Genomic DNA, 57671 nt, shown 5'->3' on the forward strand with positions numbered 1-57671 from the left:
GCTGCAGGATCAAAACTATCTATTATAGTTGCACCATTAATTAGAGGTAGGATACCTACTATAGTAGAAAGTGTAAATACTGTAACTACTCCGGGTGAGACGATTGATGTAGTAGTAACAGATAGAGGAATTGCGATAAATCCATTAAGGACTGACTTAATAGAGAAGCTATCAAATACAAATTTACCTTTACTTACTATAGAAGAATTAAAAGAAAAAGCTGAAAAAATCGCAGGTAAGCCAAAGGCAATTGAGTATGGAGAAAAGATTGTTGCACTTGTTGAATATAGAGATGGAACAATTATTGATGTTATCAGAGAGGTAAAATAAATCAGAGGTGGTACTCAATGCTTAGTATAGATATACAAAAGTTGCAAAAGGTTCTTTATGGAAGAGAACAAAGGGTCAAACTACAAAGAGAATTATTAAAGAATTATAAAGTTCCCTTAATCTCATTCACTCTAAATATTCCTGGACCGGAAAAAAATAGTATATTATTTAATGAAATACATAGTATTGGTGTACATGTTTTGGAAAAAGAACTAGAAGATAGAAATATACATATTGTTTATAGTCAGTCTAACAGTAGCTTTGCTGGACTTGAAAAATTTCTATGTGTAGATTGGGATGTTGATTCTATAAAAAGGCTAACTGTATCAATCGAACAGAACCATGATTTAGGGAGATTGTTTGACTTTGATATACTTAGTGAAGATGGACATCAAATAAGCAGAGAATCACTGGGGTTACAAGGACGTAAATGTCTTTTGTGTGGCGAGAAACCCATAGTGTGTATCCGAAGTAAAAAACACTCCCTAGATGAATTGTTAAATGCTGTGCATGCCATAATTAGAAAATATGAATTGAATAATAACTTAAAACTAGCTGAATAAGAATCAAAAGAGGATTTTAGAAAAAATCCTCTTTTTGGTTGAAAAGTAATAGTTTGATTATGATGTTTTGTAATGGTCTATTCTACTTCTTCAAAATATTTCATAAGGAGGATAAAATGAGTATTGATAGTAGTTTATTGAAAAATCTGAAGGTACTCTATGTAGAAGACGAGTTAGAAGTAATCCAACAAATGAGTTTCTTTCTAAAGAAAAGAGTAGGAAAACTTATTGTAGCAGAAAATGGTATGAATGGATTTGAGTTATTTAAGAATCATCTTCCAGATCTAGTATTAACTGATCTTAGGATGCCTGTCATGGATGGTATGGCTATGATAAAGGAAATAAGAAAAATTAGTGATGTACCCGTAATTGTTACCACAGCCTTTTCTGATAAAGATATTATTTTAAAGGCAGTGGATTTAGGAATTGATAATTATATTTTAAAACCTCTAGATGCAAGAGAATTAGTAAACATCTTAGAAAAAACTGCTGTTAAAGTATTAAGAAGTAGGGGTACTTTGTTAAAAGTAAGAAGTACAGCCATGTCCATCGAAGAAAAGAATAGTTTAGAAGAAAAGATAAGAAATGGAATTGCAAGATTTATCAAAGAAAAGACAGGTAAAGGTCCTCAGAATGTTAAGGCTTTTATTCATGGAGATAGTTTAGAAGTAGAAGTTATGGATGCTTTTACTAAAATGGAAAAGACATTGTTAGGAAATGAAAAAAATATATCTATAGTAAAGTATAACAGGGAAATTCTATACAAAGACTCTGAAAGTGAACTAACTAATTTTTTAAAGGATATTCTCCAATGGGAATCAAGATTAAAAACAGTTGAAATAGACACATCGAAAGACATAAATAGAATTAAATTTGACTTTATTTAAAAAAAACTTTACAAATTTTATAAAATAATATATATTATGAGTATAGCTAAGTTTGAAAAGGTTTTCAGAGAAAGGCTTTTCAGAATAGCTAATATATAAAAAGTGAATTTAATACGATAATTAATATATGTTGAACTTATTTAAGAAAGTCTATTGATTTAGCTTAAAAAGGTCAACACAGGAATGTATATTTCTGTGTTGACCTTTTTTAATTTAAACAAAAGGAGGTAAATTTATGGTTAATCAAGAAAAGATTCAAAGAAAAAGTGCAATTGAACAAATGAAAGGCTTTAAGGTTTATGGTATACCGATGTCATTATTTGTTCTATTTGCAGCAGCTGTTATTGCAGCATCTTTAACAGATGTTCTTCCAGGGAACATTGTAGGAGCATTAGGTATTAGTTTGGTTTTAGGAATTATATTTGGTGAAGTTGGAGACAGAATACCAATTTGGAATGAGTACGTTGGTGGAGGAGCCATTCTTGCTTTTCTAGGATCTGCTTATTTAGTGTATGCTGGTATCATGCCAGAAAAAACTGCTGATACGATCTCTAATTTTATAGAAACTACGAATTTTCTGAACTTATTTATTTCTGTATTAATAACTGGAAGTATATTATCTGTACAGAGAAAACTTTTACTAAGAGCATTAGCAGGGTATATTCCAACAATAATTTTTGGTGTAATCGGAGCAATGGTTTTTGGAGCAATAGGTGGACTTATGACAGGGATTTCTGTAAGAGACGTAATAACAATGTATGTACTTCCTATTATGGGAGGAGGAACTGGAGCTGGAGCATTACCAATGAGTGAAATTTATGCTGCAACAACAGGGAATGATCCAAGTAATTTCTTATCATTTGCTTTCCCTATTTTAACAATTGCTAATATTGTTGCTATTATAGTAGCTGCACTGTTAAATAAATTAGGAGAAAAGAGAAGTGAATTAACAGGTCATGGAGAATTAGTTAGAAGTAAAAGTGGAGATATTAAAGAAGCTAAAGTAGATATTAAAGTAACAAACAGTGAACTTGGAGCAGGATTAGTATTATCAACAGGATTTTTTATCTTAGCAACGCTAGTGAGTAGAAAGATTTTACCAACTATTTTTGGTGTTCAAATTCATACATTTGCTTACATGGTGTTGTTTGTATCACTATTCAATGCACTAAACATTATTCCTCAAGAATTAAAGCAGGGTGCTAAGAAATTACAAAGTTTCTTTTCAGGACAATTTTTATGGGTAATTATGATTGGTGTAGGGGTAGCTTATACAGATCTTGGAGAAATAATAGCTGCGCTTACTATTAAAAATGTTATAGTTGCGACATTTATTGTTCTAGGCGCTACTTTTGGAAGTGCTGCATTCGGATATTTAGTAGGTTTCTTCCCAATTGAATCAGCTATTACAGCTGGGTTATGTATGGCAAATAGAGGTGGTTCTGGAGACTTAGCAGTTCTAGGAGCAGCAAAGAGAATGGATTTAATTTCTTGGGCTCAAATCTCATCAAGACTTGGTGGGGGTATCATGCTAGTAATTGCAAGTATTGTATTTGGGATGTTCTATTAAGTAATTAACAATCTAAAAAGTTATAGATATTTCAATATGGCAGGTAGAAACAGTTGCTACCTGCTATATTTACATTTTATCAGAAACTATAAAGGGAAGGAGTAAAAGTATGGCCGGAGTGAAAATAACAGAGACAGTATTAAGAGATGCCCATCAATCATTGATTGCTACTCGTATGAATATAGAAGAGATGTTACCGATATTAGAAACTCTTGATAAGGTAGGGTACCATTCATTAGAGGTTTGGGGTGGAGCAACTTTTGATAGTTGTCTTAGGTTTTTGAATGAAGATCCTTGGGAAAGATTAAGAACAATTAGAAAACATGTAAAAAATACTAAGCTTCAAATGCTCTTAAGAGGTCAAAATCTTTTAGGGTATAAACATTATGCTGATGATATAGTAACTGAATTTATACATAAGTCGATAGTTAATGGTATAGATATAATACGTATATTTGATGCTCTAAATGATGTTAGAAATATAGAAACAGCACTTAAGGCAACAAAAAGTGCAGGTGGGCATGCTCAAGTGGCTATTTCATACACTATCAGTCCTGTACATAATATAGATTACTACATTAAATTAGCAAAGCAAATGGAAGAAATGGGTGCAGATTCTATTTGTGTAAAGGACATGGCAGGAATTTTAACTCCATACACCGCATTTGAATTAATTACAAATCTTAAAGGATTCATAAAGGTGCCTGTTCAGCTTCATACACATTATACAAGTGGAGTGGCTTCAATGACATATATAAAAGCTATAGAAGCTGGTGTTGATGTTGTTGATTGTGCAATTTCACCAATGGCATTAGGAACATCTCAGCCTCCTACAGAATCTCTTGTGGCTTCTTTACGAGGAACACAGTATGATACTGAATATAAATTAGAGATATTAAATCAAATAGCTGAACACTTTATACCAATTAGAGAAAAATATATTAAGAGTGGGCAACTAGATCTTAAAGTTTTAGGGGTGGATATTAATACATTAGTATACCAGGTGCCAGGAGGAATGTTATCAAATCTTGTATCTCAATTAAATATGCAAAATGCATCTGATAAATATGGGGAGGTACTAAAAGAAATCCCACGAGTAAGAGAAGAATTAGGCTATCCACCATTAGTTACACCTTTAAGTCAAATGGTTGGTACACAAGCAGTTTTTAATGTTGTTCTGGGAGAACGTTATAAGGTTGTGCCTAAAGAAATAAAGGCATACGTTAAAGGTGAGTATGGTAAACCAGCAGCACCTATATCTAAAGAAATTCAGCAAAAAATTATTGGTAGTGATGAAGTAATTGAAGGAAGACCTGCGGATCGTATTCCACCTCAACTGAATGGATTTAAGGAAGATATAAAGGAATTTATAGAGCAGGAAGAAGATGTATTGTCATATGCTTTATTTCCACAAGTTGCAATAGAATATTTTAAATTTAGAAGATCACAAAAATACAAAATTGATAGTGTATGTGTTGATTTAGAACGAAAAACACATCCAGTATAGAAAAAGAAAGCCTTTTGCAATTCAGAAGGCTTTCTTTGTTCTTGTGGGAAAATATGTGTAAGTGATAAAATAAAAGTGAGATTATTCATATATTTACTATATAGATTCTAATTTTTAGGGAGGATAGGTTCTATGCAAAGAAAATATATAGTTTTTGCAGTTTCTATGATGGTATTAGTTTCAATTGTATTTATTACTAGGCAAGGTCAAGATAGATATTACCCAGAGATGTCATATGATATACTTAATTATGAGGAAGCACCCCAATTTTTGAAAGATATAATAAATGATCAATTAATTCTAGACAGGGGAGATTCTACAATTAAAATGGGAGACGGTACATATATTATACTAATACCGCCTAAAAATCATTCAGTAGAAGTTTTGTCAGTAGAAAAAAATATAAATTCATTTAATGGAATTATTTACAGATATAGATATACAGATAAAGTTAGTGATAACATATTAGATAATATAAAGATAATAAAAGTAAGCAATTTCAGTGGCAGCGTCACTGGTAGTTTTACAAGTAGATAATAAATTCAGGAGTTGAAGTAGGAATGCCTACTTCTTTTTTTGTAACAATATATGAAATAATAAAAAACACTTTTGGCAAAAACTATTTAAAATGGATACCGAAAAGGATATATACTAACGTATTACTATAGTAATTGGAGGTGAAATATAGTGTATGCATACAGGGTTATTCAAAAAAGACTCCTTCAGTAAGAGATTACAGAAAATAAAAAATAATGACAATATAGAAAGAGAAAAGCTGATTGAAGAATATATACCATTTATAATAAAAACTATAACAACTATAACAAATAGATATATAGAGTGTGAAAATAGTGATGAGTATAGCATTGGACTAGAGGCCTTTAATGAGGCTATTGATAAATATGATATTAGCAAAGGAAGCTTTGTTGCATTTGCACAGTTAGTAATACAAAGTAGAATTACAGATTTATTGAGGAAAAATAAAAAGTATAACAAAGTTACTCAGTTAAGCCAGTTAAGTGATGATGATCAGACAAATATTCAATATAAATCGATAAGTAACAGCTTTGAAGATAATATAGATATGAAAGAAGAGATTATAGAATTTAAAGAAAAGCTAAGTGAATACAATATTACCTTTAGTGACTTAATTAAAGAGTCACCAAAGCATGATGATACACGAATAAATGCTATTAAAATTTCTAATAGTATTGTAAATTCCCAAGACATAATTGATGAGATAATTAATAAGAAGAAATTTCCTATTGTCAAGATATCAAGGGAGTTACAAGTTTCTCCGAAAGTGCTAAAAAGAAGTAAGAAGTTTATAATTGCAACCGTTTTAATATTGAGTTGTGATTTTCAGTTAATAAAGAATTATCCAATGAGGATTTTAGGAGGTGATAGAAATGATTTATAAAGGATGCATAGTGAGTGTTGAAAAAAACTACTCAGTTGTGATTACGGAAAAAATGGAGTATATAAAAATCATTAATAAAGAAGAAATGAAAGTAGGAAACAAGATAATATTTTTAGAAGATGATATATATGTAGAAAAAAGATATGTAAATAGATATATAGGTTTGATAGCAGCTATGTTATTTTTAGTGATTATTTCCATACCTTTATTAAGAAATCTAAATACATCTATACATAGTGCTGTAGCTATAGTGAGTATAGATATAAATCCAAGTATAGAATTTGAAATCGATAAAGATTATATAGTAATAAAAGCAATTCCATTGAACAGTGAAGGGCAAGATGTAATTTCTAAACCACTTGAAGGAATCCAAATAGATAAAGCTATACTTTCAGTAGTTAATAATGCTAAAGATAAAAATTATATAACTGACGAAAAAAATGAGGTTATTATAGGAACGGCCATTATTGATGATAAATTTATAGAAGACGAAGAATTTATATATAAGAATATAGAAAAGCGAATAGAGAGTCAAGAAGTTACAAAACAACTAAATATTGTGTATACTGTAGCATCAAAAGAAGATATTAAAGACGCGAAGAGTCAGAGAATATCTATTGGAAAGTATGAGAAACTCAAGCAAGAAAATAAAAGTAATATAAATCAGATTAATAGCAAAGTTGAACAAATTAAGAATGATGAAATAAAGGAAGAGAAAAATAAATCTGATAAAAAAAGTAATGAAATTATAGAGAAAGTAAAAGATATTAAAATAAATAAAGATCATATTCAGCAAATGAAAAATAATGAAAAAGAAAATAAGGTAAGAGGCAAAAAAGATGATACAGTGAAGCCTAATAGAAGTGATGAAAAAATAAATAAAAATAACAATAAAATAGGCCCCTAAACTATTTAATACCTTCGTATATCTATAGTGAAAATTAAGATATACATAATACAGGAGGTATTTATTATGAAACTAAAGAGATATATTAGTAAAATTATAGTAGCTAGTGTTATTATAGCTACACTTTCAGGTCCGTTTTACTCAGTAGGCATTTATGCAAATCAATATGGCGAAACTGAAATCTTCAAAGAAGAAGCAAACTTTGAAGAAGATATAAATCAAGAGGACAGTGTATTTGTTGATAAAGAAGAAAATGAAGAAATAGTAAAAGTAGTAGTAGAAGATGTTGTAACAAAACCTGGAGATATATTTTACTTATTTAAGATATTAACTGAAAAAATTAGGATGGCACTAACATTTGATGATGTACAAAAAGCTAAATTACTAATTGAATTTACAGAAGAACGTATAAAAGAAGCTGAAGAGTTATTTATAAATGGTGATGAGGAATTAGCTTATGAAACGTTAGAGAGGGCATTAAAGCATCAGGATTTGGCACTTGAATATAGCGAAAAAATAGAAGAAAAAGAAGAAGAAATACAACAAGACATCGATAATCAAGACAATACAGTAGAATCTAGAATCTCAACAAATATCTTAGCACTTACAAAAGCTATGGAGAGAGTAAAAAACCCTAAAGCTAAACAGGCATTAGCAAGAAATATCGAAAGAGCGACTAGAAGGATGGAAAGGTTAAACTTAGCTGATGAAGGAGCAAATATTGAGGTAAATGGGATTGAAGAAGAACTACCTAATGAAGAAGTAGAGGTTACAGTTAAAGAAGACAAAATAGAGCCTAACAAGAAAGATGATATAGTTACTCAAAATAGTAATAACAATATACTTAAAAATAAGTCTAGAGCAGTTCAAGAAATAAAGGAAGCTAAAATGGAACATAAAGAGAAAAAAGAAAATATTAAGGAAATGAAAAATAATAATGGGCAAAAGGTCAAGGAAGCTAAAAGAGCTGTTAAACAAGGTAGAAAAAATGAAAAAGGTGAGCAATAAAATAGGGCTGTGGAATGGTAAACCACAGCCTTATACATTTATATTATATATAATATTTACCTTCTTTGCGATACTAAAAAACTAGAATATAATATATTATGAGATATGTTGTACTAAGAATATTAATGTTTTAATATATTTAAGATATAATAAATGAAATGGGGGGGAATTTTATGAGAAAAGTTGTGTCGATATTTGTGATTTTGATTTATATATTTAGTACTAATTTATACTCTCATGAATATGAGCCCTACGACGATAGATTACTAGTTGTTTTTAAAGACGAAGTGGACAGGTCTATAATAGAAAATTTGAATGGCAAGATAGTAAGCGAATTCGAAAATATTCCTATGTTGAGTGTAATTATTCCGTCGTCAAGAACTAAATATCTTATGAATAATTCAGCGATAGAGGCTATAGAGTATGACAATATAGTTGAGATTAAAGGACAGGTAATAGACTGGGGAATAGAAAGGATAAATGCTAATAGAGCTTGGAATTTAGGTTATACAGGAAAGGGAGTAAAAATAGCTATAATAGATACAGGAGTAGACAAAAACCATGAAGATATTAAGATATTAGGAGGAGCATCTTTTGTAGATTATACGAGCTCTTATAATGATGATAATGGTCACGGAACTCATATAGCTGGTATTATTGGAGCTAAAAATAATGATTTTGGAGTTGTAGGAGTTGCACCTGATTCTGAAATATATGCAGTAAAGGCTTTAAATTCAGATGGTATAGGATATATATCTCATATAATTGCAGGGATAGACTGGGCAATAACTAACAAAATGGATATTATAAATCTTAGTCTAGGATCTAATACTCATTCACTAGCTCTCAAAAGTGCTGTAGATAGAGCATATGATAATGGGATTTTAGTTGTTGCGGCAGCTGGAAATGAAAGAGTTATAACTTATCCTGCTATGTATGACTCTGTAATTGCTGTATCGGCTATAGATTCTTTAAATAATATAGCTTCATTCTCTGCAATTGGAAGAGAGATAGAGGTATCAGCACCAGGAGTAAGTATTTTAAGTACACACTTAAACAATAAATATAAAAAATTAAGTGGAACATCAATGGCATCTGGATATGTTACAGGAAATATTGCATTGTTGATTGAGGCTAATAGAAATTCTAGTCACAAAGAGATACGAAGTCTATTAACTAACAATGCTATAGACTTAGGTCTTGCTGGAAGAGATGAAATGTATGGGTATGGACTTGTTCAATTTCCGTATTTAGTAATGAATATAAATAAATTCATGGATATAGGTGGACATTGGGCGAAGGACGATATATTGTGGACAAGTGATAAAGGATTGATGATTGGAACCACCAATAAAACCTTCTCACCAAATGAACCTTTGACAAGAGCACAAGCAGCTACAATATTTGTGCGTGCACTGAATTTAGAAAATTCAAGAGTTGAAACTTCTTACTTTAATGACATAGGTAACCACTGGGCAAAGAATAGCATTGAAATAGCATATAGTAACGGGTTAATGGTAGGAATGGGAGAAGGTATATTCTCTCCAAATACATTAGTTACTAGGGAGCAGATGGCAGTTATCCTAGAAAGGATACTAAATCACGAGAAAATAGAACATAAAAATATAACATTCAAAGATATTGATAAAAATAGATGGTCTTATACTTCTATAATACGAATGGCAAACCTAGGTATATTTGCAGGCTACCAAGATGGAACATTTAGACCTATAGAGGCACTTACTAGAGCACAAATGGCAGCCTTGATGAGAAGAATATATAGATACATTGAAAATTAAATACACAACACAAGAAGGGGGATAAAATGAAAAATTCTTACAAGTTTTTTCAAAACAAAGAGTGTGAATACTTTCCATGTCACAAAGTAAAAAATGAGGAAAGTTTCAACTGTCTATTTTGTTATTGTCCACTATATTTCTTAGAGAATTGTGGTGGGAACTGTGAAATTACAGACGGAATAAAAAATTGTATGAACTGTACAATTCCACACTGTGAAAAAGGGTACGAATATATAATAGACAAAATATGCAAAGCTATTTATGTGCAAAAAAAATAAGGTGAATTCACCTTATTTTTTTATAATGAATAGGAAATTATAAACTTTTTGAATTGTGGATAATTTATAATTTCCGTTATGAATTTCAAAAAAGTCTACCTTTAAAATCTTTCAAAGAAAGACTTTTTTATGTTTTTGAGTATGTTCTGTGCAAAGAGTCTAGCCTTTTCTTCTATATTAGGAACTTTTAATATGCTTTTAGGATCATTTGCTGTTTCCATAATACAAAAGTAAGGCGGAAGTCTAAAGCCTTTATTTATATTCAAAGCCCCTATGAGTTGCTTTGCAACACAGTCACTTCCAGAGTTTCCAGACACTATAATTGAAAACAAATACTTATTGTAAAAATCTGTTTTTTTATAAAGTACTGTTAGTCTATTAATTACAGCCATCAATTTAGCAGATACAGCATCATTATAATTAGGACAAATCCATATTATATAATCAGCATTTTCTATAGAAGGTAGTAGCTTATCAGTTACAACTCCTTCGTAAAAACATGTATTTTGTTTGCTATAATTAGTACAAGTTTTATAAGAACATCCCTTACAATCTACTATTGTTCCATTCTCAACGTGAAATTCATCAATGTAGCAGTAATCTTTAAGATATTCTTTAGTCATATTCCAAAGTAAGAGAGTATTAGATGTTTTGTATGAGCTAGAATGAAGGGCTAAAATTTTTGGACTTTGTATGATAGGTGGTAAGTCATTAATGAATGACTCACCTAAGTTTTCGCAAAGATGAAAACAAATATTCTCAAGAGACATATCTAGAGTTTTTTGCCATGTTTTAAAATTACTTAAATCTCCAGTAGCTTCAATTAAAGGATGCCCTTTGAAAGAACAACCTAGCCCGTTTGCTAAGAATATGATATTTTTAGCTGCACTTTTTGTATATAAGGCACTAGAGCTTCTTATTAGAATTATTGCACTTGATCCTAATAAAGAATCACTTCCTCTTTTGTATAAGCTTGAGAATATCTCTAATAATGGTAAGTTAGACCCACACTCATCAAGTTCAACTGCAAATAGTATCTTTTTATCCTTAAGATCAGGAATTTGGCATGAATTATCAATTAAGGTATATGGAACTTTACCTGTAACCTTCTCAACCATATTTTTAAGAAACTGGGATGTACCTCCTGGCATAATTACATACAGACAATCCATAAAAACCATCTCCTTTAAAATAAAGGACTAGAATCTAGTCCTTATAAAATACTTTTTAGATTTTGATATGTTGTCTCGATTCTCTTGATTAGTTTATCTGGCATATCTAAAGCTTCAATTTCAGTACCAGAAGGATTGAGTCTGTTTTTAGATCCCATAAAAACACCACCCATATAAGTTGAGCTATAATGCCATTTACCTTTAATTGTAGCTATTATAGATAAAGCTCCAGAAGATAGTGCAGGTGCAATATATGGTTTAAAGCCAGTTTTTCGAACTTCCATATTTGCATTCAAAGCTTTTTGTGTAAGATAGCTAGACAATTCCTCATCGTAGCTTTGTATACTATCTGCAATTATAAGTCCTTCACCGTGTGGTCCAAATGCTCTACCTTCATTTGCATAATATATAGTATCAGGATTTTGTTTTGAATAGTATAAAGCACGTGCATTCATAACACCTAGTCCATATCCTCTTATTTGATCTGATGATAGTCCCTTAAAATCCATATTTTCATCTGAGTCTTTGTTACTTTCTAAGAAAGCAACCTTACATAGTAAATCAACAGGATCTGAAACAACTGCAAATATTCCCTTAAAATTACTTTCACGAGCTTTTCTTGCATATACATTTATTATTTTAGAGTTTTCTTCAAATTGAGCCATTCTTACATCTTTAACATCAGATCCTACCTTTGGAACATTCTTAGATGCACAGAAAACAAACATATCACAATCAAAGATATCACTTTCATTAATAATTTTAACATCAGGGTAATTATCTTCATTAAAAGGATCTACAATCTGATTAGCTTCATACTCCCATCTCATTAACCCATTCATATCATTTCCATAAATACCTATACTAGATATGCAATCCCCACCAAGCATACGAAGGCCTGTAAGTAGGGTACCACCAACATCTCCAAGGCCAATGATATTTATTCTCCATTTCTGAGGATGTTTATAGTTTAAAACTTCTTCCCAATTTGGATATTCAGTATTTATAGATACAACTTTTCTTTCTTTTATCTTACCTAATATCCATTTAGGAATATCATTAAATTGGGTATCTTTTTTTTGAAGCAAATTAATATCTTCATTCTCTAAAAACATAAGTGATGGGTGACAGATACAAAATGTTTTTCTTGAATATAACGGATTTTGTTTATTCAAAACATAAATATACCCACGAGTTTTTCTTGCGTCATTTTCGGTTATAGGTTGTAAATTGTCATACTTAAATTTTGAGATTAGTATTTTACCATTTGTCTTGTAATAAAGCATAATAACCCCCTAAAATTATTGTATATTTTAAAGCATATTCAACATATCTTCCATGCGAAGAAGCATTTCTAGATGATTTTTAAGATAATGGGAAGGATTTAGATTAAGATTATAATGCATGTCTTTCCCCATATCTGGATATCTAGGGTGAATAAATACCTCTCCTAAATTATTAAGAGTCAAAGTTCTTTCATTAATAACAAGGTATTCACTTTCTATAGTTTCTAAAATAGATATAGCATTTTCTATACATGTTTTAGATAAAGTATAAAGAGATTTAACAGATGCTTCTTTAATATAATAAGGTGAAGTATATGGAAGTATCAAATTTATAGATGGTATCAGATTTCTAGAAGGATAAGAACCTCTCCATAAAGTATCTCCACCAATAAAAGGATACATAACATTTTCATTGAACCATACTCTAAGATTAGGAATATAATATACACTGTCAACATCTCTATCTTGGCTAATCATCAAGTCCTTGCCTCTTTTAGACAATATACCTACTATGATTTTTTTTATGTTTATATTTTGCTTTTTAAATATTGGATCTAAAGCTTTTATTCTATATCCCTTATTCAAAATATCATCCACTAAAATAACTGGTCTATCGAAAGATGATATTGTTTTTACTTGATTTTCAAGATCTAAATAGTAAGGGAATGACTCTATCCAAAAATTCTTAGTATCAGGAGTAAACAACTTTTCTGTGTGCAAAGACTTAGTTACAGTATTAGGAATTATAGTTCCATTTAAAATAGCTCCAAAAGGCACACATATATTATCTCCTAATACTCTAGGGCTAGTAGTGAATGGCAAAACATTATTTTCTATGCAAATTTTATTTACTAATTTTTTATTGAGGACATTTCTATCAAAAGGTAGAACGAGATGTCCAGGATACAAAGAAGCTATTGATTTTTGAAGTTTTTTTCTAGATGAAACGATGGACTTTTTAATATTTGAGTTGCTTCTAAATGGATTTTTTATAACGGATTCAACATCTAAATTTAATATGCATGGATTACTCATATCAACTCCAAACATAAATCCATTTTCAGTTTCAAACTTATAAAATCCATAAAGATGTAATGTTTCGTATATAGATTTATTCAAATCATCATTAAATTCATTCTTATATATAGCAAATGTAAAACCTTTTTCTATGCAAATAGACAAAACTTCAGTTAGGATGATTTGGTTTAAATCATCTTGAAAATCGTCAATAGTAAATATACCATTAATAAGAACTGTCTTTTTATTGCTTCTTTGTTGTTTTAACTCTTTGAATATGCAAAATCCTAACACTTCATTACTTTCTTTAATCATCATAACTTTAGAGTTAATATCTAAAATAGAGCTTTTTATTGAATGAAACAAACCTAGGTCGTCTAAAAATTTAGAACAGATGATATTTATAAGATTATCATCTATATTATCAAATATATCTATATCTAAAGAAGATATATCCATTAAAGACTTATACCTTGGCTCTCTTTGATATAGACCTTTTTCGTATATATATTTCTGAGCTAAAGAATCTATAAGATTTGAGATATCTCTATTATCATCTATATAATCTCTAATTTGTGTTGAACTTATGTCCTCATATTGAGATTTGAGGTTCAAAAGAAGAACTTCTCCATTTAACTTTTTTAGTGATATTTTTAGTTGTTCATCAAAATCAGGTGGTGAGTCACTGTTTCTTCTCTCAAATATTATATGATTAAAATCTTGTATACAATTTTCGCAGACATCTTTTTTATATGCAGATGCATTTAATACAACATCACTTCCAACAACTATATAAACCTCACAGCCTAAAAAATTATCTTTCAATTTTTTCAGATCTTTAGGATTTGCTATATTTACTGGGAAATCTTCTGGGTACAAGAATATATTTAATTCATCTGAGATAGACATATTGATTATGTTTCTTCTAAACATATTAGGTTGAGTTCTTTTAGACCACGAAAATTCATCTACAGCTAGATATACTTCAAACCCTAATGACTCAATCTTTTTAGCTATTTCCTTATGACTTAGAGAAAAAGGGTCGAAAGTTCCAGGGAAAAAAGCTATTTTTGTAGGGCGAGTAAGGCTTATATTAGATTCTAGATCTGATATAAATCTATATATATTGTTAAGTCCAACAGATATTGAAAGAAAATCAAGCTCATTAGCATTTATATTTCCTAATAAGTTAAGCATCTTCTTTGCCATTAACCTAAATATATTTTTCTTTTCCTCAACATCTAAAACAGAACATCCAAATATATCTGTACCTATAATTTTGAACGAAAATCGTTTTATGCTAGAGTTATAATTTGCAAGTCCATTTAATAAAATTCCAAGCATTTTTTTCAGCCTTTGAGTGTATAAAGTCTTAGCCTCAGCAAATCTATTTTTATAATCAAAGTAATACTTAATAGCAATTGCTATAGTCTTAAGTAGCAAAGAACTTAGATTAGAATCTGATTTTTTTATTTTTAATCTCAAATCCTCTATAAGCTCATCAAGATCTACTGGTTGAAGATATAGTATTATTTGACCAAGATAAAATGGTATATATTTACTAAACTGATGACCCTCTATCTCAAGGGAACGAAGAAGTTCTATAGCTATATCATTTCTTTGTTCTAAGGATAAATGAGGCATAAGTTTAATAAGAGCAGCTCCTGCAGTATTTCGTACACTTTCTATACCGCTTACCTTCAATATGTTACAAAAATGTATTGCAGTGTATGCTATATTAGATTTATTTTTTAACGCATTACTTAAAAGAAGTTCTATATTAATCTTTTTTATTATCCAAGGTGTTGAAGTTTTAAGATTAGTCAGATAAATTCTTGGAAATTCAGACTCATCATTATTGTAAAAATCAATATATTTATTTACAGTATTTTTATCTAAACCTATAGCCCTTGCTATCTTCATATTTATAAAGTTCTCAGAAGGTATAAGGGATGGAAAATTTTTCTTAATCAAGATATGTTTAAGCTTATTAATAAAGTCGCTATTTTTATCTACTTTATAAAGCAAAGTATACGCTGTATTAAGAGCACTTAGCCTTAAATTATCATTTTTATGTTTTATCATAAATAAAGTATACTCAAGAAAAATATGCTTGTATTCGCTGTCATACTGAATAGGTATATGCTTTATACAGTTTAGAAGATATAGCTCTATGCTAGAATAATTGTATAACTCTTTATTATAATATTTTGAGAGTATTGATATATATCCTTGCATTTGATCTTTTCTACAACTTGAAAAAAGAGATGATATCATATTACTTAAACTGTATCCTATCCATTTTTGGTGAAGTTCTATAATTTTATGGTCTGGATTTATAAAAAGATTTATGTATTCATCTAAAAGATCGTAACTAGTTATATTTTGTGAAGCAACAGATACATCTTTAGGGATTTCTTTTCGATAGTCCTCATCAAATATAGATATTATATTTCCTATAAGTTCGCTACATTCTCTTCTTATATCATCTTCAGGATTTATAAGTTGTTCATATAAGAATTTTAGCATTATTAATTTTTGATTCTGAGTTAAATAAGTAGAGTATTCTTTGAATGCTTGTAAATATTCACGTAAATTATCTTTTTCATTAGAGCTTCTTGATATTTCTAATATAGAATTCAATGAAGCTTCAGTTCTTAATTTATACATTAAATTTATGTTGTGATTTACAGAAAGATATTTTATATTTTGAATTATTTCCTGATCATGCATAAGAGAATAGTAATATTTAGCTTTTTTATACTTGTAAGTTTTATTTTCTATGTCTACATTAACTCCTAAGTTTATCATATAGTCTTCGAAATCTTTAAGCTTAGCGTAGACTTTTTTATATCTTTTTTCTTTTTCGTAATCTACGTTATCTAGCTTATTCAAAATAACATCAAAGGCTTCATCTAAGGTAACCATATGCATTTTATATTTGCCGTTGCTATCTTTTTTGTTCTTAACTCTAAAATCGCAATATATCAGTATTAACGATTCAAGAGGGAGATTCTCAAGTTCTAAATCCCATACAGAGTGGTTAAGCGCGATATGTCCTATATACGTTATGTTATGTTTTTTAAACCATTGATCAGTATAGTAATAGTGAAGATAGGCAACTCTATTAGATTCGTCAGCCCTGCATCCAAATTTTCCAATATCATGTCCTGCACAGGCACCTGAAACTCTACCTAAATCTAATGGTATATTTAGCAAATTGAGCTGTCTAGATATAAAAAGTGCTAAACTATGTACTCCACAAATATGATCTAATGTATTATGGTTTAATACTTCTTGATTTAGCTTCATCATTTCATATACATATTCATCTTCAAATGCTTTTTTAAATATCTTATATTCACTAGAATCTTCTAGCCTACTTTCTTCGTCGTAGCTTAAAAAATTCAATGGATATTTACTTTGCCAAGAAGAAGAATTTGATAATTTTTCGAAATCACAAAAAACCCTAAGTATATTTAGATAAACGTGACAAGCAGTATAAAGACTTTGAGGAATAGCTCTTAAATCTATATTTAGAGCGCTAGGAAATGACTTAGATAAAGCTATGTTATATATAGAAATAAGCCAGTTATCGTTAGCAATATCATTATGTATTTCATTTAATATATCTTGGCATAAAGAAAGTACGCTGCTACAAGAATAGTCATTTCTTGAAACCATAGTTTCAATATTTTTTAAAAACTCACTTTTATAGACATGATTACTAATTAAATCTTTGTCTAATGAAAAACTTTGAAGAAAATCAGAATTAAGTAGTGTATTTAAAATATTGTTATGTATTTTAGCGCAAATACTGTTATTCACAGTGCACCTCCTGGGAAGAAATGTATCTAAATAGATTATATATCATAATATGTATATTTGGAAATAGAGTTAAATTAGTCAAAATACGTCATAAAACTCAATTAGTATTATATGCAATTTTTAGATAAATACTTTTTTATAATTTCCATTATGAATTTCAAAAAAGTCTACCTTTAAAATCTTTCAAATAAATACTTTTTTACATATTTAAAAAATTATTAATCTTATTAAATACTAAACATAAAGCACGTTGCATAATTATTAATTAACAGTTTTATAAGATATAAAAATTAGAGGGGGTTTTAGAGTGCTTAAAAGATTATTTTCGCTAATCCTTAGTATAGTTTTAGCATTGGGATTAGTTGCGTGTGGAGGAAACGATCAAACTGGTGATCAAAAAAGTGAAAGCTTCAAAATAGGTATAATGACAGGTACAGTTTCGCAAGGAGAAGAAGAATATAGAGCAGCTGAAAATATGAAAAAGAAATATGGAGATATGATAGTTCTTCAGACATATCCAGATAACTTTATGAAAGAGCAAGAAACTACTATAGCTAATGTAATGAGTATGGCATCAGATCCTGATGTTAAAGCAATAGTTATAGTTCAGGCTATACCAGGAACTTCAGCTGCAATAGATAAAGCAAGAGAAATAAGACCTGATATTTTATTCATAGTAGGAGTTCCAGGAGAAGATCCAGATATGATAGCTTCAAAGGCAGATTTAGTTTTACAAGCTGACGAGCTTGGAATGGGTACTGCAATAATTGAGCAGGCACATAAAATGGGAGCAAAGACATTTGTTCACTATTCATTCCCAAGACATATGTCATATCAATTATTAGCTATGAGAAGAGATTTATTTAGACAGACATGCGAAAAGCTTGGAATAGAATTTGTAGATGCAACAGCTCCAGACCCAACAGGTGATGCAGGAGTTCCAGGAGCACAACAATTTATATTAGAAGATGTTCCAAGAAAAATTGCTGAACTTGGAAAAGATACAGCATTTTTCAGCACAAACTGTGCTATGCAAGAACCTTTAATAAAATCTGTATTACAAGAAGGAGCTATATATCCTCAACAATGTTGTCCATCTCCTTATCATGCTTATCCAGGAGCACTTGGTATAGAAATTCCTGATGACAAAAAGGGAGATATAGATTTTGTTATAGAAGAAATAAAATCTAAGATTGCACAGCAAGGAGGAGAGGGAAGATTCTCAACTTGGCCAGTACCTGTAAGTATGATGTTTATAGAAGGTGGAGTTGAATATGCTAAAGCATTCTTAGAAGGAAATACAAATGGAAAAGTAGACGTAGATAAGATAGAAGAAATATTCTCTCAAATAGCTGGAATGGAAATAAAATTAGATACATTTACAAACGAAAGTACAGGAAATACTTTTGACAATTTCTTTATGATACTTTCAGATTATATAACATTCTAAATATCAAAATGTAAAGGTTGCCATATATATGGCAGCCTTTTATAAAAGGGGAGATAAATATTGAGTAGGGGAAACTATATTCTTGAAATGAAAAACATACAAAAGGATTACTTTGGAAATAAGGTGCTTAAGGGAGTTAATCTATCCGTAAAAAAAGGAGAAATTCATGCACTCTTAGGAGAAAATGGAGCAGGCAAATCAACATTGATGAACATATTGTTTGGTATGCCAGTAATACATTCAACTGGAGGGTTTGAAGGAGAAGTATTAATGGATGGAGAGAAAGTAGATGTAAAATCTCCTAATGAAGCTATGAAGCTTGGAATAGGAATGGTGCATCAAGAATTTATGTTGGTTCCTGGTTTTACTATTACAGAGAATATTAAGTTAAATAGAGAAATAACAAAGCACAACATAATAAGCAAAATATCAATTGACTGTTTAAAAAGCTTAGATATTGAAAAAATGAATAGTGATTCAAGAAAGGCTTTAGATACACTTGGAATGAGTATTGATGAATGGCTAAAAGTTGAAGGATTACCAGTTGGACATATGCAATTCATTGAAATAGCAAGAGAGATAGATAAAGAAAATATAAAGCTTTTAGTATTTGATGAACCAACAGCAGTTTTAACTGAAAGTGAAGCTGAGAACTTACTTTGTGCTATGAAAAAAATAGCAGAATCTGGAATAGCTATACTATTTATAACACATAGGCTAGATGAGGTTATAGCTGTTGCTGATAATATAACCATATTAAGAGATGGAGAGCAAGTAGCTTCATTAAGAAAAGAAGACACAAATGTATTAGAACTTGCACAGCTTATGGTAGGAAGAAAGATAGAAAGTCTTAATAAAAAAGACAATGTAAAGCAAGAAAATAGAGAAATAATAATGTCAATTAACAACCTGAGAGTTTCAATGCCAGGTGAAGAAGTAAAGGGAGTAAATATAGATATAAAAAAAGGTGAGATATTAGGAATAGGGGGACTTGCAGGTCAAGGTAAAATAGGGATAGCAAATGGTATAATGGGTATTTATCCTTCAAAAGGAGATGTATATTTAAATGGTGAAAGCTTTAAGTTGAATAGTCCAAAAGATGCATTAAAGAAAAAGTTAGCATTTGTATCAGAAGATAGAAGAGGAGTAGGTTTGTTATTAGATACTTCAATAGAAGACAATATAGTATTCACATCTATGCAAATAAATGAAGAATTTATAAGAAGATATGGCCCGTTTACTCAATTAGATCATAAAAAAATAAGAGATCACGCAGCTAAAATGATAAAAGATTTAGATATAAGATGTACAGGATCAGATCAAATAACAAGAAGGTTAAGTGGTGGAAATCAACAGAAAGTATGCATAGCAAGAGCGTTGACAATGAACCCAGATATATTATTTATATCAGAGCCAACAAGAGGAATAGATATAGGTGCAAAAAAATTAGTACTAGACCTTTTAGTTAAATTAAACGAAGAGTTAGGTATGACTATAGTTATTACATCTAGTGAACTTCTAGAATTGAGGTCAATTTGTCATAGAATAGCTATAGTTACAGAAGGAAAAATAGAAGGAATATTAAATCCAACCGACAGTGACGCTACTTTTGGGCTTATGATGTCAGGAGATTATAAAAAAATTAATAGTAAGGAGGTTTTATAATATGGCTGATAAGATAAAGCAGATTACTAAAGCTTTGGGAGTACCTAGGCTTATAATAATATCATTTTTTATAACTCTTTGTATCCTAGCAGTTATATTAAAACTTCCTATAAGTATGATTTTATCAGATACTTTGGTTAGAACAGGTATGAATGGAATTTTAGTTCTTGCTATGGTTCCTGGGATACTTTCTGGAATAGGGCTTAATTTTGGATTGCCTCTTGGGATAGTATGCGGCCTTTTAGGAGGACTTATAAGCATTGAGCTTAATCTTAGTGGTTTTACAGGTTTATTTGTAGCGATAATAATATCAATCCCGATATCAGCTGTAGTGGGATACTTTTATGGACTTTTACTTAATAAGGTAAAAGGATCAGAAATGATGGTATCTACATATGTTGGTTTTTCTGCTATATCTTTAATGTGCATAGGGTGGCTTGTAATGCCTTTTACAAGTGCTGAAATAAAGTGGCCTATAGGAGAAGGGTTAAGAACTACAATAGCATTGACATCAAGATATGATAAAGTATTGAACTCTTTCTTGTCATTTAGAATAGGCAAGATAATAATACCAACAGGGCTTTGGTTATTTTTCTTAGGATGTTGCTTTGCAGTATGGTTATTTTTAAGAAGCAAAAGTGGTATTGCAATGAAAGCTTGTGGAGATAATCCAAAATTTGCTATAGCATCTGGAATAGATGTAGATAAAAGTAGGATATTAGGAACGATGATATCAACAATTCTAGGTGCAGTAGGCATAATAATTTATGCTCAAAGTTATGGATTTTACCAGTTATATCAAGCTCCTATGATGATGGGGTTTGCGGCAGTTGCAGCTATATTAATAGGAGGGTCTTCTGCTAGAAGTTCTAAAATATCTCATGTTATTTTGGGAACATTCTTATTTCAAGGACTTTTAACTGTCTCCCTTCCTGTTGCAAACAAGATAGTCACAGAAGGAAATCTATCAGAAGTTGCAAGAATAATAGTTCAAAATGGAATAATACTTTACGCTTTAACTAAAGTAGGGGCGGGTGATTAATATGGATAAACTTAAAAAGATACTATTTGATAATATGGTAACAATTTTGTTTGTGATACTCTGTCTTATTGGAATAAAATTTTCTAATCAGCCAATGGTATATATACTTAATGAACTTGTTGAGAGAATAGTTAGAAATTCATTTATAGTATTATCTCTTATAATACCTGTACTTGCTGGAATGGGGCTTAATTTTGGGATAGTTATAGGAGCTATGGCAGCTCAAATTGCTATAATTGCAGTTACACATTTTAAAATCACAGGAATATATGGATTTTTGATGAGTGTTGTTTTAACTATACCTATATCAATACTATTTGGATATCTAACTGGAAAATTGTTAAATAAGACTAAAGGGCAAGAGATGATAGCAAGTATGATACTAGGATTTTTTGCAAATGGTCTTTACCAACTTTTATTTTTATTCTTAGTAGGCACACTAATACCTATGAATAATCCGGTATTAGTATTAAGTGGCGGTGTAGGAATAAAAAACACAATAGATTTATCTGAAGGTATAAAATATGCTCTAGACGGTATACTAAAAGTTCCATTATTTAATTTTACACTTTACGTATCTATTTTATTTATGACTTACTATATATTTAAATTTATTAAAGAAAGAAAATCAGACAACAAAGATAGTATTAATTATAAACATTTATATAAGATGACACCATATCTGATTTTAGTATTAATTTCATTAGTAGCAATATACGGAAAAGGATTATTATCAAATTCAAGTATAAGATCACTTAAAATAATACCTATGCTGAATATGATAAATGTTCCGGTAGTCACAGTTTTGGTAATATTAATTCTTTGCATATTTAATATGTTCATATTAAATACAAAATTAGGTCAGGATTTTAAGGCAGTAGGGCAAGATATGCATATAGCTAAAGTATCTGGAATAAATGTTGACAAGATAAGAGTTATAGCTATAACAATATCAACATTACTAGCTGGAATTGGTCAGCTTATATTCCTTCAAAATATAGGAACTTTGAATACTTATGGAAGTCATGAGCAAGTAGGTATGTTTGCAATAGCTGCACTACTCATAGGGGGAGCTTCTGTTTCAAAAGCTACTATAGGTCAGGCGATAGTAGGCACTATATTATTTCACACATTATTTATAGTTTCTCCCCAAGCAGGAAAAAATTTATTAGGTAGTGCACAAATAGGAGAGTATTTTAGGGTATTTGTTGCATATGGAGTAATAGGATTATCACTAGGACTTCACGCATTCAAAAAACAGATACAATCCAAAAGCGATTTAAAATAAATTGAAATACCCTAACTTTTAGGCTAGGGTATTTTTTTTTTGATAATTACATATTAATAAAACAAATCTTTTTTATATAGCAAAATAGCACAATCGTGGTATAATTAAAATAATATGTATATTTTATAGGAGTGTGATATGTTTTGGATCTTGGTAGTTTGTGGCAGTTCATAGCACTAATAGTACTTTTATTTTTATCATCATTTTTCTCAGCTTCAGAAACTGCTCTGATGTCTCTTAGTAAAATAAGAATAAGGCATATGGTAGATGAAGATGTACCTGGTGCAAAATTAGTTGAGAAGTTAATCTCAAATCCTAGCAAGCTTCTTGGAGCTATACTTATCGGAAATAATGCGGTAAATATAGGGGCATCAGCTCTTGCTACATCTTTAGCCATTAGATATTATCCAAATGGTGGGGTTGGAATTGCAACTATTCTTATGACAGTATTTGTTTTGATATTTGGAGAAATAACTCCAAAGTCATTAGCTGCTCAAAATTCAGAAGAAACTTCTCTAAGAATTTCAAAGATAATAAATTTTATAGTTATTGTATTAAATCCTATTGTAATTATATTGACTTATATAACTAATTTTATAATAAAGATGTTAGGTGGAAAAGTTGACATAAATCAACCGTTTATTACAGAAGAAGAGCTTAAAACGATAGTAGATGTAAGTCATGAAGAAGGAGTTTTAGAAGTAGAAGAAAAGGAAATGATCTATAACGTGTTCGAATTTGGAGATTTACAAGCTAAAGATGTAATGGTCCAAAGAACTGATATAGTTGCCATAGATAAAACTACAACATACGATGAAATAATAGATATATTTAAAGAAGAACAATTTTCACGTATGCCAGTTTATGATGAACAAATAGATGATATAATAGGTATCTTAAATGTAAAAGACATTATGTTTATAGATAAAGATAAATTCAAATTAGATCAATATATGAGAGAACCAGTATTCACATATGAGTTTAAGAAAATAACAGATTTATTTAGAGAACTCAGAGCTATGAGATCTCATATGGCTATAGTTTTAGATGAATACGGAGGAACATCAGGAATAGTAACTATGGAAGATTTGATAGAGGAAATCGTAGGAGATATAGAAGATGAATACGATGAAGAAGAAGATGAAATAAAGGTAATAAAAGAAGATGAATATATCGTTGATGGAAGTACGAAAATAAATGTAGTTAATGATATGATAGGTGTTAGTATAGAATCTGAGGATTTTGACTCTATCGGAGGATTTATAATAGGTGAATTAGGAAGACTTCCAGAACAAGGAGAGACTTTAGAGTGCAACTCTATAAAATTCACGGTTGAAAGCATAGATAAAAATAGGATAAAGAAGGTTAGAATAATAACTTAAAAGGTATTGGTTTCAATACCTTTTGTTTTTTTGTGAAATTATATGTTATAATTATGAAAACGATATCAGAAAAATAAGAAATGAGGGGTATTAATGGAAAAAGTAGTAGAAAGATTTATAAAGTATGTACAATATGATACAAAAGCAGACGAAAACTCTAGTTCATGCCCAAGTACATCTTCTCAGATGGATTTTGCGAAAATTATTGTAGAAGAACTAAAGTCAATAGGTATGACAGATGTAACTTTAGATGAAAATGGTTATGTAATGGCAACTTTAGAATCTAACACAGACAAAGATGTTGATACTATAGGGTTTATAGCACATATGGATACAAGTCCAGATTTGTCTGGTAAAGACGTTAAGCCACAAATAGTAAAAAATTATGACGGTAAAGATATAATACTTAATAAAGAAAAGAATATAGTATTGTCTGCGAAAGATTCTCCAGAACTTTTAAATTACATAGGAAAAGATCTAATAACAACAGATGGAACAACTCTTTTAGGTGCAGACGATAAAGCTGGTATTGCAGAAATCATAACAGCTATGGAATATTTAATAGATAATCCTCAAATAAAGCATGGAAAAATAAGAGTTGGATTTACACCTGATGAGGAAATAGGCAGAGGTGCTGATAAATTTGATGTAGACAAGTTTGGAGCAAAATACGCCTACACAATAGATGGTGGAGAAATTGGAGAATTAGAATATGAAAACTTTAATGCAGCAGTTGCTAAAATAAAAGTTAATGGCACAAATGTCCATCCAGGAAGAGCTAAAAATAAAATGAAAAATGCATTACTTATAGCAATGGAACTTAATAGACTTCTTCCAGAAGATGAAGTACCAAGTAAGACAGAAGGATATGAAGGATTCTACCATCTAAATGATATAAATGGAAGTGTTGAAGAATGTGAAATGATTTATATAATAAGAGAATTTGATATGAATAAGTTCAATGAAAGAAAAAATATTATGCAAAAGTGTGTAGATACAATAAATGAAAAATATGGACAAGAAACAGTAATTATTAATATGAAAGATCAATACTATAATATGAAAGAAAAAGTAGAGCCTGTTAAATTTATTGTAGATATAGCAAAAGAAGCCATGGAAGAAGTAGAAATAACTCCTAAAATTACAGCTATAAGAGGTGGAACTGATGGAGCAAGACTTTCTTTTATGGGACTTCCAACTCCTAATATATTCACAGGTGGACACAACTTCCACGGAAGATATGAATATATTCCAACTTTTGCAATGAATAAGGCTGTTGAACTTATAGTTAAAATAGTTCAAAAATATGAACAAAGAGTATAATATGTGTTCTTAAATGAGCAAATCTCATACTATATAGTACGGGATTTGCTCATTTTGATTTAAGAGGTGATTATAAATGAAAAATAAAGAATATATCATAAGAGAGTTAGAAAGAGATATAGAGTACTTAAGTAAAGTTATAAACAAGATGCAACGTAGAGCAGGAGCTAAGTCTAAAAAAGCTATAGCTGAATTAAGATATAGAAAAGAGCAAGTTAAGAAAAAATTAATTGAAATAAGAGACGCTCACGATGATTTAATAGAAGAAGATCCTATAGAGGAAATTAAAGAGTCGCTCAAGGATATTTGGAAAAATCTAAAAAAATCATTCGACAAATTTATGGATGAGTTATAAATAAAAAGATAATTTCAAAAATAAAAAATATTAATTATATGAAAAAATGATATAATAAAAATATACGTTTACTAAAGAGGAGTTGATACATTTGCAAATTCTTAATGCTTCTATAGAATATCTAAAAAATATAAATTTTGACATTATACTAGACAATAAGGCTTTGACACTAGTTTATTATCTTATAATAATCAATATAATTGGATATATAATTACAGGAATAGATAAAAGTAGATCTAGAAATAGAAGATTTAGAGTGAGAGAAGCAAAATTTTTCATAATTTCATTTATAGGTGGAGCTTTAGGAGTAGTAATGGGAATGACAGTGTTTAGACACAAAACTAGTAAGCGTAGCTTTTACATTGGAATTCCAATAATATTTTTATTTAACTTGATAACTACATTTTTTATATATAGATTATTATAAAACAAAACCTCTTTTATTATAGTTGTATCTCAATTTGATATATTTTCATATATTAAATTAGCACTATAATGAAAGAGGTGATTTTTTTGGTTATTCATGTTGTAAAGCCTGGAGATAGTATATATTCAATTGCTAGAATGTACAATGTATCTCCTGCAAAAATAATAAGAGATAATGAACTTACAAATCCAAATAATTTAGTTGTAGGCCAAACAATAGTAGTGCTAGATGATAACAAAAGACACGTAATAAAACTTGGAGAATCTCTTTATATGATAGCTAGAAAATATGGGGTTAGTATTGATGATATATTATCACTAAATCCTGAAATAAAAAGCCAATCATTAATATATCCTGGTCAAGTTATAAGAATACCCACTAAAAAACATGGAACTATAGAAGTGAATGGATATGTACTACCTAATATAGATATGGCAGTTTTAAAAAAGACTCTTCCACACCTTACTTATATAGCTATATTTAGCTATGAAGTGCAGCCAGATGGAAGTCTAAAGGGTATAAACGATGAGGAGATAATTAAGGCTGCAAAAGAAGAAAGGGTAGCACCTTTAATGGTTATTACAAATCTAGATGAAAGTGGAGGATTTAGTAGTGACTTAGCAAGAACTATACTTTCTAATGAAGATGTGCAAGAAAATTTACTAAATAATATTGTTAGTACGCTAGATAGTAAAGGATACAGTGGTCTTGATATAGACTTTGAATTTGTTTATCCTGAAGATAGAGAAAAGTATAATAACTTCTTAATCAAAACAGTAAACAAACTTAGACCTTTAGGATATTCTGTTACAACTGCATTAGCACCAAAACTTTCAGGAGACCAGAAAGGGCTTTTATATGAGGCACATGATTATCCTGTTCATGGGAAATATGCAGATCATGTCGTTCCTATGACATATGAATGGGGATACACATATAGTGAACCTATGGCAGTTGCACCAGTTAATGAGGTGAGAAGAGTGATAGATTATGCAGCTAGTGTTATACCACCAGAAAAAATATTAATGGGTATTCCAAACTATGGATATGATTGGATGCTTCCTTATGAACAAGGAAGACCAGCTAGAGCAATATCAAACACAGAAGCTGTAGATATTGCGCGTAGAAATAATGCTGCAATAAAATACAATGAAAGATCCCAAAGTCCTTACTTTAACTACTATGATTCTGATAGACAACTTCATGAAGTTTGGTTTGAAGATGCTCGAAGCATACTAGCGAAAATGCAAGTTGTGAAAGATTACAATCTTGGTGGAGTAAGTTATTGGACATTAGCAAGATACTTCCCACAAAACTGGCTTGTACTTGAAAATCTATATGATGTAAGAAAAGTGCTATGAGGTTAACCTCTAGCACTTTTTATAATGAATAGGAAATTATAAACTTTTGAATTGTGGATAACTTATAATTTCCGTTATCAATTTCAAAAAAGTCTACCTTTAAAATCTTTCAAAGAAAGACTTTTTTATGTGAAATACTCAATAAAGCTATTACTGAAATTTTTATTTATTAGATTTGTCATATAATCTTTAATTCTAGAACTATCGTCTTTTGGATACACATACTTAAACTTACCGTATGGACCCCATTTCAACTGTCTTTTATCTTCGTTTAAATCTAACTTAGTATTTGGAAATCTGTTTAAAATAAGCTCTTTTGCAGTAGATGTAAATCTGTGCTGAATAAGTTCAAAGCTAATTTCTTCGCTATAATCACTTAAAGCATCTTTTAAATTCTCAATAAGATTTTTGTATTCATATTCCCAATTGTCATACAACATTATAGGAGCTATTATAAAACCTATAGGATATCCAGAGTTTGCAATTTTTCTTATGGCTTCTATTCTTTGGCTTAAACTACAAGTGTTATGTTCAAAATTATTTATAACATATTCAGAATTTATACTGAATCTAAATTTAGTATGTTTATTATGATTAATATCTAAGAGAGAATCTACATTGTCGAATTTCGTAACTAATCTCAATCTGCCATACTCTGTACTTGCAAAATATTCTATACATTTTTTTAAACTTCCAGTTATATGTTCAAGTGCTATAGGATCTGTTATACTTGAACACTCGAAAGTAGTAATGCTTGGTATATTCTTATCTATATGATCTTTGATTACATTTAAAATATCCTCTATATTTACAAATATTTTCATATAAGGTTTTTCGCCCTGTGTCGTCTGAAGGTAGCAATATTCACAATTAGCTGGGCAAGAACTAGATAGTGAAAATTGATAATCTGCAGAGGGTTTGCATGTTTGAAGCTTTTTTTGAAAATTTGTAGTTATTAATATAGTTTGTTTAGATTTTGCATAGTTTTTAGAAATTGATTTTTCATCTATTTTTACATTTTTAGAATATATTATAGGAACATTAGACTTTTTAAGAAATTCTTCAGCTTTTTTTCCACACTCATATTCTAAAGCTTTAGGATTTATATAGGCAGTATCTGGAGTAAAGAGCTTCAAAAAATCACCTCCCAAACCTAAATAAATCTAAATCTTTATTGAACTTTCCTAAATGCAAATCTGTTATTAAACGCCCTGAGATTGTTGCATATAAAATACCATTAGATCCATAGTTAAGAGAAAAATAATAATTTGGAAAGTCTTTGTGAACTCCTATATATGGAAGTCCATCATCTGTTATTCCGAATAATCCATTGAACTTATATTCTATTTCTATATCATTTATATAAGGAAACATATCTTTAAGTTTATCAAATAGTTTTTCATATTTTTTCTCATCACTAGACAAATTACTGATAAAGTTATTTATCATACCTACTTTTTCGTCTTGTCCTCCAATTATTATTCTATTATCAGATGTAGTTCTAAGATATGTGTAAGGGTCCTTGTCATCTCTAATTATACACTTGTTATGCCAACCATTAAATCTATTAATAGGCTTTGTAACTAATGTAAATGTTCTATAAAATTTAGATATGTTTTCATTTAGGAAATCTACACTCTCATATCCGGCTGCTATCAAAACTTTACTAGCTTTTATCTCAAAGCCATTTCTTGTTAGAAGCACCACGCCATCACTTATATTCTCTATATTTATAACTTCTGTATTTTCATAAACTCTAAGGCCTCTTTGCACTGATTTTGATATAAGCTTATGAGTGAATTTATATGGATTTATTTGAGCAGATCCAGATTTTGAATATATTCCGGCCTTAACAGGAAAAGAAAACATTTCTTTAGCTTTATGTTCATCAATAAATTCGACATCAAATCCATTAGATTTTCTAATATTAAATTCGTCTTCAAAATCTTTTATCTTAGATTCTCTATCAGTATAATAAAAACATTCATTTATTAAAAATCCACAATCATCACCTAAAGAGTTAACTATATCTTTTATTTCATATACTGATTTTTCACACAGCTTAAATGCTTTTATAGCATTTTCTTCTCCGATGGATTTTTTAAGTCCTGTTATGTCAGAATCTATTTCGTATTGGAGAATAGAAGTAGAAGCACTGGTACTTCCATACCCGATTATATTTTTATCTACCATAACAGTATCTATTCCGGCCTGACAAAGATAATAAGCACAAAGTGATCCGCTTATTCCTCCGCCTATTATAGCTATATCACAGGTTATATTTTCGCTAAGATAATCATATTTATTTAAAACAGGATCTAAATTTGTCCAAAGCATATCACCAGAAGTTAATTTCATAGCATTAATCCTCCATTTCACAATATTGCCTCCAAATCGTAGTTTATTCATTTGAAACAAATTATATTCAAAGGTAAAAATTTGTAGTTGTTTTGGAATATATTACACAATGAATGTATAGAATTAATTAGATGCAAATATAAAAATATACAATCAATTAAATAAATTCCACATCAAAAATATGAATACATATTTTCGATAATGGAAATATAAAAACTGAATAAAGCATACAAAAAATACTTTATAAAAAATATATACGAGATGTTAAGAAATTGTAAACAATGATATATCGTTGAAATTTCAACGGCATATCCTAAAAAGAAAAATATATGTAAAAAAAGTGTTGCAAAGTTAAGAAAATTTATTTAATATAATAGTATGACCGAGCCAGATACAAAATATTAATTAGAATTTTTAGAAAATTCTAGTTATTGAAAAATTAGAATTGGCTGTAAAAAGCACTAGCTTTTTTTATAAATTTCAATAAAAAAGGGAGGAAAGAAAATGCTAAAAAACAAAAAGTTTATGTCACTTTTAGCAGCAGTGATGGTTTTCGCTCTTGTGTTAACAGGATGCGGACAAGGTGCTGATCAAGGTGGCGGAACAACAGAAGGAAAAGACAGCATAATAGTTGGCCAGGGGGCAGACGCTAAATCTTTAGACCCACATGCAACAAATGACCAACCATCTTCAAGAGTTATGAAACAAATTTACAACACTTTAGTTACAGCTAACGAAGAAATGGAAATAGTTGAAGGATTAGCTGAAAAGTGGGAACAAACTGATGACAAAACTTGGGAATTCACTTTAAGAAAAGGTGTTAAATTCCACAATGGAGAAGAATTAAAAGCAAGCGATGTTAAATTTACACTTGATAGAATGTTAGCTTCAGACCAAGTTAAGGCTATAGTAGAAGCTATAGACACAGTTGAAGCTCCAGAAGATTACAAAGTAGTTATCAAATTAAAAGAGCCATTTGGACCTATACTACACCACTTATCTCACACTGCTGCATCTATATTAAATGAAAAAGCAGTTACAGCATCAGGAGATAACTATGGACAAGAGCCAGTAGGAACAGGACCATTCAAATTTGTATCTTGGCAATCAGGAGACAGAATCGAACTTGAAGCTAATGCTGATTACTTCGAAGGAGCTCCAAAAATAAACAAACTTACTTTCAGAAACATAACTGAAGGAACAAACAGAACAATAGCACTTGAGACTGGTGAAATAGATATAGCATATGATATCGAGCCAATCGACAAGCCAAAAGTTAGAGATAACAACAAATTAGAATTAATAGAAGAGCCATCATTATCAATAGCTTATATAGGATTTAACTTCAATAAAGAGCCTTTCAATAAGAAAGAAGTAAGACAAGCAATTAACCATGCAATAAACAGAAACGATATAATAACAGCAGTATTAAATGGTGCAGGAGAAGAAGCTGGAGCACCAATAGGACCAAGAGTATTTGGACATAACCCAAATATCAAGCCTTACGAGTACAGTGTAGAAAAAGCTAAAGAGTTATTAAAACAAGCTGGACTTGAAAATGGATTCACAACTACTATCTGGACAAACGATAACCCAGTTAGAGTTCAAATAGCACAAATAGTTCAAGCGCAATTAAAAGAAATAGGAATAGATGTATCTATAGAAACTTTAGAGTGGGGAAGTTATCTTGACAGAACTTCAAGAGGAGAACATGATATGTTCATACTTGGATGGGTTTCTGTAACAGGAGATGCTGACTACGGTCTATACAACTTATACCACAGTTCAGCAAAAGGTGGAGCTGGTAACAGAACATTCTTTGAGAACGCTAAAGTAGATGAATTATTAGAAAAAGGTAGAGTAGCAACAGATGCTTCTGAAAGAGAAAAAATATACTTTGAAGCTCAAGAAATAATAGTTGAAGAATCTCCAGTTGCTAATCTTTACTATCAAACTCAAAACGTTGGTATGCAAAGTGGAATCCAAGGATTCAAATTACATCCAGCTGGACACCACAGATTATACGGCGTAAGCTACTAAGAATATAACTTAATAAATAAAAAGTGAGACCTTGCGGTCTCACTTTTACTATATGAAGAAAGTTTTAAGAAAATGTAACAAAATGAAGAAAAAATGAAAATAATGTAACATCTTCAAAAAGTGGAAGGAGGAAGACAATGTATAAATATATACTACGTAGATTGTTAATGCTTATTCCAGTAATGCTTGGAGTAACATTTATAGTATTTTCTATTATGTACATGACACCTGGAGATCCAGCACAAATGATATTAGGTGAAAGTGCACCAGAAGCATCTTTACAAGCATTAAGAGAAGAGATGGGATTAAATGATCCATTTATAGTTCAGTACGGAAGATTTGTAAAAAATGCAGCTACAGGACAATTTGGAAGATCTTATATAACAAAGAGAGAAGTTTTCTCTGAAATTCTTGGTAGATTCCCAGCAACGCTTCAACTTGCTACTACAGGAGTATTAGTTGCTGTAATTATAGGTATACCTGTTGGAATTATATCAGCTACAAAGCAATACTCTTGGTTTGATAGCGTGAGTATGATAGGGGCATTACTTGGAGTTTCGATGCCTAACTTCTGGCAAGGTCTAATGCTTATACTATTATTCGCAGTAAATTTAAGATTATTACCATCAGGTGGATATGGTGGATTTGAATACTTTATACTACCAGCACTTACACTTGGTACAAGTTCAGCAGCTATAATAACTCGTATGACTCGTTCTTCTATGCTTGAGGTAATACGTCAAGACTATATAAGAACGGCTAGAGCTAAAGGGGTTGCAGAAAATAAGGTTGTAAACAAACATGCTCTTAAAAATGCACTTATTCCAATTATAACTGTTGTTGGTTTACAGTTTGGGTACTTACTTGGAGGAGCTGTTTTAACAGAAACTGTTTTCTCTTGGCCAGGAATAGGAAGATTACTTGTTGATGCAATAAGACAAAAAGATACACCGATGGTTCAGGCAACTGTTGTTTTTATAGCGGTTACATTCAGTATAGTAAACTTAGGTGTTGATATATTATATTCATTCGTTGATCCAAGAATAAAATCACAATATAAGTAAATCGGATAGTAAAGGAGGTTTGAAAAATGGATAACACAGTTAATGGACAAGCTATAGAAACGAGCAAAGCTAAGAAAAGAAGTATATGGGCTGAAGTTATTAGAAGAATGGGTAAAAATAAAATGGCTATGATTGGATTAGGAATATTAGTTATATTAGTATTATTAGCATTATTTGCTGATATCATAGCTCCGTATGATGAAGTAGCTATAAAGCAAAATCTTGCACTTAGATTACAAGGCCCAAGTGCACAACATATATTAGGAACTGATGAATTCGGAAGAGATATATTTGCTAGAATTATCCACGGAGCGAGAGTTTCTTTACAAGTAGGACTTGTTGCTGTTGGTATATCTATACTTATAGGCGGTACTTTAGGAGCTATAGCAGCATACTACGGTGGAACTTTAGATAATATAATAATGAGATTTATGGATATATTACTTGCTGTTCCAAGTATATTACTTGCAATTGCAATAGTTTCAGCATTAGGACCAAGCTTATTTAACTTAATGCTTGCAATCGGTATATCTTCTGTACCATCTTATGCAAGGATAGTTAGAGCATCTGTTTTATCTATTAGAGATCAAGAGTTTATAGAAGCTGCAAGAGCTATAGGGGCGAATGACTTTATAATCATAACAAGACATATAATACCAAATGCATTAGCTCCAGTTATTGTTCAAGGAACACTAGGAGTTGCGGGGGCAATTCTTTCAACAGCTGGACTTAGCTTTATAGGACTTGGTATTCAACCACCAGCACCAGAATGGGGATCGATGCTTGCAGGGGGAAGAGCTTATCTTAGAGATGCTTGGCATGTAACAACATTCCCAGGTCTTGTAATAATGATTACTATATTAGCATTAAACCTACTAGGTGACGGATTAAGGGATGCATTAGACCCTAAATTAAAGCAATAGTACCATAGCTTGAAGGGAGTGTATAATATGAGCGATAAATTATTGGATATAAAAAATCTGACTATTCACTATATAACTGAAGATGGAATTGTTAAGGCTGTTAATGGAATAGATTTAGATCTAAAAAAAGGAGAAACATTAGGACTAGTTGGAGAAACAGGAGCAGGAAAAACAACTACTGCTTTAGGGATAATGAGATTAGTTCCTAATCCTCCAGGAAAAGTTTTAAGTGGGGAAATATACTTTGAAGGAAAAGATATATTAAAATCTTCTGAAGCTGAGATGAGAAAAATCAGAGGTAATAAAATATCTATGATTTTCCAAGATCCTATGACATCTTTAAACCCTGTTATGACTGTAGGAGAGCAAATTTCAGAGGTTATAGAGATACATGAAGGATTAAGTAGACAAGAAGCGATGGAAAAAGCTAAAAAGATGCTTGAACTTGTTGGTATACCAGGAGCTAGATATGTTGACTATCCACACCAATTCTCAGGTGGTATGAAGCAAAGGGTTGTAATAGCTATAGCACTAGCGTGTAATCCTCAGCTTTTAATAGCGGATGAGCCAACTACTGCACTTGACGTTACAATTCAGGCTCAAGTACTTGAAATGATGAAAAATCTTAAAAAAGAATTTGAAACTGCTATGATATTAATTACACATGACTTAGGAGTTGTTGCTGAGGTATGTGATAAAGTAGCAATTATGTACGGTGGAGAAGTTATAGAATCAGCTTATTTAGAAGATTTATTCAATAATCCAAAACACCCATATACAGTAGGATTATTCGGATCTATCCCTAACTTAGATGAAGAAGTTGAACGTTTAAGTCCTATAAAAGGATTAATGCCTGACCCAACTAATTTACCATCTGGATGTCCATTCCATCCAAGATGTCCGAAAGCAACAGAATTATGTAAAACTCAAGTTCCTAAAAATACTGATTTGGGAAATGGTCATAAAGTAAGATGTTTAATATATGAAGGACTTGTAGAAGCATAGGAGGTGGAAAAAATGGCAGAAAAATTACTAGAGGTAAGAAATCTTAAAAAGTACTTCAAAGTTAAGAATGGTCTTTTACATGCGGTAGACAATGTAAATTTCTTTATAAATAAAGGAGAAACTTTAGGGGTAGTTGGAGAGTCTGGTTGTGGAAAATCTACTACTGGTAGAGTTGTTTTAAGACTACTTGAAGCTACAGACGGAGAAATACTATTCGAAGGAAAAAACATAAGAGAGTATAACAGTAATCAATTAAGAGATTTGAGAAAAGAGATGCAAATAGTATTCCAAGATCCATATGCATCGTTAAATCCAAGAATGACAGTAAGTGAGATAATAGCAGAGCCACTTAAAATACACAAATTAGTAAACAGTAAGCAGGAGTTAGATAGCAAAGTATCTAAACTTATGGAAACTGTTGGACTTGCTGAAAGACTATACAATGCATATCCACATGAGCTAGACGGTGGAAGAAGACAAAGGATAGGTATAGCAAGAGCGTTAGCTGTTGATCCTAAGTTTATAGTATGTGATGAGCCAGTTTCTGCACTTGACGTTTCTATCCAAGCACAGATACTAAACCTAATGCAAGATCTTCAGCAAGAATTTGGATTAACATACATGTTTATAACTCACGATTTATCAGTTGTAAAGCATATATCTGATAACATTGCAGTTATGTACCTTGGACAAGTAGTTGAGCTTACATCATCAAAAGAATTATTCAAAAATCCAGTTCATCCATATACAAAAGCGTTACTTTCAGCTATACCAGTACCTAGCTTAACTCATAAGAGAGAGAGAATACTTTTAAAAGGAGAGATAACATCTCCAATAAATCCTGCACCAGGATGTAGATTTGCAAAGAGATGTCCTCATGCTCATGATAAGTGCTTTAATGAGGAGCCACCTCTAAAAGATATCGGAAATGGACACTTTGTAGCTTGTAACTTAGCTTATTAATAATGTATTATAAGACAAGGGTATTACCCTTGTCTTATTTTCTTTGAGTAGGGGGAGAACTATGAGTGAGAGAAGTATAATATTAGAAAATGAAAAGATAAGTAGACTTTTAATTAATCTATCACTACCTGCGACTGTGGGAATGATAGTAAATGCTCTTTATAATATAGTAGATGCTATATTTATAGGAAGAGGGGTTGGAACACTTGCTATAGGGGGGCTTGCTGTTGTATTTCCTATACAAGTAATAATAATGGGGTTTTCACAGATGATAGGTATAGGTGCAGCTTCTACAGTATCTAGAAGCCTAGGTAGTAAAGATGATAAAAGAGCAGATAAGGCTGTAGGAAATGCTTATTTTGCTGTTATAGTTATAAGTCTTGTAATAACATTATTTGGGCTTATTTTTATAGACAATTTATTACTATTCTTTGGTGCTACACAAACTATTTTACCTTATGCTAAAGACTATATGTCTATAATATTATTAGGAAGTATATTTTCTATGTTTGCAGTTTGTTCAAATAATCTGGTAAGGTCAGAGGGAAATGCAAAAGTTGCGATGTTTACAATGATTATAGGAACAGGTCTTAATATAATTTTAGACCCTATATTAATATTTATATTTAAACTAGGGATAAAGGGAGCAGCAATCGCAACAGTAATTTCTCAATTTGCTTCATTCATATTTATAATTAAATATTTATATAGTGGAAAAAGTTCGCTAAACGTAAAATTTCATAATATGAAGCCTGACAAGGAAATTTTATCAGAAATATTTACTGTTGGCTTTTCTGCATTTGTAAGGCAAGTAGGTGGAAGTATAGTTGCTATAGTATTAAATAACTCATTGAAACTTTATGGAGGAGATGTTGCTATATCTACATTTGGGATAGTGAACAGAATAACTATGTTCTTGTTTATGCCACTATTTGGAATAATACAGGGTATGCAGCCTATAGCAGGTTTTAACTATGGAGCAAGGAGAGTTGATAGAGTACAAGAAGTAGTTAGACTATCTATAATAAGTACAACTGCTATGGCAACATTTGGAGTTATAATTGGACAACTGTTTCCACAAGCTATAATGACTGTTTTTACACAGGATGATACACTAATAAAAGATGGATCAACAGTGCTAAGAATTGTAATAGCTATGGTACCTATAGTTGGTTTTCAAGTAGTTGGTGCTGCATTATTTCAATCCTTAGGAAAGGCAGTACCGTCTATAATACTATCACTTCTTAGACAAATAATTTTTCTAATACCTTTAGTATTAACGCTACCAAGAATATTTGGGCTCACAGGTATTTGGATATCGTTTCCAATAGCTGATTTGTTATCCACTATAGTTACTAGCGTATTACTAAAGAATGAAATGAAAAAAATAAGTGCAGAGCCAAGACAAATATAGTATATATAAAAGAATATGTGTCAATAATCCTACAAAAAGACTTAAATTAAAAGGTGAGGTTATGAGTTCTGTAGGATTAGTGCTTCAAGGTGGAGGAATGAGAGGCATATATACATCTGGAGTATTAGACTTTTTTATGGAAAAAGATCTTTACTTTCCTTATATAATTGGAGTTTCTGCAGGAGCGTGTAATGGTTGTGCTTACGTATCTAAACAAATCGGTTTTGCTAAGAAAATGTATTTAGATTATATTTATGACCCGAGATATATAAATTACAAAAATGTATTCAAAGGAAAAAGTGTATTAGGAATGGATTTTATATTCGATGAAATACCTAATAGTGTAAATCCATTTGACTTTGAATCGTTCAAATCTTCTAATCATAGATTTATAGTAACTACAACAGATTACACAACAGGTGAGCCTGTGTATTTTGATAAAGATGAATGCGATGATATTTTTATGGCTATAAGGGCGTCAAGTAGCATACCATTTATAACACCTCCAGTAAACTTTTCGGGAATGCAGCTTATAGATGGCGGAGTATCAGATCCTATACCTATAAAAAAGTCACTTCAAGATGGAAATGAATCGAATGTAGTTGTTCTGACAGATGGAAATTATATGAATAAACCTAGGAATATTAAAAGATTAGCTTATAAAATGTACCCAAAAGATACAAAGCTTATAGATTGGGTATTTGATATGCATAGAATTAATAATGATGCTCTAGACTATATAAATAGCTTAGAATGTGAAAATAAGGCTATTGTTATAAGTCCTAGCAAACATATAAAAATGGGAATAGTAGATAAAAATAGATCTAAACTTGAAGAATTATATAACTTAGGATACCAAGATGCAAAGTCAAAATATGAAGATATAAAGAGATTATATAATTGAAATATGGTAAAATTTACTTGATAAATATGAAGTATAATAATAAAATAAGTAATTATGATTAACTGTATAAGGAGCAATAAATGAGAAACATAAAAATGACTATTCAATACGACGGTTCTAAGTATAAGGGATGGCAAAGACTTAAGAATAATGATATGACAATTCAATCAAAAATAGAAAATATACTGTCTAAAATGACTGGTGAAAATATAGAAATAATAGGTTCAGGCAGGACTGATGGAGGAGTTCATGCAATAGCTCAAGTAGCCAATTTTAAGACTAACTGCAGTATTGGTGTATCTGAAATTATGGACTATATGTACAAATACCTTCCAGAAGATATAGTAGTAACAAAGATAGAGGAAGTTAATGAAAGATTTCATTCAAGATACAATGCTAAATCAAAAACATATATATATAAGATATGGAATGATACATATCATAATCCATTCCTTAGAAAATACTATGAACATATAGATCAAAAGCTAGATATAGAGGCTATGAAAAAAGGTGCATCTTATTTGATAGGAGAGCATGATTTTAGTAGTTTTAAATCTAGTAGGTCTCAAAAAAAATCTAATGTAAGGACAGTATATTCAATAGATATTACTAGAAATGAATCTATAGTAGAAATATCTATACATGGAAATGGATTTTTACATAATATGGTTAGAATAATTGTTGGTACATTACTTGAAGTAGGACTTTATAAGAAAAGACCTGAAGATATAAAAGATATACTTCAAAAGAAAGATAGATCACTAGCAGGACCTACCGCATCACCTAAAGGGCTTTACTTATTTAATATAGAATATTAAAAAATATAAGGAGGATAAAAATGTCAAATAAGTTAACATTTTTAGATGAAAAAGGAGAAAAAATAGAGTTAGAATTAGTTGAAACTTTGGAAGTAGATGGAGAGAAGTACGCTCTGTTTGTAGAAGGTGAAAATGATGAAGATGCTTATGTATATAAGCTTGTAGAAGAAGATGGAAAAGAAAAATATGTAGTTATAGAAGATGAAGATGAGTTTGAGAAAGTATTAGAATATTATAACTCTTATTTTGATGAAGAATAAGGAGAGAGTTTTATGGATAGCTTTGAATTAGTGCTTATGGAAAAAGAAATAGAAACAGGTTTTTTATCTAAGGAGATAGAAAGTTACTCAATAAAAGGAAATGAAAATTTAGTACAGAGTATATATATGATAAATGAAGATAGTAAAGAGATTGTATATCTTATACTTACAACAGATAAAGATGTAAGTGACTGGGAATACTCTGCTATATTTGATTATTATGATGAAGAGGTATTTAAGGATGTAGTTATATCGGTAGAAGAGATACATGATAAGTACAATCCTGCTTGGAAATTAAAGTTTGGATTTATAGATTCACATGAGTCTATGCAAGAATTATTAAATAAAATATTAAGTATACATAAAAAAGAATTAGATAGTGTATACGAAGAAATAAAAGATAAAGAAGAAGAGTACAAATAAAGAGCCGCTAGGCTCTTTATTTGTAATGAATAGGAAATTATAAACTTTTTGAACCATGGATAATTTATAATTTCCGTTATGAATTTCAAAAAAGTCTACCTTTAAAATCTTTCAAAGAAAGACTTTTTTTATTATATAGATAGAGTTTTTATAGTTTCTAATGTATTTATATCTATAAGGCTAATATATGTATCTTCTATTATTGCAACAGAATGAGAGTCATCCTTAGGAATTGATGTACTTCCAGGATTAAGTACAATTAAATCACCGTCTTTGTATAGCTCTTTTATATGAGTATGTCCAGATATAAAAATATTAGATTTGAAATTCTTGGCCATTTGTATAAACTCTTCTTTTTCTTTTTTATAGCCATGGCACATAAACATTCTGAATTTACCAAGCTCTAAAAAGACATAAGGGGTTTGAATTGGATGAGTTATCACCATCTGATCAACATCAGAATCACAATTACCACACGTAAATATTATGTTGTTTAAAGTGTTTATTTTTTTTGAAAGATCCATAGGAGAATATCCATCAGGAAGAGGATTTCTAGGGCCATGGTATAAGATATCTCCCCCGTGTAGTATGTAGTCGCAGTCCTTTAAAACATCTAAGGCCTTTTCAAAGTACTTCAAACTTCCATGAGTATCACTCATAACGCCTATTTTCATAAATTTAACCTCCCATTTATAAGAATTTTTCTGACACCTTACTCCAAAACTCACCATTTTTGAGTTTAAGTAGTTTAACACCAATTTTAGATGTTTGCACTACTATTTCAACTATTTCATCAAATCTATACTCTATTCCATCTGTGACTATTAATATAGAGTTTTCGAATCTATATTCAGGAGCAACTTTTATAATAGAATCATCTGATAATATTATACTAGAGGTAAATGACCTGTAAGCAGTTGTATTTATTGGAGCTAATGGAGTTATTTGAATTAATTTCAATCTAGGATCAACTATACTACCTCCTGCTGAGTAATTATAAGCTGTAGAACCTACAGGAGTTGATATTAGTATTCCATCTCCACTAAACCTTTCTATAAAGTTATTGTCAACACTTATATTTAGGTGCACAGTTCTAGACTTATCTCCCTTTATTACAATTTCGTTTATGCCTATGGTTTCTATACAACTTTTTCTAGTGCATATAGCAGCTTCTATAGGCCTTATTTCTTGAATAAAATATTCTTCCTTCATATATAAATCTATAAACTCATCTATTTCATGTGTTTGAATATCCTGAAAAAAACCGAGATGACCTGTATTGATTCCGACTATAGGTATATCAGGGAAATTATATTCTCTAACTGTTCTTAAGAAAGAACCATCTCCACCTATACATATTATAAGTTCAGCATCATAACTAAATACATCTGGGACATAAAAGCCTATACACTCTAATTTTTGCTTGAGCATCTGAGCAGTTTGAATAGACCTTTTATAGTCATTATTTGTGATATTTATTATTCTTTTCATTAAAAAATCTCTCCTCAACTAATCACCATAAATATATTATAGCACAAAACATAAAATCTAATAGCTTGCCTATTGAAAATATAAATAATATAATACTTTTATTAGGTTTAATGCCAAAGAGGAAGGTGTTAATTTTGATAATAAAAGATTTACAAAAATATAATCTAATATCTTATAAAGTAGAACAAGAAGGCACTTTAAAGGATATACTTTTAGATAAGCTAAATCTATCTATGAGATTTTTATCTAAACTTAAAAGGGACAAGAGTGTATTTGTAAATGATAAATTTCAAAAGTATGACTATATTGCAAAAGTAGGCGACATCATAGATATAAAAATTATAGAGGAACCTAGTCATTTTGAAGCTGAGGATATGGATATCGAAATAATATATGAAGATTTTGACTTGGTAATTGTAAATAAGCCCCCATATATAGTAGTTCACCCCACAAAAAGTCATCCAAATAAAACTATAGCTAATGGAATTACAAATTACTTTAAAGATAAAGAAGAAAACCCACGAATAAGATTTGTAAATAGACTTGATATGAATACTTCAGGACTTTTGATAATTGCTAAGAATTCATATGCACATCATATACTTTCTGAAGATATGAAAGAAAATAAAATAACAAAAAAATACTTGGCAGTAGTAAAAGGTATTATTAAAGATGATTATGGAACTATAGACGCTCCTATCTATAGAGAAACTGAAGATAGTATACGTAGAACTGTAGATGAAAAAGGGCAAAGTAGCAAAACTCACTTCAAGGTAATAGAAAGATTGAATGATGCAACTGTTGTAGAACTATTATTAGAAACAGGGAGAACTCATCAAATAAGAGTTCACTTAAGTCATATGGGATATCCAATAATAGGAGATGAACTTTATGGGTATGTAGATGAAGATTTAATAAAAAGACAAGCACTTCATGCAGTAAAATTAGAACTTTATCAACCTAGAACTAAGGAAAAAATTAAGGTGAAGGCTAATATTCCAGATGATATTGCCAATTTAATAAATAAACTTAAGGGGTGAGAAAATGCAAATACACAAGTTTATAATTCACATATTAGACAAAAACAATCCTACACCTATTTTGAATGACTTTGAGGGCGAGATTAATGAACAAGTTCACGAGTTCTTTGAAAAGCATATATATAGAGCTATAAGAGATGATAACAACAAAAAGGCTAAGTTTGTAGATAGTCAAAGTGATATAAAGCAGTTATGTGAAGAAATAATTTACGATAGTAGCACATTTTTAGATAATTCAAAAGAGATAGCTATGAATTTATTTGAAAGTATGAAAAAAAGTGAAAATACTACATCTTGTGATTTAGCTATATGTCTTTACTCTATAGAAGATGATTATTATATAGGTCTTTTATTGCTTGACTACAAGAAAACATACACACATTCTATAGAGTTTGTAGAAGATAAATTTAATATAAAAATAGTAGAAAACGAAGTTGCACTCCCAAATTCTTCACAGAGGCTAAAAAGATGTGCATTCATAGGATTATCTGGAATTAATGATGATTATAATTTAATAATTTTAGATAAAGATCTTATAAAAAACCTAGACCTAGAGAATTATTTTGTTTCGAGCTTTTTAAAGTGTGAGATAATTTTAGATGATAAGGACAAAACTAGAATATTTAAAAATTCAGCTGAAAAATGGGTAAAGACAAGTCTATATGATGATATTGAGGCTGCAACTATAATTAGAGAAAGCTTAACACAAACTCTAAAAGATAAAGAACAAATAAATATAAAAGAATTTGCAGACAAAGTTATAGAAGAAGATAATTTAAGGGAAAGTTTTGTAGAGCATATATCGAAAGAAGGCATACAAGAAGGCAACTTTAATATAGACAAGAAATGGGTAGATAAAAATCTTAAAAATAAAGTTATAAAGACTGATACAGGATTTGAGATAAAAGGTAGCTCAGAAGTATTTGAAGATTATTTTAAGTATCAGACTAAGAAAAATGATGATGGAAGTATAGATATTATAATTAAGAATGTAAAATTCTATGAAGAAAAATAAAGAGGGAAAAATCCCTCTTTACTATTTATTGTTTTGGATATAGTCAGCTATATCTCCTATATTCTTGAATTTTTCAGCTTCTTCATCTGGAATTTCAACATCGAATTCGTCTTCTAAAGCCATCATTATTTCAACAGCATCTAAAGAGTCTGCTTCTAAATCATTCATTAAAGAAGTAGTTCTTGTTATAGATTCTACATCTTCAATGCCAAGTTGTTCTGCTATAATTTCTCTTATTCTTTCAAACATATTGCGTTACCTCCCTAAGTGTTATGCTTAAATTTTTAATTGTAGTTTAATACATGTTGGGATATTTTTCAATCAATTTTTAAAAAATTTATAAACTTTTTAGTAAGTTATACAAAAGGAGAACTAAAATGAGATATAGAAAAAAAATAGGTGCAAAAGAAAAATTGACTACGTACAATGATATTTTTATCCAAAAGTATAAAAATTATAAAGGTAAATGGAAAAATTTATTTCAGAATTCTAATCATATACATCTAGAGATAGGGTGTGGAAGAGGAAAATTTATAACTACTTTAGCTCAAAACAATCCACATATTAACTATATAGCTATAGAAAAGTTAGATGGTATACTTCTTGATTGTGCAAAGAAAATAGAAGAAAAAGATATAAAAAATATAAAAATCATATGTGCAGATGCTTCAGAACTTGAAGAAATATTTGATCATAAGGAGTTACAAAGAATATATATAAACTTCTGCGATCCTTGGCCGAAGAAAAGGCATTCAAAGAGGAGATTAACTTATAAAGGATTTTTAGAAATTTATACAAATTTAATGAGTGAAGATGGAGAGATACATTTTAAAACTGATAATAAAGATTTGTTTGAGTTTTCGATAAATGAATGCTGTGATTTTGGATTAAGATTAAAAAATATTTACCTAGATCTACACAAGAATGAAGAGATATCAAGGAATGTTGTAACTACAGAATATGAAGAAAAATTCAAAGGTATGGGAATGAATATATACAAGCTAGAGGCATATAGTTGGAATAATAATATATAATTTGAATATACATATAGTGTAATTAGGACAAAGGAGGAAAAACATGAAAAAATTTGTGAGCCTTTTTATACTATGTGTATTTTTATTTTTTATACTTTTAGGGTATTCTCAAAATTCAATAATAGTTTCTGTACAAGGAATAAAATCATACAATAGAGAGATAAACTTTATAGTAAGTGATTATAATAAAGATTTAATTAATGAAAATAATGTAAATGAGTACATAAATAGAGTTAAAAATATAAAGATGGGATTTTCAAATAATAGACGACCAAATATACTAAATAACTATTTTAGCATGAAAATAGACTCACTAAAATATCTATTAATGTTACTTGAAAATATAAATGATAAAGAAAATATACAAAATTACATAGATAAATATAATTATCACTCAAATGCATCACAAAAAGAAATAGAAAATATATTAAAAAGTACTTTTATAAGGGTAACATATTTACAGACTCCTACATATTATAGAAAATAGCTAGTGCTAAATAAGTGTTGTTAGGAGGTACTGATATGTTAGATAAGCTTAACTTTCTTCGTGGAGGATTGTTTTGCGATGATGACAACGAGTTTTTAATACTTATAGTTATACTGTTGCTTTTATGTTGTAGTGATAAGTGTAATTTCGGTGGATTTTGCTGTGATGATAATAATTTTATATGGATACTACTTATAGTGATACTATTATTAGGATGTGATGATTAAATAAATGAGCTAGAAATTCTAGCTCATTTTATTTTTTCTAAAACCTTAACACCTTAAAGCAAATATGCATATTATGTATAAGAAGCTACACAAAATGTAGCATTCAAGTAAATATAAAAGGGGGTAAAAGGGATGAGCTGCTGTAAAAAATCTAAGTTCTTTGATGATTTTGATGGTTGGTGGATAATAGTATTACTATTCTTATTCCTAGTTTTCCAAGACTGTACAGATATATGCATGGAAGATTGGATACCATTCCTAATTATACTACTAATTCTTTGTTCTTGTGAAGATTTAGGATGCTGCTAAAAATAAAGGGCTAAAAGCCCTTTAATTTTTTTAACACATTTATGTTAATCTGCATAGTATAAAAAAAGAAGGGATTGCCTTCTGATAAAAAATAAGGGGGTAAGACAATGAGTAGATGCAAATCTAAATGTTTCGACTTTGATGGTTGGTGGATCATAATATTATTCGCTTTATTCCTAATATTCCAAGATTGTCTAGATGATATATGCATGGAAGACTGGATACCATTCTTAGTAATACTACTAATAGTTTGTTCTTGTGAAGAATTAGGAGATTGCTGCTAGTGATTGATAAAGGGCTGATTGGCCCTTTATTTTTTTTCACACATTTATATTACTTTGCATAATATGAAGTAAGAAGGTTAGCCTTCATTAAATTTATTAAATGAAATGGGAGGTTATATTATGGGATGCAATTTCTTTAAGGATTTTGATGGTTGGTGGATCATAGTATTACTATTCTTATTCCTAGCTTTCCAAGACTGTCTAGATGATATATGCATGGAAGACTGGATACCATTCTTAATTATACTATTAATTCTTTGTTCTTGTGAAGAAATAGGAGATTGCTGCTAATACAAAGTAAGGGGCTAAAATATTAGCTCCTTATTTTTTTATTTTTTGATAACACATTTACACTTACCTGCATAGTATGAAGAAGAAGATTTTCTTCATAAAGTCTATTGATATAAAGGAGGCTATATTATGGGTTGTGGATTATTTAGAGATTTTGATGGTTGGTGGATCATAGTATTATTCTTCTTATTCTTAGCATTCCAAGAGTGTTCAGACATATGTCTAGAAGATTGGATACCATTTTTAATAGTAATATTAATACTATGCTGCTGTGACAATCTAGATTGCTAATATCATTGTAGTAACAAATTAGGCTTCAAAACATATTATGTATTAAATAGTTTAGTAAAAATAAACTAAAAAAATTTATAGGAGGTAAGATTATGGGATGTAATTTCTTCAAAGATTTTGAATGCTGGTGGATTATAGTATTATTCTTCTTATTCTTAGTATTCCAAGATTGTCTAGACGATATATGCTTAGAGGACTGGATACCATTCTTAATAATAATATTAATACTTTGTGCATGTGACGATCTATGCTAATACCTAAGGGGCTAACTATAGCCCTTTTTTTATAATTTCCGTTATGAATTTCAAAAAAGTCTACCTTTAAAATCTTTCAAAGAAAGACTTTTTTATGTATATTACATTATATTTATATAAATAAAAAATATACATGGATTGTACTAGTATAAATCCTTTTTTTTTGAACAGATTAGTGGTATAATTAGTTTTTGACAATCGTGAGAATACAAATTAAAAATAAGGGTAGAATTCAAAAATAAGAAAGGAGTGGAAAAATGACAGTTACTATAAAAGATGTAGCTAAGAAATCAGGGGTGTCGATATCTACAGTATCTAGAGTTATAAATAATTCAAAGCCTGTAAGTAACGAGATAAGACAAAGAGTAATGTCTGTTATAAAAGAAACAGGATATGTACCAAATCCTGTTGCTAGAAGTTTGGTAACCAAGAAAAGTCAACTTATAGGTGTTATAGTTCCAGATATATCGAATTTTTTCATAGGAGAATTATTGAACGGTATAGAAGAAGTGGGAAAAATATATGAATACGATATTCTTCTTTGTAATAGTTACGGAGAAATGGAAGAAGAATTAAAGTACATAAATTTATTAAAATCTAAGCAAGTAGCTGGAATAGTGTTTGTAACTTGGAAAATGAGTGATGAACATGTCAAAGCAATAGAAGAAGGGAATTTACCAGCTGTATACATAAGTAAAAATGCTCATAACTTTGATGTATACTCTGTTAGTATAGAAAATGAAAGAGCTGCTTATGAAATGACTAAGTATTTGATACAAAAAGGTCATACAAATATAGGATTTATAAGATCTTCTATAGAGGATGATTTAGTAGACTCTCAAAGATTTAGAGGATACAAGAACGCTTTGACTGACAGTGGCTTAGAAATAAATCAGAGAATAATAAAAGAAGGAGACACTACAAGTGAATCTGGATATTATCTAATGAATGAAATATTAGAATCTAATGATATGCCACATGCGATGTTTGCAACAAATGATGAAGTTGCTATAGGTGCTATAAATTGCATATTAGATAAGGGGTATAAAGTGCCAGATGACATATCTGTAGTAGGATTTAATGATATAAAACTAGCATCATTATATAGACCAAGTCTTACAACAATAAAACAACCTATATATGATATGGGAGCAGTTTCTATAAGAATGATAGTAAAAATGATAGATGGAGAGCAATTAGAAGATAAACATACATATTTACCATATGAACTAATCGAAAGACAAAGTGTAAAAGAAAAGAAGTAAGCATATGCTAAAGAAGTAAGCATATGCTTACTTCTTTTTAATTTGCTTAAAGTTAAATAAAAAGTAACTTAATTGAAGGAAAAATGCAAAAAATATAGAATATTTTTAATTGGTTGAAAATATTTTGGAAATTGGGGGGAATGTATGCAAACAATATATATAACAGGAAATGATCTTACAATTGAAGATATTGTAAAGGTATCAAGAGAAAATTATAAAATAGAGATAACTCCTGAAGCTATAGATAATGTACGAAAAGCTAGAGAGTTAGTAGATAAATTTGTTGATGAAGAAAAAATAGTATACGGTATAACTACAGGGTTTGGTAAATTTTCAGATGTAACCATATCAAAAGAAGAAACAAAAACGCTTCAAAGGAATCTAATAATAAGTCATGCATGTGGAGTTGGAAAACATTTTTCTGAAGATATAGTAAGAGCAATGATGCTTCTTAGAATAAATGCACTTTCAAAGGGAAATTCAGGAGTTAGACTTCAGACACTAAATACATTAGTAGAAATGCTAAATAAAGGGGTTCACCCAATAGTTCCAGAGAAGGGATCGCTAGGGGCTTCAGGTGATTTGGCTCCTTTATCTCATATGGTTCTTGTAATGCTAGGAGAAGGAGAAGCCATATATAAAGGCGAAAGATTAAGTGGAAAAGCTGCTTTAGATAAAGCTGGAATTTCTACTATAGACCTTACTTCTAAAGAAGGACTGGCACTAATTAATGGAACACAAGTAATGACAGCTGTAGGAGCACTAACTGTATATGATGCTATGAATCTTTTAAAGATTGCTGATATATCTGCAGCTCTTACTATGGAAGCCTTAAATGGTATAGTTACAGCTTTTGATGAAAAAGTACATAAAGTAAGATCTCACAAGGGTCAGATAAATACTGCTAAGAATATGTTAAGACTTCTTGAGGGAAGTAATATGACTACAAATCAAGGGCAAATAAGAGTTCAAGATGCGTACGCATTAAGGTGCATACCTCAAATTCATGGTGCAAGTAAAGATGCAATAGAGTATGTAAAAGAAAAAATAAATATAGAAATAAATTCAGCTACAGATAACCCATTAATATTCCCAGAACAAGAAGAAGTAATATCAGGTGGAAATTTTCATGGACAGCCTATGGCACTTAGTTTTGACTTTTTAGGAATAGCTCTTGCAGAACTTGCAAACGTTTCTGAAAGAAGATTAGAAAGATTAGTAAACCCAGCATTAGGTGGACTTCCTGCATTTTTAACTAAAAATGGTGGAATTAACTCTGGATTTATGATAGTTCAGTATTCTGCTGCATCACTTGTTTCAGAAAATAAAGTCTTAGCACATCCTGCTTCTGTTGATTCTATACCATCTTCAGCAAATCAAGAAGATCATGTATCTATGGGAACAATTGCAGCAAGAAAAGCTAGGGAAATATTAGAAAATGTTAGATCAGTTATTGCAATGGAAATATTAGGAGCTTGTCAAGGAATAGATTTAGCAGGAAATAAAGGTCTTGGTGTAGGTACTAAAATAGCTTACGACATAGTAAGAAAGCATACACATACAATAGAAGATGACATAGTTATGTATACAGAAATAAACAAATGTGAAGAAATAGTAAAATCTAATATATTAGTTGAAGAAATAGAGAAAGTTATAGGAAAACTAGATTAAGGAGGGAAAAAAATGATTTCAAATATTGACATTTCAAATGCTATGACTATAAAACTAGAAAGCACTTTGCCTGATATGCCAGAATTTGTAGAAGGCATTAGAAGAGCACCAAAGAGAGAGCTTACTTTAACTAAAGACGAAATAAAATTATCACTTAAAAATGCACTAAGATATATACCAGAGGAGCTTCACGAAAAATTAGCTCCAGAATTTTTAGAGGAACTTTTAATTAAAGGTAGAATATATGGATATAGATTTAGACCACAAGGCAATATAAAAGCAAAGTCTATAGATGAGTATAAAGGGAATTGCATAGAAGGAAAAGCATTCCAAGTTATGATAGATAATAACTTAGATTTTGATATAGCACTTTATCCCTATGAACTTGTTACATATGGAGAAACAGGTCAAGTTTGTCAAAACTGGATGCAGTATGTATTGATTAAAAAATATTTAGAAGTATTAACTGATGAGCAGACATTAGTAATTAACTCAGGACATCCAGTAGGATTATTCAAGTCTAGCCCTGAAGCTCCAAGAGTTATAGTTACAAATGGTCTTATGATAGGAATGTTCGATGATGGTGAAAACTTCAATAGAGCAGCTGCACTTGGTGTTGCAAATTATGGTCAAATGACTGCAGGAGGGTGGATGTACATAGGACCTCAAGGTATAGTTCATGGAACATATAACACTATACTAAATGCAGGAAGACTTATACTTGGAATACCAGAAGATAGTGACCTAAGAGGTAGGTTATTCGTAACTTCAGGACTTGGGGGAATGAGTGGAGCACAAGGAAAAGCTGTAGAAATAGCAAATGGAGTAGGAATAATAGCTGAGGTTGACTACTCAAGAATAGAAACTAGATACTCTCAAGGATGGGTAAGTAAAATAGCTAGAAGTAGCCAAGAAGCATTTGCTATTGCAAGAGAATATATGGATAAAAAAGAAAAATGTGCAATAGCTTATTATGGAAATATAGTAGACCTTCTAGAGTATGCACTAGAAAATAACATACATATAGACTTGCTTTCTGATCAAACTTCCTGTCATGCTGTATACGAAGGTGGATATTGTCCTCAAGGATTGACATTTGAAGAAAGAACAGAATTACTTTCTAGGGATAAAAAGAAATTCAAAGAATTGGTAGATAAATCTCTTATACGTCACTATGAAATAATAAAGACTTTGAGTGAAAGAGGAACTTACTTCTTTGACTATGGAAATAGCTTTATGAAAGCTGTTTATGATGCAGGTGTAAAGGAAATAGCTAAAAATGGAATAAATGAAAAGGATGGATTTATATTCCCATCTTATGTTGAAGATATATTAGGCCCACAATTATTTGATTATGGATATGGTCCATTTAGATGGGTGTGTCTAAGTGGAAAACATGAAGATTTACTAAAAACTGACAAAGCAGCCATGGATTGTATAGATCCAAACAGAAGATATCAAGATAGAGATAACTATATATGGATAAAAGATGCTGATAAAAATAAATTAGTAGTCGGAACACAAGCTAGAATACTTTATCAAGATGCTATGGGAAGAACTAAGATAGCTCTTAAATTCAATGAAATGGTTAGAAATGGAGAAATAGGACCTGTAATGCTTGGAAGAGATCACCACGATACAGGAGGAACAGATTCACCATTTAGAGAAACTTCTAATATTAAAGATGGAAGCAATATAATGGCTGAAATGGCAACTCACTGTTTTGCTGGGAATGCAGCAAGAGGTATGAGCTTAATAGCACTTCATAATGGTGGAGGAGTTGGAATAGGAAAATCAATAAATGGTGGATTTGGTATGGTTTTAGATGGCAGTGAAAGAGTTGATGAGATACTAAAAAGAGCTATGCCTTGGGATACAATGTGTGGTGTTTCAAGACGTGCTTGGGCAAGAAATGAAAATTCTATATCTACTTGTATGGAATACAACGAAATGAACAAAGGAAAAGATCATATAACGCTTCCTTATATAGCTAGCGATAGCTTAATAACAAATTTAGTTGATAAAGCATTTGAAAATAAATAAAAAGGAGGATTTATTATGAAAAAAGTAGTACAGTGCGTTCCAAACTTTAGTGAGGGTAGAGATTTAGACAAAATAGAAAGAATAGTTCAGCCTTTTAGAGGTAAAGAAGGGGTAAAACTTGTAAATTATGAACCAGACAAGGACTATAATAGAGTAGTTGTAACTGTTCTTGGAGAACCTGAAGCTGTGAAAAAGGCTGTTGTTGAAGCTATAGGAGTTGCAACTGAAGAAATAGATATGACAAAGCATACTGGACAACATTCAAGAATGGGAGCATCTGACGTAGTTCCATTTATTCCAGTTAAGAATATGACTGTTTCTGAAGCAGTAGAATTATCTAAAGAAGTTGCAAAGGAAATAAGTGAAAGGTATAATATACCAGTGTTTCTATATGAAAAGTCAGCAACAACTCCAGAAAGAGAAAATTTAGCAACTGTTAGAAAAGGACAATTTGAGGGAATGGAGGAAAAGTTAAAAGATCCTAATTGGAGGCCAGATTTTGGACCGAATACTATTCATCCAACAGCAGGTGTAACAGCAGTTGGAGCTAGAATGCCTTTAGTTGCTTACAATATAAATCTTGGAACTACAAATATAGAAATAGCCAATAAAATAGCAAAGGCTATAAGACACTCAAATGGTGGATTTAGATATTGCAAAGCTGGAGCTGTAGAAATGCCAGAAAGAGAAATAGTTCAAGTGACCATGAATCTAACAGATTATACAAAAACATCTATATATAGAGTTTTTGAAACTGTAAAAATGGAAGCTAAGAGATATGGAGTACCTGTTGTGGGTAGTGAGATAATAGGGCTTGTTCCTATGGAAGCTTTAGTAGATTGTGCTTCTTACTATTTAGGACTTGAAGGATTCTCTATGGACAAAGTATTAGAATCTAGTTTAATGGAGTAGATAAAAATGAAAGCTGACTTAATTATAAAAAACATAGGAAACCTAATTACTATGAGAGGCGAAAATAAGCCTAGAGTAAAAGAAAGCATGAAAGATATAGAAATAATAAAAGATGGATATGTAGCTATAAAAGACGGAAAGATTTTAGATTTAGGAAAAGGATTAAATGAAGATTTAATAGGAAATGATACACAGGTGCATGATGCTAAGGGGTTAACTGTAACCCCTGGCCTTATAGATGCTCATACGCATTTAGTACATGGAGGTTCAAGAGAGAATGAATTTTCACTAAAAATAAGTGGAGTTCCATATCTTGATATACTAAAAAATGGTGGAGGAATATTAAGTACTGTTAGGGCAACAAAATCTGCATCATTTGATGAATTATATAATAAAGCAAAGAAAAGTCTAAACACTATGCTTTCATATGGAACTACAACAGTTGAAGCTAAAAGTGGTTATGGACTTGATATAGATACTGAAATAAAACAGCTAGAAGTTGCTAAGAAATTGAATGAAGATCATCCTGTAGATATAGTATCTACTTTTATGGGAGCACACGCTATACCTACAGAATATAAGGGTAATCCTGAAGAATATGTAAATATAGTCATAAATGAGATGATGCCTAGAGTTAAAGAGTTAGACTTAGCAGAGTTTTGTGATGTATTCTGCGAGGATGCTGTTTTTACAGTAGACCAAACTAGAAGAATACTTAATAGTGCAAAAGAGCTTGGATTTAAAGTGAAGCTTCATGCTGATGAAATAGTATCATTAGGAGGAGCAGAACTTTCAGCAGAATTAAAAGCGATATCTGCAGATCATTTGATGGCTGCAAGTGAGCAAGGAATGAGGGAAATGGCCCAAAATAACGTAATAGCAAATCTGCTGCCAGGAACTTCTTTTAGTCTAATGAAAAACTATGCTGATGCAAGAAAAATGATAGAACTTGGGGTACCTGTATCATTATCTACAGATTATAATCCAGGAAGTTGCCCTACTGAAAATATTCAATTCATAATGCAGCTAGGCTCTTTAGGTCTTAAAATGACCCCAAGTGAAGTATTAACTGCTGTTACAATAAATGCTGCATTTGCAATAGATAAAGCAGATCAAATAGGGTCACTGGATATAGGAAAGAAGGCAGATTTAGTTATATTTGATGCTCCTAATATAGAGTATATAATATACCATTTTGGAATAAATCATGTAGATAGAGTGTATAAAGAAGGTAAGCTTGTTGTAGAGAATGGAAATGTAGTGTATTAAAGGAGGTAATCATGAACTTAGTTGATTTAACAATTAGGAATTTCAGTGATGAAGTAGATTCATCATCTCCAGCTCCTGGTGGGGGATCTGTTTCAGCACTTGCATCAAATTTAGGTGTTAGCTTGGCTAGAATGATGGGAAATTTAAGCTTTGGGAAGAAAAAATATGAAGCTTTAGAAGAAGATATAAAAGAAGAATTCAAATCTAGATTTGATAAATTAGGTCAAATTAGAGATGAGTTTCTAAATCTTGTAGATGAAGATACGAAATCTTTCAATGAAGTTATGAAAGCATTTAAGCTTCCTAAAGAAACTGAAGAAGAAAAAAGCTTAAGAAAAGAAGCTATACAAAGTGCAACTATAGGATCTATAGAAGTTCCTTTAAAGACGGCTAAACTTTCTTTAGAATCATTAAAATGCATGGAGTATTTTATTGACTATGGAAATCAAAATGCAGTAACAGATTTAGGAGTTGGAAGTCTTTTAGTGTATACTGGACTTGAAGGAGCAATTCTTAATGTAAAGATAAATTTATCTGGCTTAGATGATGCATCTTTAGCTGATAAATTAAGAACTGAGTGCGAACAAATAATGAGCGAAGGAAAACAAATAAAAGATAGCTTATTAGAAAAAGTACATAATAAATTAGCTTAATATAAAAAGAAAACTTATGAATGATATTATCCCCTTAAAGTAGACAATTAACAAAAGAAACCATCTAGCATGTGGTACATAGTTGTTAATATCACTTTATGGGGATTTTTACGTTAAAAAACAATTACTACTATAACTACTAAAACTTGATGTTACTGAGTCTAAAGAATTCGGAAAAACTTAGGCATGTTAAATAGAAGGTGGGCACTTGGGAAATGTATCCATAAGTACAACCGTTTCATATATTGAAGTAAGGAGGGATGTGTATGGATCATATACTATCAGAAAAAATAAAAAATAAGGAAGCTAAAGTAGGAGTAGTAGGGTTAGGGTATGTTGGGTTACCTCTTGCAGTTGAACTAGCAAACAGTGGATTTAATGTTTTTGGAATTGATATATGTGAAGAAAAAATAAATATGCTCAAATCCAAGAAATCATATGTAATAGATATCAATAGTGAAGTTATCGAAGAATTAATAGATAAAAAACTATCTGTAGGCAGCGATTTTACTATAGTATCAAACCTTGATATAGTAATAATCTGTGTACCAACTCCGTTAAATGAAGCAAAGGAACCAGATTTATCATATATTGTGGATTCAGTAAAAGAAATAAGAAGATATTTGAAAAAAAGAACATTAATAATACTAGAGAGTACTACGTATCCCGGCACAACTGAAGAATTAATTATAAATTCTATAGAAGAAGAAAAAAGCTTTAAAATAGGTAAGGATTTTTTTGTATGTTACTCACCTGAAAGGGTAGATCCAGGCAATAAAAAGTTCAATATAACAAATACCCCGAAAGTTATTGGAGGTGCTACTAAGACATGTCTTGAGCTAGGTATACTTTTATATAGCTCGTTTGTAGAAAAGATAGTTCCAGTAAGTTGTATAAAAGTAGCTGAAATGGTTAAGTTGTTTGAAAACACATTTAGGAGTATAAATATTGCACTAGTAAATGAACTAACACAAACTCTGGAGAGAATAGGAATAAATATATGGGAAGTGATTGATGCTGCAAGTACTAAACCATTCGGCTTTTTTACTTTTTATCCAGGTCCAGGTATAGGTGGTCATTGTATTCCATTAGATCCTATATATCTATCTTGGAAAGCTAAAAAATCTAACTATTATAATAGATTTATTGAGTTAGCAAGCGATATAAATTCTAATATGCCTAGATATGTAGTAAGTCAAGTTACAGATATACTTAATAACTTAGGAAAATGCATTAGAGAGTCAAATATATTGTTAGTAGGAGTTGCATATAAAAAGGATATTGATGACTTAAGAGAGTCTCCAGCAATAGAGATATTTAATCTTTTAGAAGAAAAAGGCGCTAGTGTATCTTATTACGACACATACATTAGTTATTTCACTAATAATGGTAAAGTAGTATACTCGATTGAACTAACAGAAGAAATTTTAAATGAATTTGATTTAGTCATTATAACAACTAACCATAGCAATATTGACTATGAATTTATATTAAGTAATTCTGAAATAGTTTATGACACGAGAAATGTCACATCAAAATATAGTAGTGATAAGAGCATATTGTTAGGTAGGCATATAAATAGTTATACACATTAAAAAGGGGGTGTTTGAACTGAGTAAATATATTGAACCTATAAAATCAAGTGGAAATGGAATTGTTTTTGCACCAACAAATGGGGTAGGACTTGGTCATCTTACAAGAACACTGAGCATTGCTAAAAGAGTAAAAAAACTGGATCCTAGAAGAGAAATAATATTTTTTTCTACAAGTCCAGCTATGCACTTAGTTTTAGAAGAGGGTTTTTTTGGATATCACCTTCCCTCAAAAGAACTATTCCCTAAAGACACTACACCAAGGCAGTGGGATCATCTATTACAAGAACATTTAATGATGATATTTAAGTCACACAGACCAAGTGTATTAGTTTTTGATGGAGCATATCCATACAATGGGCTTATTAATTCGATGAAAGAAGCACAATTAAAAGGAGCTTGGATAAAGAGACATGAATATAAGGGGATAACTGAAAGTATATCAATAGATAGAGAAAGATATTTTAATCATATAATAAAAACTAGAGAAGCAGGAAAACATTCATTAGTAGAAAAAAATGGGTATTATTATTGTGATCCTCCTATTTTGTTGGAAGAAAAAGAACTTTTAGATGCAAATGAAATAAGAAGGCAATGGAAAATCCCAAACGAGTATAAAATTGTTTACGTACAGCTAGGAGCAGGAAATATTAATGACATTAAGTCTACGATATATATTATACTTAATATTTTAAGGAAAAGGGAAGACATATTCATAGTTATAGGAGAGTCTATAATAGGGAAAAGGCTAAATATTGCTGATGAAAGAATACAAGTGATTAGAGATTATCCAAACTCAAGGTATTTTAAGGCTTTTGATTTAGCTATATCGGCAGCTGGATATAACACTTATCATGAATTGATGCACTTTGGGGTACCATCAATTTTAGTTCCTAATATATATACAGAAGCAGATGATCAGATATCAAGAGCTATGTATGCACAAAATATAGGAGCAGCAATTTCTTTGATAAATCCAACAGAAGTAGATTTTGAAAAAGCAATTGAGAAAGCACTCGATCCAGAAAATAATAATAAAATGAAAAGTGCTGCAAAATCTTTGATGAGTGAAAATGGAGCTGATCAGGTAGCTGAGCTATTGTTACAAATCTAAGCTCCATATAAAGGGGAGATTGGTTTGAAAGCTAATTACACATACAATGAAGGATTACTAAAATTATATTTTACAATTGATGAAGATGACACACCTATTTATCAGAATATAAAAATGGTTAAAAACATTGTTGAAATAAAACTTCCTAAAGATCTAGATATAAATAAAGTTCATCCTGATATATTAGCACTCAGTATTATACTCATAAGTTATCCATTTATAAAAAGTAAACTAACATTACCATTTGGAGTAAGCAAGGTTTTCCACGACCATTTTGAAGATGTTGGAAGAAAAGAAATATTTCCTATAGATTATAATCTTAAGCCAAGAGAAGTACCTTTAAACGGTGTACCAGCCTTAGCATACAGTGGAGGTATAGACTCGACTGCAGC

57 protein-coding genes (2 of these 57 running past the window's edge) are annotated in these 57671 nt (G+C 30.4%); 49 read left to right on the forward strand and 8 right to left on the reverse strand.

All coding sequences use genetic code 11. From position 1 onward, the window contains the following. The 11 genes from citF to CLOTH_RS10870 form a co-directional block, all read left to right on the forward strand. A protein-coding gene (gene citF, locus CLOTH_RS04270) for a citrate lyase subunit alpha (RefSeq protein ID WP_143715416.1) crosses the window boundary here: on the forward strand, positions 1 to 330 show its 3' portion. The gene continues 1212 nt to the left of window position 1, outside the view; the window shows 330 of its 1542 coding nt (coding positions 1213-1542); its start codon lies beyond the left edge, outside the window; its stop codon occupies positions 328 to 330. Between the two features lie 17 nt (positions 331 to 347). Next, positions 348 to 893: a citrate lyase holo-[acyl-carrier protein] synthase gene (gene citX, locus CLOTH_RS04275; RefSeq protein ID WP_079411536.1), complete on the forward strand. Its 546-nt coding sequence runs from the start codon at positions 348 to 350 to the stop codon at positions 891 to 893. Between the two features lie 116 nt (positions 894 to 1009). Further along, positions 1010 to 1780 (forward strand): Na-translocating system protein MpsC family protein, encoded by a 771-nt coding sequence (locus CLOTH_RS04280; protein ID WP_158080457.1) that lies wholly within the window; start codon positions 1010 to 1012, stop codon positions 1778 to 1780. Positions 1781 to 2015: 235 nt separating this feature from the next. After that, positions 2016 to 3350 carry a citrate/sodium symporter CitS gene (gene citS, locus CLOTH_RS04285; protein ID WP_079411540.1) on the forward strand — a complete coding sequence of 445 codons (1335 nt, stop codon included), beginning with the start codon at positions 2016 to 2018 and terminating at the stop codon, positions 3348 to 3350. Between the two features lie 109 nt (positions 3351 to 3459). Beyond that, the gene (locus CLOTH_RS04290) at positions 3460 to 4857 is read left to right on the forward strand and encodes an oxaloacetate decarboxylase subunit alpha (RefSeq protein WP_079411542.1); all 1398 of its coding nucleotides are present in this window, start codon (positions 3460 to 3462) and stop codon (positions 4855 to 4857) included. Positions 4858 to 4989: 132 nt separating this feature from the next. Beyond that, entirely contained in the window at positions 4990 to 5394 is a 405-nt protein-coding gene (locus CLOTH_RS04295; protein WP_079411544.1) for a hypothetical protein, read from the forward strand. A gap of 154 nt (positions 5395 to 5548) precedes the next feature. Next, positions 5549 to 6277 (forward strand): RNA polymerase sigma-I factor, encoded by a 729-nt coding sequence (gene sigI, locus CLOTH_RS04300; protein WP_079411546.1) that lies wholly within the window; start codon positions 5549 to 5551, stop codon positions 6275 to 6277. Continuing rightward, the gene (locus CLOTH_RS04305) at positions 6267 to 7184 is read left to right on the forward strand and encodes an anti-sigma factor domain-containing protein (protein WP_079411548.1); all 918 of its coding nucleotides are present in this window, start codon (positions 6267 to 6269) and stop codon (positions 7182 to 7184) included. Before sigI ends, CLOTH_RS04305 begins: the two co-directional genes overlap by 11 nt. A 66-nt stretch (positions 7185 to 7250) precedes the next feature. Then, positions 7251 to 8192 (forward strand): DUF5667 domain-containing protein, encoded by a 942-nt coding sequence (locus CLOTH_RS04310; protein ID WP_079411550.1) that lies wholly within the window; start codon positions 7251 to 7253, stop codon positions 8190 to 8192. A 173-nt stretch (positions 8193 to 8365) separates the two neighbouring features. Further along, a complete protein-coding gene (locus tag CLOTH_RS04315) occupies positions 8366 to 9991 on the forward strand; it encodes a S8 family peptidase (protein WP_158080458.1) in 1626 nt (541 codons plus the stop codon). Positions 9992 to 10017: 26 nt separating this feature from the next. Further along, a complete protein-coding gene (locus CLOTH_RS10870) occupies positions 10018 to 10269 on the forward strand; it encodes a cysteine-rich small domain-containing protein (RefSeq protein ID WP_079411554.1) in 252 nt (83 codons plus the stop codon). Between the two features lie 101 nt (positions 10270 to 10370). Here CLOTH_RS10870 and CLOTH_RS04325 read toward each other — a convergent pair whose 3' ends face one another. From CLOTH_RS04325 to CLOTH_RS04335, 3 genes are read right to left on the reverse strand one after another with little or no spacing between them, the layout of a single operon-like run. After that, entirely contained in the window at positions 10371 to 11441 is a 1071-nt protein-coding gene (locus CLOTH_RS04325; protein ID WP_079411556.1) for a flavodoxin family protein, read from the reverse strand. Between the two features lie 41 nt (positions 11442 to 11482). Then, a complete protein-coding gene (locus CLOTH_RS04330; RefSeq protein WP_079411558.1) occupies positions 11483 to 12727 on the reverse strand; it encodes a lactate dehydrogenase in 1245 nt (414 codons plus the stop codon). 27 nt (positions 12728 to 12754) lie between these two features. Then, positions 12755 to 17572 (reverse strand): cytidyltransferase, encoded by a 4818-nt coding sequence (locus CLOTH_RS04335; protein WP_079411559.1) that lies wholly within the window; start codon positions 17570 to 17572, stop codon positions 12755 to 12757. Positions 17573 to 17879: 307 nt separating this feature from the next. On the opposite strand from CLOTH_RS04335, the gene CLOTH_RS04340 reads away from it, so the two are divergent. The 9 genes from CLOTH_RS04340 (at position 17880) to CLOTH_RS04380 (ending at position 27865) form a co-directional block, all read left to right on the forward strand. Beyond that, positions 17880 to 19022 carry a DUF3798 domain-containing protein gene (locus CLOTH_RS04340; protein WP_079411561.1) on the forward strand — a complete coding sequence of 381 codons (1143 nt, stop codon included), beginning with the start codon at positions 17880 to 17882 and terminating at the stop codon, positions 19020 to 19022. Between the two features lie 87 nt (positions 19023 to 19109). Continuing rightward, the gene (locus CLOTH_RS04345; protein WP_079411680.1) at positions 19110 to 20687 is read left to right on the forward strand and encodes a sugar ABC transporter ATP-binding protein; all 1578 of its coding nucleotides are present in this window, start codon (positions 19110 to 19112) and stop codon (positions 20685 to 20687) included. Between the two features lies 1 nt (position 20688). Next, positions 20689 to 21729, forward strand: coding sequence for an ABC transporter permease subunit (locus tag CLOTH_RS04350; protein ID WP_079411562.1), 1041 nt, complete (start codon positions 20689 to 20691; stop codon positions 21727 to 21729). Between the two features lies 1 nt (position 21730). After that, positions 21731 to 23017 (forward strand): ABC transporter permease subunit, encoded by a 1287-nt coding sequence (locus tag CLOTH_RS04355; protein ID WP_079411563.1) that lies wholly within the window; start codon positions 21731 to 21733, stop codon positions 23015 to 23017. 143 nt (positions 23018 to 23160) lie between these two features. Continuing rightward, positions 23161 to 24399, forward strand: coding sequence for an HlyC/CorC family transporter (locus CLOTH_RS04360; RefSeq protein ID WP_079411565.1), 1239 nt, complete (start codon positions 23161 to 23163; stop codon positions 24397 to 24399). Between the two features lie 93 nt (positions 24400 to 24492). Then, positions 24493 to 25722 carry a peptidase T gene (gene pepT, locus CLOTH_RS04365; RefSeq protein ID WP_079411567.1) on the forward strand — a complete coding sequence of 410 codons (1230 nt, stop codon included), beginning with the start codon at positions 24493 to 24495 and terminating at the stop codon, positions 25720 to 25722. 76 nt (positions 25723 to 25798) lie between these two features. After that, positions 25799 to 26077: a hypothetical protein gene (locus CLOTH_RS04370; protein ID WP_079411569.1), complete on the forward strand. Its 279-nt coding sequence runs from the start codon at positions 25799 to 25801 to the stop codon at positions 26075 to 26077. A 91-nt stretch (positions 26078 to 26168) separates the two neighbouring features. Next, entirely contained in the window at positions 26169 to 26504 is a 336-nt protein-coding gene (locus tag CLOTH_RS04375) for a DUF1294 domain-containing protein (protein ID WP_158080459.1), read from the forward strand. 86 nt (positions 26505 to 26590) lie between these two features. Next, positions 26591 to 27865, forward strand: a complete 1275-nt coding sequence (locus CLOTH_RS04380; RefSeq protein WP_079411572.1) for a LysM peptidoglycan-binding domain-containing protein — start codon at positions 26591 to 26593, stop codon at positions 27863 to 27865. 125 nt (positions 27866 to 27990) lie between these two features. On the opposite strand, the gene splB is transcribed toward CLOTH_RS04380, so the two are convergent. Both splB and CLOTH_RS04390 read right to left on the reverse strand, forming a co-directional pair. Next, positions 27991 to 29001: a spore photoproduct lyase gene (gene splB, locus CLOTH_RS04385; protein ID WP_079411574.1), complete on the reverse strand. Its 1011-nt coding sequence runs from the start codon at positions 28999 to 29001 to the stop codon at positions 27991 to 27993. 4 nt (positions 29002 to 29005) lie between these two features. Further along, positions 29006 to 30244 (reverse strand): NAD(P)/FAD-dependent oxidoreductase, encoded by a 1239-nt coding sequence (locus CLOTH_RS04390; protein ID WP_331722006.1) that lies wholly within the window; start codon positions 30242 to 30244, stop codon positions 29006 to 29008. Between the two features lie 483 nt (positions 30245 to 30727). Here CLOTH_RS04390 and CLOTH_RS04395 point away from each other — a divergent pair, with 483 nt between their 5' ends. The 10 genes from CLOTH_RS04395 to CLOTH_RS04440 all read left to right on the forward strand — a co-directional run bounded on the left by CLOTH_RS04395 (position 30728) and on the right by CLOTH_RS04440 (position 40037). Continuing rightward, positions 30728 to 32263 (forward strand): glutathione ABC transporter substrate-binding protein, encoded by a 1536-nt coding sequence (locus CLOTH_RS04395; RefSeq protein ID WP_079411577.1) that lies wholly within the window; start codon positions 30728 to 30730, stop codon positions 32261 to 32263. 137 nt (positions 32264 to 32400) lie between these two features. Continuing rightward, the gene (gene nikB, locus CLOTH_RS04400; RefSeq protein ID WP_079411578.1) at positions 32401 to 33327 is read left to right on the forward strand and encodes a nickel ABC transporter permease; all 927 of its coding nucleotides are present in this window, start codon (positions 32401 to 32403) and stop codon (positions 33325 to 33327) included. Positions 33328 to 33353: 26 nt separating this feature from the next. Further along, on the forward strand, positions 33354 to 34250 hold the full coding sequence (locus CLOTH_RS04405; RefSeq protein ID WP_079411580.1) for an ABC transporter permease: 897 nt from the start codon (positions 33354 to 33356) through the stop codon (positions 34248 to 34250). A gap of 27 nt (positions 34251 to 34277) precedes the next feature. Continuing rightward, on the forward strand, positions 34278 to 35255 hold the full coding sequence (locus CLOTH_RS04410) for an ABC transporter ATP-binding protein (protein WP_079411582.1): 978 nt from the start codon (positions 34278 to 34280) through the stop codon (positions 35253 to 35255). A gap of 12 nt (positions 35256 to 35267) precedes the next feature. Beyond that, positions 35268 to 36218: an ABC transporter ATP-binding protein gene (locus CLOTH_RS04415; protein ID WP_079411583.1), complete on the forward strand. Its 951-nt coding sequence runs from the start codon at positions 35268 to 35270 to the stop codon at positions 36216 to 36218. 61 nt (positions 36219 to 36279) lie between these two features. Beyond that, the gene (locus tag CLOTH_RS04420; RefSeq protein ID WP_079411585.1) at positions 36280 to 37632 is read left to right on the forward strand and encodes an MATE family efflux transporter; all 1353 of its coding nucleotides are present in this window, start codon (positions 36280 to 36282) and stop codon (positions 37630 to 37632) included. Positions 37633 to 37693: 61 nt separating this feature from the next. Next, positions 37694 to 38536, forward strand: coding sequence for a patatin-like phospholipase family protein (locus tag CLOTH_RS04425; protein WP_079411587.1), 843 nt, complete (start codon positions 37694 to 37696; stop codon positions 38534 to 38536). Positions 38537 to 38616: 80 nt separating this feature from the next. Next, positions 38617 to 39354, forward strand: a complete 738-nt coding sequence (gene truA / locus CLOTH_RS04430; RefSeq protein ID WP_079411588.1) for a tRNA pseudouridine(38-40) synthase TruA — start codon at positions 38617 to 38619, stop codon at positions 39352 to 39354. A gap of 20 nt (positions 39355 to 39374) precedes the next feature. Beyond that, on the forward strand, positions 39375 to 39614 hold the full coding sequence (locus tag CLOTH_RS04435; RefSeq protein ID WP_079411590.1) for a DUF1292 domain-containing protein: 240 nt from the start codon (positions 39375 to 39377) through the stop codon (positions 39612 to 39614). A 12-nt stretch (positions 39615 to 39626) separates the two neighbouring features. Continuing rightward, positions 39627 to 40037, forward strand: coding sequence for a DUF6762 family protein (locus tag CLOTH_RS04440; protein WP_079411592.1), 411 nt, complete (start codon positions 39627 to 39629; stop codon positions 40035 to 40037). Positions 40038 to 40168: 131 nt separating this feature from the next. On the opposite strand, the gene yfcE is transcribed toward CLOTH_RS04440, so the two are convergent. After that, on the reverse strand, positions 40169 to 40711 hold the full coding sequence (gene yfcE / locus CLOTH_RS04445; protein ID WP_079411594.1) for a phosphodiesterase: 543 nt from the start codon (positions 40709 to 40711) through the stop codon (positions 40169 to 40171). Between the two features lie 16 nt (positions 40712 to 40727). After that, positions 40728 to 41528: an NAD(+)/NADH kinase gene (locus tag CLOTH_RS04450; protein ID WP_079411595.1), complete on the reverse strand. Its 801-nt coding sequence runs from the start codon at positions 41526 to 41528 to the stop codon at positions 40728 to 40730. Positions 41529 to 41662: 134 nt separating this feature from the next. On the opposite strand from CLOTH_RS04450, the gene CLOTH_RS04455 reads away from it, so the two are divergent. Both CLOTH_RS04455 and CLOTH_RS04460 read left to right on the forward strand, forming a co-directional pair. Beyond that, entirely contained in the window at positions 41663 to 42568 is a 906-nt protein-coding gene (locus CLOTH_RS04455) for an RluA family pseudouridine synthase (protein WP_143715417.1), read from the forward strand. Between the two features lie 4 nt (positions 42569 to 42572). Continuing rightward, positions 42573 to 43583 (forward strand): nucleoid-associated protein, encoded by a 1011-nt coding sequence (locus tag CLOTH_RS04460; protein ID WP_079411597.1) that lies wholly within the window; start codon positions 42573 to 42575, stop codon positions 43581 to 43583. A 21-nt stretch (positions 43584 to 43604) separates the two neighbouring features. Here CLOTH_RS04460 and acpP read toward each other — a convergent pair whose 3' ends face one another. Beyond that, positions 43605 to 43832: an acyl carrier protein gene (gene acpP / locus CLOTH_RS04465; RefSeq protein WP_079411599.1), complete on the reverse strand. Its 228-nt coding sequence runs from the start codon at positions 43830 to 43832 to the stop codon at positions 43605 to 43607. 128 nt (positions 43833 to 43960) lie between these two features. Here acpP and trmB point away from each other — a divergent pair, with 128 nt between their 5' ends. From trmB to CLOTH_RS04525, 17 genes are all read left to right on the forward strand, one after another. Next, positions 43961 to 44617 carry a tRNA (guanosine(46)-N7)-methyltransferase TrmB gene (gene trmB / locus CLOTH_RS04470; protein ID WP_079411600.1) on the forward strand — a complete coding sequence of 219 codons (657 nt, stop codon included), beginning with the start codon at positions 43961 to 43963 and terminating at the stop codon, positions 44615 to 44617. Between the two features lie 43 nt (positions 44618 to 44660). Next, positions 44661 to 45104 carry a hypothetical protein gene (locus tag CLOTH_RS04475; protein ID WP_079411602.1) on the forward strand — a complete coding sequence of 148 codons (444 nt, stop codon included), beginning with the start codon at positions 44661 to 44663 and terminating at the stop codon, positions 45102 to 45104. Between the two features lie 35 nt (positions 45105 to 45139). After that, entirely contained in the window at positions 45140 to 45331 is a 192-nt protein-coding gene (locus tag CLOTH_RS04480; RefSeq protein ID WP_079411604.1) for a hypothetical protein, read from the forward strand. Positions 45332 to 45463: 132 nt separating this feature from the next. Beyond that, the gene (locus tag CLOTH_RS10710; RefSeq protein ID WP_169835121.1) at positions 45464 to 45640 is read left to right on the forward strand and encodes a hypothetical protein; all 177 of its coding nucleotides are present in this window, start codon (positions 45464 to 45466) and stop codon (positions 45638 to 45640) included. Positions 45641 to 45747: 107 nt separating this feature from the next. Continuing rightward, positions 45748 to 45924 (forward strand): hypothetical protein, encoded by a 177-nt coding sequence (locus tag CLOTH_RS10715; protein ID WP_169835122.1) that lies wholly within the window; start codon positions 45748 to 45750, stop codon positions 45922 to 45924. Between the two features lie 120 nt (positions 45925 to 46044). Beyond that, complete coding sequence (locus CLOTH_RS10720) at positions 46045 to 46215, forward strand: hypothetical protein (protein WP_169835123.1); 171 nt, start codon at positions 46045 to 46047, stop codon at positions 46213 to 46215. A 129-nt stretch (positions 46216 to 46344) separates the two neighbouring features. After that, positions 46345 to 46506 carry a hypothetical protein gene (locus CLOTH_RS10725; protein ID WP_169835124.1) on the forward strand — a complete coding sequence of 54 codons (162 nt, stop codon included), beginning with the start codon at positions 46345 to 46347 and terminating at the stop codon, positions 46504 to 46506. Positions 46507 to 46598: 92 nt separating this feature from the next. Further along, positions 46599 to 46760, forward strand: a complete 162-nt coding sequence (locus CLOTH_RS10730; RefSeq protein ID WP_169835125.1) for a hypothetical protein — start codon at positions 46599 to 46601, stop codon at positions 46758 to 46760. Positions 46761 to 47017: 257 nt separating this feature from the next. Continuing rightward, entirely contained in the window at positions 47018 to 48025 is a 1008-nt protein-coding gene (locus tag CLOTH_RS04485; RefSeq protein ID WP_079411605.1) for a LacI family DNA-binding transcriptional regulator, read from the forward strand. Between the two features lie 144 nt (positions 48026 to 48169). Continuing rightward, positions 48170 to 49696 (forward strand): histidine ammonia-lyase, encoded by a 1527-nt coding sequence (gene hutH, locus CLOTH_RS04490; protein WP_079411607.1) that lies wholly within the window; start codon positions 48170 to 48172, stop codon positions 49694 to 49696. 12 nt (positions 49697 to 49708) lie between these two features. Next, a complete protein-coding gene (locus CLOTH_RS04495; RefSeq protein WP_079411609.1) occupies positions 49709 to 51739 on the forward strand; it encodes a urocanate hydratase in 2031 nt (676 codons plus the stop codon). A 15-nt stretch (positions 51740 to 51754) separates the two neighbouring features. Beyond that, positions 51755 to 52651: a glutamate formimidoyltransferase gene (ftcD, locus tag CLOTH_RS04500; RefSeq protein ID WP_079411611.1), complete on the forward strand. Its 897-nt coding sequence runs from the start codon at positions 51755 to 51757 to the stop codon at positions 52649 to 52651. A 6-nt stretch (positions 52652 to 52657) separates the two neighbouring features. Beyond that, the gene (hutI, locus tag CLOTH_RS04505) at positions 52658 to 53920 is read left to right on the forward strand and encodes an imidazolonepropionase (protein WP_079411613.1); all 1263 of its coding nucleotides are present in this window, start codon (positions 52658 to 52660) and stop codon (positions 53918 to 53920) included. An 11-nt stretch (positions 53921 to 53931) separates the two neighbouring features. Further along, complete coding sequence (locus CLOTH_RS04510) at positions 53932 to 54573, forward strand: cyclodeaminase/cyclohydrolase family protein (protein ID WP_079411614.1); 642 nt, start codon at positions 53932 to 53934, stop codon at positions 54571 to 54573. A 266-nt stretch (positions 54574 to 54839) separates the two neighbouring features. After that, positions 54840 to 56168 (forward strand): nucleotide sugar dehydrogenase, encoded by a 1329-nt coding sequence (locus tag CLOTH_RS04515; RefSeq protein WP_079411616.1) that lies wholly within the window; start codon positions 54840 to 54842, stop codon positions 56166 to 56168. Positions 56169 to 56175: 7 nt separating this feature from the next. After that, a complete protein-coding gene (locus CLOTH_RS04520; protein WP_079411618.1) occupies positions 56176 to 57279 on the forward strand; it encodes a glycosyltransferase in 1104 nt (367 codons plus the stop codon). Positions 57280 to 57303: 24 nt separating this feature from the next. Further along, positions 57304 to 57671 carry the beginning of a DUF6395 domain-containing protein gene (locus CLOTH_RS04525; protein WP_079411620.1) on the forward strand. The gene runs 925 nt beyond the window's last position, so 368 of the gene's 1293 nt are visible here — the first part of the coding sequence; its start codon is at positions 57304 to 57306; the stop codon falls past the right edge of the window.

The organism is Alkalithermobacter paradoxus, from assembly GCA_002029295.1.
GTDB lineage: Bacteria > Bacillota > Clostridia > Peptostreptococcales > Peptostreptococcaceae > Alkalithermobacter > Alkalithermobacter paradoxus.

Excerpts from the sequence above, each read along its gene's own strand:
- yfcE (WP_079411594.1), bottom strand. The coding sequence starts at position 40,711 with ATGAAAATAGGCGTTATGAGTGATACTCATGGAAGTTTGAAGTACTTT.
- pepT (WP_079411567.1), top strand. The coding sequence starts at position 24,493 with ATGGAAAAAGTAGTAGAAAGATTTATAAAGTATGTACAATATGATACA.
- hutH (WP_079411607.1), top strand. The coding sequence starts at position 48,170 with ATGCAAACAATATATATAACAGGAAATGATCTTACAATTGAAGATATT.
- sigI (WP_079411546.1), top strand. The coding sequence starts at position 5,549 with ATGCATACAGGGTTATTCAAAAAAGACTCCTTCAGTAAGAGATTACAG.
- CLOTH_RS04290 (WP_079411542.1), top strand. The coding sequence starts at position 3,460 with ATGGCCGGAGTGAAAATAACAGAGACAGTATTAAGAGATGCCCATCAA.
- CLOTH_RS04305 (WP_079411548.1), top strand. The coding sequence starts at position 6,267 with ATGATTTATAAAGGATGCATAGTGAGTGTTGAAAAAAACTACTCAGTT.
- CLOTH_RS10710 (WP_169835121.1), top strand. The coding sequence starts at position 45,464 with ATGAGCTGCTGTAAAAAATCTAAGTTCTTTGATGATTTTGATGGTTGG.
- CLOTH_RS04510 (WP_079411614.1), top strand. The coding sequence starts at position 53,932 with ATGAACTTAGTTGATTTAACAATTAGGAATTTCAGTGATGAAGTAGAT.
- CLOTH_RS04410 (WP_079411582.1), top strand. The coding sequence starts at position 34,278 with ATGAGCGATAAATTATTGGATATAAAAAATCTGACTATTCACTATATA.
- CLOTH_RS04330 (WP_079411558.1), bottom strand. The coding sequence starts at position 12,727 with ATGCTTTATTACAAGACAAATGGTAAAATACTAATCTCAAAATTTAAG.
- ftcD (WP_079411611.1), top strand. The coding sequence starts at position 51,755 with ATGAAAAAAGTAGTACAGTGCGTTCCAAACTTTAGTGAGGGTAGAGAT.
- CLOTH_RS04370 (WP_079411569.1), top strand. The coding sequence starts at position 25,799 with ATGAAAAATAAAGAATATATCATAAGAGAGTTAGAAAGAGATATAGAG.
- CLOTH_RS04450 (WP_079411595.1), bottom strand. The coding sequence starts at position 41,528 with ATGAAAAGAATAATAAATATCACAAATAATGACTATAAAAGGTCTATT.
- CLOTH_RS04295 (WP_079411544.1), top strand. The coding sequence starts at position 4,990 with ATGCAAAGAAAATATATAGTTTTTGCAGTTTCTATGATGGTATTAGTT.
- CLOTH_RS04345 (WP_079411680.1), top strand. The coding sequence starts at position 19,110 with ATGAAAAACATACAAAAGGATTACTTTGGAAATAAGGTGCTTAAGGGA.
- CLOTH_RS04515 (WP_079411616.1), top strand. The coding sequence starts at position 54,840 with ATGGATCATATACTATCAGAAAAAATAAAAAATAAGGAAGCTAAAGTA.
- nikB (WP_079411578.1), top strand. The coding sequence starts at position 32,401 with ATGTATAAATATATACTACGTAGATTGTTAATGCTTATTCCAGTAATG.
- CLOTH_RS04325 (WP_079411556.1), bottom strand. The coding sequence starts at position 11,441 with ATGGATTGTCTGTATGTAATTATGCCAGGAGGTACATCCCAGTTTCTT.
- hutI (WP_079411613.1), top strand. The coding sequence starts at position 52,658 with ATGAAAGCTGACTTAATTATAAAAAACATAGGAAACCTAATTACTATG.
- truA (WP_079411588.1), top strand. The coding sequence starts at position 38,617 with ATGAGAAACATAAAAATGACTATTCAATACGACGGTTCTAAGTATAAG.
- CLOTH_RS04315 (WP_158080458.1), top strand. The coding sequence starts at position 8,366 with ATGAGAAAAGTTGTGTCGATATTTGTGATTTTGATTTATATATTTAGT.
- CLOTH_RS04495 (WP_079411609.1), top strand. The coding sequence starts at position 49,709 with ATGATTTCAAATATTGACATTTCAAATGCTATGACTATAAAACTAGAA.
- CLOTH_RS04485 (WP_079411605.1), top strand. The coding sequence starts at position 47,018 with ATGACAGTTACTATAAAAGATGTAGCTAAGAAATCAGGGGTGTCGATA.
- CLOTH_RS10720 (WP_169835123.1), top strand. The coding sequence starts at position 46,045 with ATGGGATGCAATTTCTTTAAGGATTTTGATGGTTGGTGGATCATAGTA.
- CLOTH_RS04460 (WP_079411597.1), top strand. The coding sequence starts at position 42,573 with ATGCAAATACACAAGTTTATAATTCACATATTAGACAAAAACAATCCT.
- CLOTH_RS10725 (WP_169835124.1), top strand. The coding sequence starts at position 46,345 with ATGGGTTGTGGATTATTTAGAGATTTTGATGGTTGGTGGATCATAGTA.
- CLOTH_RS04395 (WP_079411577.1), top strand. The coding sequence starts at position 30,728 with ATGCTAAAAAACAAAAAGTTTATGTCACTTTTAGCAGCAGTGATGGTT.
- CLOTH_RS04310 (WP_079411550.1), top strand. The coding sequence starts at position 7,251 with ATGAAACTAAAGAGATATATTAGTAAAATTATAGTAGCTAGTGTTATT.
- CLOTH_RS10730 (WP_169835125.1), top strand. The coding sequence starts at position 46,599 with ATGGGATGTAATTTCTTCAAAGATTTTGAATGCTGGTGGATTATAGTA.
- CLOTH_RS04415 (WP_079411583.1), top strand. The coding sequence starts at position 35,268 with ATGGCAGAAAAATTACTAGAGGTAAGAAATCTTAAAAAGTACTTCAAA.
- trmB (WP_079411600.1), top strand. The coding sequence starts at position 43,961 with ATGAGATATAGAAAAAAAATAGGTGCAAAAGAAAAATTGACTACGTAC.
- CLOTH_RS04350 (WP_079411562.1), top strand. The coding sequence starts at position 20,689 with ATGGCTGATAAGATAAAGCAGATTACTAAAGCTTTGGGAGTACCTAGG.
- CLOTH_RS04440 (WP_079411592.1), top strand. The coding sequence starts at position 39,627 with ATGGATAGCTTTGAATTAGTGCTTATGGAAAAAGAAATAGAAACAGGT.
- CLOTH_RS04355 (WP_079411563.1), top strand. The coding sequence starts at position 21,731 with ATGGATAAACTTAAAAAGATACTATTTGATAATATGGTAACAATTTTG.
- CLOTH_RS04280 (WP_158080457.1), top strand. The coding sequence starts at position 1,010 with ATGAGTATTGATAGTAGTTTATTGAAAAATCTGAAGGTACTCTATGTA.
- CLOTH_RS04420 (WP_079411585.1), top strand. The coding sequence starts at position 36,280 with ATGAGTGAGAGAAGTATAATATTAGAAAATGAAAAGATAAGTAGACTT.
- CLOTH_RS04405 (WP_079411580.1), top strand. The coding sequence starts at position 33,354 with ATGGATAACACAGTTAATGGACAAGCTATAGAAACGAGCAAAGCTAAG.
- acpP (WP_079411599.1), bottom strand. The coding sequence starts at position 43,832 with ATGTTTGAAAGAATAAGAGAAATTATAGCAGAACAACTTGGCATTGAA.
- CLOTH_RS04475 (WP_079411602.1), top strand. The coding sequence starts at position 44,661 with ATGAAAAAATTTGTGAGCCTTTTTATACTATGTGTATTTTTATTTTTT.
- CLOTH_RS04425 (WP_079411587.1), top strand. The coding sequence starts at position 37,694 with ATGAGTTCTGTAGGATTAGTGCTTCAAGGTGGAGGAATGAGAGGCATA.
- CLOTH_RS04435 (WP_079411590.1), top strand. The coding sequence starts at position 39,375 with ATGTCAAATAAGTTAACATTTTTAGATGAAAAAGGAGAAAAAATAGAG.
- citX (WP_079411536.1), top strand. The coding sequence starts at position 348 with ATGCTTAGTATAGATATACAAAAGTTGCAAAAGGTTCTTTATGGAAGA.
- CLOTH_RS10715 (WP_169835122.1), top strand. The coding sequence starts at position 45,748 with ATGAGTAGATGCAAATCTAAATGTTTCGACTTTGATGGTTGGTGGATC.
- CLOTH_RS10870 (WP_079411554.1), top strand. The coding sequence starts at position 10,018 with ATGAAAAATTCTTACAAGTTTTTTCAAAACAAAGAGTGTGAATACTTT.
- citS (WP_079411540.1), top strand. The coding sequence starts at position 2,016 with ATGGTTAATCAAGAAAAGATTCAAAGAAAAAGTGCAATTGAACAAATG.
- CLOTH_RS04480 (WP_079411604.1), top strand. The coding sequence starts at position 45,140 with ATGTTAGATAAGCTTAACTTTCTTCGTGGAGGATTGTTTTGCGATGAT.